Origin of the sequence: Schleiferilactobacillus perolens DSM 12744 (assembly GCF_001435585.1) — a bacterium.
Taxonomy (GTDB): Bacteria; Bacillota; Bacilli; order Lactobacillales; family Lactobacillaceae; genus Schleiferilactobacillus; species Schleiferilactobacillus perolens.
Genome location: NZ_AZEC01000003.1, coordinates 1 through 57671, shown reverse-complemented (window position 1 = coordinate 57671; position 57671 = coordinate 1). Strand labels below are relative to the sequence as shown.

The window sequence follows — 57671 nt, the reverse complement described above, 5'->3', positions numbered from 1 at the left end:
AAGCAAACCGGCAAGAACAGCTTGGGCTTAGCCAATAGATTCGCCATCTGCATCTTGGGTGAGCCGAGGAAATGGGCGATTGAGGTGCCCACTGAATTAGCGTGCCAGCCATAAATCGCCAGTGCAAAGCCTGCTGCCACAATGCCCAGATTGGCGGCGCCGGAAGCAATGCCGCTTAAGCTGATGGCCGTAGCAATCCCCACTGTGCTGATCGGTGAGACGATCAACAGTGCAAACGCCATCCCCATCAGAACCCCCATCAAGATTGGCTGCAGATTGGTCAATTGTTCCACCAGTTGGCCAATGTACTTGGTGACTTCAGTGACCGGTCCAAACGTTAGTAAACCGATACCGCCGCCAACGATGAGGACAATACTGGGAATGAGCAAAATCGTGTACGCCTTCAACCGCTGGCCCAGTAATAGAATCAACAGGTAGCCCACGGCAATGGTCACCGCCGTATTGATCACGTCGCCGGTACCAGCAATCGTCATCCCGGCCTTTGTCACATGGACATTACCCGCACCGACAATGGCGGCCAAAGCCAGCGAGCCGGTTTGAATGGGTGAAAACTTGGCCATCATCCCCACACAGACCGCTGCCAGTACCGGCAGCATCGTTTGGGCAATCCCAGTCATCTGCGTGACCACATTGAGCCAAGGGGCAACGGGTGAAATCAATTTAACAAGTGCATTGAACAATGCCCCAGGAACCAGGGCGACAATAATACCAACGGACAGGCCATTCAGAATATTCATTGTGATGGCTTTGGGACTCGTTTCCTTCTTCATATTGATTCCTCTTTTCACTTGTGCTAAGTTTAACTAAATTTAGCATATGCGAAAGATAAGAACAATCATTTCAGGAGGAAATAGGTCATGACGGAGCGAAAACCATTTAAAGATCTCATGGAACTGAAACAAATCGTGACGCATTACGCCAGATAATTTAATCATGCCCGAATTTCACTGAACAAAAACGGCCTAACTCCGATTGAATATCGGAATCAAGCCGTTGCGTAATTAATTTCCAAACTGTCTAACTTTTTTGTTGCACTTCAGAGCGGCCTGCTCGTTACACCAACCAGTAAATCGATATATACATCAACGTGCTGGCAATGATCACCAAGAAATGCCAGATGAAATGGCCTTCCTTCAGTTTCTTCATACTATAGATCCCGGCACCTAGGGTGAAAACAACACCGCCGGCAACCAGCATCCAGAACCCGGCCACGCCTAGTGTGTGCCACAGCGTGGGTGCGGCCGCAATACACAGCCAGCCCATGATAATGTACAACATCGTTTCGATCCCTTGGTGGGGGTTGCCGCTGACGACATGGACGACAATGCCCGTGATGGCACAGAGCCACTCGACAGCCAGCATCACCCAACCGGTGACCCCGCGAATGGCGATCATCGTATAGGCAGTGTACGTCCCGGCAATGAATAGGTAAATCCCCGAGTGATCAAAGATTTGGAAAATACGCGCCGCTTTGGTGAACGCCATGGCATGACACATCGTGGACGCTAGGAATAGGTTCAGCAATGTCGCCCCATAGATCACCAACGCAGTCATTTCGCCAGCACCAGCGCCATGGTTCAATGCGCGCAGCCACAATGCAATTACCAAATAGATACTAATCAGGAACCAAACACCATGGGACACAGCGTTTTTCACTTCATAATGGATCCGATAACGGGATACTTGATGGCCTTCCATGTTGAACCTCCAATTCAAAAGACATCTAGATTTGAAATCTACGTCATCTATTATGATAGCTTCTCAAACGAAAAAATACCACCCCCCCGCCAGTGATCATCAGGAAAAATTTAGACCACAAGCAACGCTTGAGCAACTTTTTTTCCAACTCAAGCACTGCTTGCTGGTGCCAAAATGTCTCGGCAGGTACATTATAGACAACAGCCGTTGGCCAACGTCTGATTACGAGATTCAGAAAGAAGAATTTAGATGGTTATCTTTGATGCACAACGAATCGGTAAGAAAATTGCCGCCGCCCGGAAAGAAAAAAACATGACTCAGATGGATTTGGCGGATCAATTAGGGGTTAGCTACCAAGCGGTTAGTAATTGGGAACGGAGTCAGTCACTGCCAGATATCGATAAGTATGGCAGTCTGGCCAAGGTCCTGGATCTGTCCTTAGACGACTTATTGGATATGGACAATGCTGAGCACCGAGTCACTATCGTGCAGGACAGTGACAGCAGTGTGGACGCAGACACTCTGGCCACCTTTGCGCCAGTGATGAAGCCAAAGCAAGTGGATGCGAAAGCGGCCCAGCAAACTCTGCCGGCAGTGCACCTCAAGGATATTGCGCCGTACCTATCCAATGCTGCACTCCATGACCAACTCATCAGTCACGAAACGGATACTGACTTTTTAGAATTAGTGCAATCCTTAGCGCCAACCCTGAGCGATGATGATCTCAACCAGATCGTGCAGAATAAGGTGCTGCCTAATTTGCCGGACAGTTGGCCGACATTGAAAAGGCTGCTCCCCTTCCTCTCCGATGACACTGTGACAGAAATATTGACTGACGATTGGGGCACAGAAAAACTCACGGCTAAACAGCAAAAGCATTTCTATCCTTTCGTGGCCAGCACGGTACTTTTCAAATTGTTGACGCAACATCAGGCTTTGCCAAGCGACTACATTGTCGCCGCCCCATTCCTTGACGACAATCAAATCACCCAGTTGTTCCACGACTGGCAGACCGACCCAGAACAAGCCGCTTACCTAAGCAAGCTTGCTCCGTTCGCTCCCAGCGCCGTGATCGCAAGTTACGTTCGTCAGCTCGTCGCTGAAAAAGACAGCACCACAGACGACTGGCACCGCTACTTGCCCTTCCTTGACGATGATGACTTGTTGAGTCTGGGTAAAGATCGTCAGTAATTAAACAAATAAAAGGGACCGGGATAAAATCTGAGTCCTGATGGATGTAGTGCCAAAGCGGAGCAATCGGAGGCTGCGGAGCTTTGGCACGGCTCATCAGGAAGGATTTTTTTCCAGTCCTTTTTAACGTACAGATTCGTTCAGTCTAGTACCCGAACTTGTATTTCGTGTAATAATGCTTAATCTCGCCTGGTTCGATACTAATATCACCGAACTTGAGATCAGACACCGCATTCGGGGCGGTTTGGGATTCTAAAGCGATCGCCACCTGGGGTTGACCTGTCTTATCGATGAACTTCTGGGAATCATCCCACCCATTCGCCGTATAAGACACAATGGCGTTGCGTTCAGAGAAAATCGTCACGCTGATTCCATTGTCCGGGTTCCGCAATTCGGCGACTGGTTTGGCCGGATCATGATCGTCGATAATGAAGACATCGTCCAAGCCTTTTTCCGGTATGCTTTGCAATGCGGCAATGGCTTTACCCAATGGCGCATTTTTACTGAAATCATAGGGGGTATTCAGTACGGGCGCCAGTTCACCTGTGGGGATCTTATTGCTGTTCAACGCGGCTCGGTGGCTGCTGTGGATGTACAGCTCATGGTTCGTCACCGGATCATCGCCGGCATTCAAGTTCCAGTAAGCGTGGTTAGTCGGATTAAACAAGGAGTCAGCATCAGTCTCTGCAGCATAATCAATGATGACCTCATCATCATCGGTCAGCGTATACGTAATCGTGACATCCATATTTCCCGGGAAATTATCCAACTCATTGGTGACCTTCTTGTTAAAGATGATGTGGTTATCCTGGATCTTGCCGTTCCAAGTATAGAAATTGAAGCCATGGAAGCCGCCGTGGAGATTGTAGTCACTCTCGTTGACGTCTACATTGTACGTCTTGCCATTAATGGTAAAAGATGCCCCACCAATTCGACCCGCTGTCCGGCCAATCGACATGCAGAGGTAAGGGTTCTTCTCTGCGTAGTCGGCGGTATGGGGGAAGTTCAACAACAAGTTTTGCTTCTTACCGGCTTTAGTCGGTACCAGTAATTCGTACCAGTTAGCCCCCCAGCTTAACGTGGAGAGGGTTACCCCGTTTTTGTTTGTCAAAGAATACTCGTAGATGTCTTCGCCCTTGTATTGGTCAAAGACTTTGGTGTTTGCTATCATTGCAGCCATGTCACCGCTCCTTTCGGCCATTGGTAAAAGACATGCTCACTCAGTGGCCAATTTTACTGAATCCGTTACCATTGTCCCTCAATGGGGCAGAATCGTAAAGGCAAAATCTTTGCTGGCATTCGGAGCAACGATGTTATTACCTGCTTTGTGCAGCCAATCGGTCGGTTCACCGGTCTGATCTGGTAAGCCAGCAAAAGGTTCAACACAGATGAACGGGGCTTTCTCGTGTTCCGGACTCCAAATTGTCAAATAAGGGAACTCGTGAACATCCAGAGTCACTGCATGGGGTTGGCTGCTGGAGGCTAAAGTGGCTTCTTCAATATCGGAGTTGGCAATGATTACTAAGCCGTCGTCCAGGAACTCGTGCGTCAACGGGATGACGTCGCCTTTAGCTTGGGTCAAAGGCTTCTTGGTGCCGTCCCGGTACGGTACCGGCCCAATGCCGAATTGTTCAACAGGCCCTTTGACGCCTTTCAGTGTCAGAGAATAATCGGCAAAGGAACCATCGGCATTTTGGGTCACATTGAAGGCGGGGTGGAAGCCCAGTGCAAAGGGCATTTCGTCAGCGCCGTTGTTCGTCACGACAGCGGCCACATGCAGGCCATCAGATTGCAGCGTGTAGGTCACTTCTAAGACGTAATCGAAGGGATAGACGGCACGAGTCTCCGTATTAGCCTCTTGCGTGAAGACCACTTGGCTAGTAGATTGAGTCGTGACAATGAAATCCCGATCCCTGGCGAAGCCATGCTGAGTCATGGGATAAATTGTCCCGTTGACTTCGTAGGAATCACCGTTGGACCGGCCAATGGCGGGGAACAGAATCGGCGCATGCCGTTTCCAGAACTTCACTTCTGGCACATCATTCCAGATGTAGTCGAAGTTGTCCTTTTTACTAATTAAATGGGTCAATTCGGCCCCAAACTCATTGATTTCGGCCTTAAATTGGTCGTTTTCGATCGTAATCATGGATTAGCCCTCCTTCACGGGATTGACGTGGACCAAATCGCCGATAACCCCGATCTTTTCACCCAACTTGATCTTGTCTGTCCGGACCTTGTGGACCACTTGAAACTTGTTGGTCTTCATGATCAGGTCATTGTCAGTATGGAAGTCAGCGGGTAACGATTGGTTGCTGCCTTTGATCAACATGACAATGAATTTAAAGCCGCTCTGATGGGCTTCACAGGGGCTGTAGTGCAAGGTGTCGCTGAAGAATTCAACGACAGAACCCGCCGGCACAAAGAACAGCTTGGCGTCTTTTTCTGCATTGAATTGGCCATTGTGCATCTGACCACGCTTGCCGATGACCATCACCACATCGGTGGCAAAAACATTGACTTCACTGCCTTGATGGAATTCAACAGCCGTCAATGAATCGGCGTGACCGGCACATTCGCCGGCTTCAATGGGCAGTCCGGCATAAACATCGCGACCAATTTGTTGGACCACGGGAATAGCCTCCATCTTTGGATTTGACGGGACATATAAATTACCGTCGCTGGAAATCGTGACGTTTTTATCTAAAAAGTCCAAGATCGGCTGCACATCATATTGGCCGTATGCTTCACCGTAGTCCGCAAACTCAGGATCACTCAGTCCATAAATCTGCTTGTCGGGATTAACGGCTTGAATCTCTGCTAAAGTTGTCATCAATATTGCTCCTTACTTTTCAATCACAGTGACTTGATTAAAGTATTCATCGAAATGATCTGGATTTACGAAACCAGTAGTGGCCTCCAGCGTATTGAGCAAGCCGCAAGTCATCGCAGTCTTCAGTACAGTGGCGTCATCTTTGTCCTGGGCTAGTGCCATGGCCAAACCGGCGATGGTGGAGTCGCCAGAACCCACCGGATTCACCGCATTGATCTTAGGGATGGCGGCTTGGTAGAACTTATTCCCATGCTTGGCAAAGGCCCCTTTTGAACCCAGCGAAACCACGACCCAATCAATCCCATCGAAACGGGGATCTTGCAATTGTTGCTGCAGCTTTGGCAAATCGGTGCGATCCACCTTTTCACCCAATAAGTTGCCCAATTCTTCATCGTTAGGCTTGATCAGGAAAGGTTTGTGCTCAGATTTGACTGCTGCCGCCAGAGAAGCGCCGGACGTATCCAGTAATACTTTGATCCCCTTTTGGGCAGCATGGGCCACTAATTCAGAATAGAAGGACGGCGCCAAGCCACCTGGCAAGCTGCCGGACATGGTGACCAAGTTGGTCTCATCAAGGAGTGCATCAAAATGATCCTGGAAGGCTTGGGCATCAGCGCCACTCAGTGTCGGGCCCGCTTCCAATAATTCAGTTTGCTTCCCGCCATCATGCAAAATCGCAATGGAATTGCGGGTTTCTTGATTGATGTGGGTGAAACTGTGTTGAATTGAATCGTTGTCTAATTGATCTTCAATAAATTTACCGAAATTGCCGCCCAGTACGCCGGTGGCTTTGACCGGTTGACTCATCAAATGGATGACCCGGGTGACATTAAGGCCCTTGCCGCCAGCCGTCTTGCGGACATCGCTGACGCGGTTCACGTCGTCGATTTTTAAATGGTCCAAGGCATAGGCCATATCAATGGAGGGATTCATCGTGACGGTTAAGATCATGTATTTTTACCTGCTTTCCAATTTTTCAACAACTTTTTGCCGCCAAACGCAACAACGAGCTAAAGGCAAAATACGCCTTTAGCTCGTTGTGGTGGTGGTACTCAATTGCTAAATGGCTTCTGTCACAGCCTCTTTAATTTATCCCAACGCGGGATGATTAGTCGTGATAGACGCCTTCAGCCCACTTTTCATTCTCTTCATCAAAGAAGTGCGGGTTGTCTTTTTGGTCCGGATTAGGCTTAGCAATGCTGTCGATCTTCTTGATGATCGCAGCGTTCTCGGGTGTTTCCTTGTAAGTGGCATCCAAGAAGGACTTCACGATATCTTCGGCCAAGTGTTCACCCACCGTGGCACCACCGAAACCAATGATATTGGCATTCAGTTGTTCCCGGGCATATTTTGCAGAAGTGGCATCGTCAGCCATGGCTGCCCGCACGCCTTCGTTCTTGTCGGCCGCAGTAGAAATACCGATCCCAGTACCGCACAATACAACGCCAAGGTCAGCGCGGCCATCGGCCACATCTTCGGCCACTTTCTTACCATAGATCGGATAGTGGGTCCGAGTGGTGTCATAAGTGCCTTCGTCGATCACCTGATAGCCCATGCTCTTCAGCATGTTGGAAATCTGAATCTTTACGTCCGTAACAATGTGGTCATTACCAATAGAAATAATCATTTGTGGTTTGCTTCCTTCCGTCGTTTTAGTCATGTGTGTGCCTTAAATCATTTTTTCCAACATGTCCAAGCGAACCTGGTGACGGCCGCCGGCATATTCAGTATCCAAGTAACGTTGGATGATCTCCAAAGCACGATCGATCCCAACAATCCCAGTACCAATCGAAATGGCCTTGGCGCCATTGTGTTCAGCAGTCATGTGGGCAGTGTTTTCATCAATGACATTCGCAGTGACCATGCCTTTAACCTTGTTAGAAGCCATGGCTGAGCCAACCCCGTAACGATCGAACATGATGGCCTTGTGGGCGTTGCCGTTCAAGATTTCCTTTGTCACAGCCAAAGAAGAATCAACGAAGTCGTCAGCTGGTTGCGGAGACACATCGATCACCCGATACTTGTGCGCCTCCAAATACTTCTTAACTTCTTCCTTCATGTTGAAACCGTCTTTATCTGCACCAATTACGACATCCATGTTTGTATGCTCCTTTATGATTATTTGGTATTCTTTTGAGTTCCCGTTAAAACCTGAGTGAATCGACGATACTTCTCCACATCTGCGGATGATGCACCGGAATCAGTAATCAGACCATCCATTTGGTCCAAGTCATAGAATCCGTAAAAATCCCGCTTGTTCAACTTGCTGTGGTCGCCGACGACGTAGCGCTTGCCCGAATTCGACAGGGCAATACTTTGCGTCTGACCTTCTTCGGCATTGGCATTGCTGATGACATTATCCTCAACACCATTCACGCTGACGAATGCTTTATCCATCCGCAGCCGATTTAAAACTTCATTAGCGAGGCTGCCGATAAACGCACCAGAGCGTGTACGGTAAGTGCCCCCGATCAGTTCCAATTGAAAGCGATCAGAACGTTCCTGGAAAGTCTGAAAAACCGGTAAGCTATTGGTGATGACCCGAACATCCGCCGCAGAGACGAACTGGGCAATCAACTCATTGGTTGTACCCGGTCCAATGTAGACCGTATCTCCGTCGTCAATTAAGGAAGCGACAATCTTGGCAATTTGAGTTTTGGCGGAGACATGCAAGCTGCGTTTCTCTACCCGGGACAACTCAGTCATTTGACTGTACTGCCGGCTTTGGGCCCCGCCATGAATGCGGACTAGAATGTTTTGTTCCGCCAGCTCGTTCAAGTCTCGGCGAACGGTCATGGTGGATACCCCTAAATTGTCACAAATTTCGCTCACAGTGATGATTCCTTTACGATCCACCAGATCGCGGATGGTCATCAAGCGTTCCCGTTTCAGCATACGGTCACCTGCCTTTTTGTTCGTTCCTGTTTGGTTTTGTTCACTATCACCACTCATAAATTACCACCGTTCCCGTCCAGCGTCAAGGTCAATCCATCAATCTGCAGTAAAAAATGCCTAATTTTTTCTAACGCTCAAATTGGGCGGTTTAAGCGGCTTTCTCCCAAAATCAAGCCGCTTACAAAACAAGCCTGAGGGCGCTTACCGAAATAAGGCCTCAGGCTTGTCAAAGGTGTACGCCATTGCCCTAAAAAAGAACAACAAAGCACAACGGCTTATGACGGAATTGATGCGTCAGAACATTAACCTATGCTTTACGACGCTTGCGCCATTCCCGGCGATCTCTCGGGTGATCAAATGTGTGGTCCAGAGCTAACAGCTTGTACAGCGCTAACACGGCGACAAAAATCTGAGCGAGCAGTGTGTATGTAGTCGGCACGACCGCATGTAATACACTGACCGCAATAACTGCCAATGACCACAAAAGATACTTCTTACGTCGATCTGACATGGATTAACCTCCTCTATTCAACATCAATCTAAGGATATTGACATTAAGCCTTGGCCGCGTTGTCTAGCTTCGGCAGACGCAGTTCAGGACCGACATCTTTGCCATCCTTGAAGTATGCTTGGTTCCGCTTCTTCATTTCGTGACGATACCAGAGGAAGATGGCCAAGTAAGCTGCGATGGCCAATGCGAAGTACAGCATCATCATGACGTCGCCATGGGACGCTTTCCCTAACAGAATAGCGATGAATTGTTCGATAGGACCTTCCTTAGTGGAAGAACTAATCAAACCAGTCCTCGGAATACCGGGGGTCTTTAACTTCCGCGCTACCGACGTGATGAATGGTGCAGAGGCAGTACCCGCATATAGGAACAACGGTAATTCGATGGCCCCAATGACGATCATTCGGATAATCTTGCCCCGAGTCACCACCAACAATGCCGGTGTCACACCCATACCGATGATCCCGCCTAAAGGTAAGATCCCGTTATGGGGCAGAACTAATGCTTCCAGTAACATGATGGGCGCCAATACGTTAGCAGCCGCCCAAACTTCGGCACGACCGGCGATGAATGGCCAGTCCAACCCGATGTTCAACTTACGGCCACCCAAGTGCTTGTTGGCCAAGTCAGAAACACCTTGAGATAAAGGTTCAACGGCGGCGATGAACCAAGAACCGATAATACTAAACAGCTCCAAGCAGGTCGCGGCAGTGAAGGACAAAGTACAAATGGTAATCAGATTTTGTTTAGCAATCAGACCAATGAAGATCCCTAAGTAAACACCAATGGCGAAACGACTGCCCCAGAATCCGATCTTTTCGTTCAATTCAGCGGCATCAAAGTCGTATTTATCCAACCATGGGAAGATTTTGTCGAAGATCTTGTCGAACACCATAATGATTGGGTTCATCATGTAGTTCAAGTGGGTCGTGGTCATGGGGTTTTCCCAATCGTCCAACAAATCGTTGAAGGTCGGCTTCATGACATCGGAGTTAATGATCTTCAAAACACCAATGAAGATGACCAGCAGAGTAGCTGTAAGTAAGTTGGCGCCCATGAAGATAGCAAGTAACCCAGTAAATGAAAGGTGCCAAATATCGAAGATATCCACGTCCAGTGTATCGGTCTTCTTCCAGAACAACATGATCAAGTTCACGATGATCATGATGGCCAGGAAGAACAGGGTATAAGGCGAACCCCAGGTAATGGTGGCCAGTGGCGCCCAACCTAAGTCGGTGATGGATAACTTTATCCCCGTCGACTTAACGAACGCGGCAATGGCTGGTTGGTAGGCATTGGTCAACAGACCAATCACACTACTGATACCAGTCAGCGCAATGGCTAACTTAATACCACCTTCCAGGGCTTTGAAGAACTTAACTCCAATGGCCCAGGCGATCAACGTCAATACGATCAACATAATTGGGGCTGCACCCAATTTAATGATTGGCTTAAAGATCATATTGGCGAAGTCAATAATGGTTGACATATATCCACACTCCTTGTGTAGTCACATAGAAAGCGGCTTGCGCCGCTTCCCCCTGTGGAATAAATAAATTCAGTTGAAGCCTTACTTTAAGTGCTTTTCCTTGATGACCTTTTCTACATTGTCGTAGACAGGCTTCGCCATGGAAGGCACACGATACAGAATAGGACCGGCTGGTACGATGGCCGTATCAGTTTGGAAGTCCAAATCCGTCTTGGAAATAGGGGTGAAGATGTCATACTTCTTCAACATCTCAGCATTGACATCCTTGATCATGACGGCATCAGCCTTCACATTGTAACCACGCTTCTTCATTTCACTCGTGATGGCGCTGGCGATTTGGTGGCTTGAGTTTACGCCTGCACCGCAGGCAGCTAAAATACGAACAGTCATAGTGTTCATACCTCCTATATAATTGTTAGAAATGTAAATCCATTAGTTAAATGCTGGTGCAAGAATGTCGAAAATTGTTTGGGTATCTTCGGCATTGAACAGTCTTGCCAGCTGATCCTTGTCCGCGTTGGTCAGGAAATCCATGATCTGGGCCAACACATTGGCTTGCCCTTCTGGGTCATTGTTCAAGATCATGAACAGGAAACCCACTGGAAAATGCTGATCAGGACTAATCATATTGGCAAATTCGATAGGTTGCTTTAACCGCACTGGAATAATCTTCCGGGTATTGACGAACTGTCCTTCTGTATGAGGAATGGCAATATTGGGATAATCCTTGTTGACCACACTCATATCCATACCGGTGGGATAATTCTTTTCCCGTTCTTCCAAGTTCTTGAGAAAGTCTGGCTTAACTGCGTCAGCTTTCAAAAGGCGATCGGCAACATCTTGAAAGACCTCGTCCTGTGATCGCCCATCAACGACAAACATCAGATTTTTATCAATCAATGGCGTCGTGGTTTCATCTGCCACTATGTGAACATCTCCTTCATGCACCGAACAACAGTAAAACAGTAAATTACTATTGTTTCATTTTGTTCCTTTTTGTTCTTTAAGGACCATCAATAGAATATTGCAATCGGATTCAGATGTCAATGGGATTACACAACATTTTTACTGAATTATCGAAGCTATTGGGGCAGTTAGGGTTGTCCAATTTTTAAGTTGTGCACCACGATTTGTTTGTTTCAACCATTAACGAACAAATCGTTACATTAACGCCGTGTTATTTGCAAGGAACCAACGTGAGTTGGTTGGCGGATTTCCCTTGATTCTTTCATTTAGCCTGCGTAATTTACAGAATTTCTTTCATTTAGGCGGTTTGGTTTGCGAAGTACAGTAAAACTTGTAGACAACTTAGCCAAAAAAATAAGCCCCAGAAAAAAATATTTTTCTGGGGCCGTACCAAAACTGCGCAATCGGCGGTAGTTTTCGTTAAATCCAAATTTCTATCTCAACCCATTCCTGAATTCACCGCGTACTTACTGATGGGACTGTTGGTGTTGTTGGTTAATGCGATTAAGCCAAATCACGACTACGAGTGTGATGGCAAGGTAGATTGCCCCGCCGAAGCCGGTGGCGGCTAGGCCGAAATGGTCGACAACTAGGCCGCCGGTGGCGGAGCCCAGGGCAATACCGAAATTGGCAAAAATCGAATTGAGGGACGAGGCCATGACCATGGATTGAGGATAGTCGGCTTCGGCGACGGCCAAGAAGTGCATCTGGACGGGCGAATTATGTAGGTACATGCATACGCCTAACGCCATCAGGACCAATAAGCCGGTGATTCGATTGAATAAGGCAAAGGGCAATAACAGTAAAATCACTCCTTCAATGGTAAAGACCTTAGGCATTTTCGCCAGGCCATTATGGTTGGCTAGACGGCCGCTCAATTGATTGCTGATGAGGGACATAAAGCCGTAAACGAAAAGAATGATCGTGACCGCACTCGCCGAAAAGTTTAATTGCTGGGAAAGAATTGGCCGCAGGTAAGTGTAGACCACATATACGCCAGCCAGCGTCAACATTGGCAGCAATACCCCAGCTGAATGCGCCGGTCCTTGAATAGGGCCAAGCTCCCCTGCTTATTCCCAGACTGAGATTTTTTTGCATGCTGGCGTAAATCTTTAGGTAATGACGGCAGCATCAAGATAAAGGTGAGCACGCTCACGACGGTAATTGCGACGAAGGACATCCGCCAGCCGGCTAAGGTACTGATCCAAGTCCCAATGGGCACACCAAATACAGAAGCAATACTGAAGCCGGAGAATATCCAAGAAACGAGCCAGGCTTTCTTATCCATGGGGGCAATTTCATTGGCGAAGGTCAAGGCGATGGAGATTAACGGTCCAGAGACAATCGCTGTCACCACGCGCGCGATGACCAAGACAAGATACGTAGAAGAAAAGGCCGTGAGAATATTACCGAAAATAAAAATGGCCATCAAGATCAAAATAAAGTTGTAAAACCGATGTTGCCGGACCAGCGCGTTAACAAACGGCGTGCTTACGGCATAAACGAGGGCAAAAATCGTCACCAGCAGACCCACGGTGGATACCCCCACATGGAGCTGGCTGGCAATGTCGTCTAACACCCCAACAATAATAAACTCGCTGCAGCCCAATACGAAGGCCAACAGAATTAATACATAGCTGCGAAACTTGAAAGTCGTCATTTGGTTTCCTCATCTTTTTCAACATGTTTTTCAATCGTCTGAAAAACCATAGGCCAAACACAGCCGCATGTCAACGGCGAGTTGTACCGCACGTTATCTGCCGGCTGCGTCATAATAATTGTATCCGCCTTCAATTACCGCTACACTGAAGACAACAATGGAAGGCGGTGGTGATCATGATGGTTAAAGGATGGCAAATATTTTGGCGCAAGCATCATGTCGCGTTGCTGGTATTTGTTGGTGTTACCGTGTTGTATACGGCGATTGGCATTGCCAGTATGTACGGGATGGCCAGCTCTAGTCATGTCGGGTTAGCCCAATATCAACAACGATCCGCAAACAGTGAGTTCAGTAGTCACCGAACTTTACTGCACACTTTAGGGATCGTCGGATTAATTTGGATCATCGGTCGTAAATTTCAGATCAACCTCACGCAAGGCGGGTTATCGGATCGCCTCCGCTGGCGTTTTAATCTGCAGTGGACCGCCGCATTGGCATTGTGGGGTACATTACTGAATGTCATAAATAGCATCGCAACATTTGACACGTACACCAGCATTTATGCGATTGCTGGCCCGTTACCATTGAAGTTGACAGTTCTTTTCCTTTGGTGTTTTGGCTGGTACTGGTCCTTTGGCTTAGTGGTCGTGCGGCTCGTGCAATGGTCCCCCAGCGCCCAACAAGGTTTACTGTACGTTTTCCTCGCTGGATTAATGGGCGAGATGTTGTTAATCCGTTTTGGTTCAACCGACTATCGATCATTTGCCAACCCATTGAATTGGCAGTACCTTATTCCTCAATGGCTGGCGTTGCATCCACTCTACGAAGTCCTGGTGGTCGGCATCGTGACTGCGCTTATTCTCTGGTGGACATTGGCCCGGCCTATCGCAGTGTCAGATACCGCCACTCAATGACCACAAAAAATGCGTTCCGCCATCATCTAGCGGAACGCATTTTTTGTGGTCCTTACTTACTTTGTTTCACTTCGGTAATTGCCTGCTTAATCGCAGCTTGCTGAATCTTTGCAGTCACTTGCTTCACCAATTGTGCCTGTTGCGCAGCAGTCATGGTTGGGTTCTTAGCCCGGGCCGCAGCCACTTGTGCGGTGACGGCCTGTTGCATCTGAGCCTTTTGCGCCGCTGTGGGCTTTTGCAAACTTTGCAGTTTCTTAGCTAATGCTTTGGCCTGAACCGTGGTCAACGTTTCCCAATTTTTAGGAATCGTAAAAACATTGTGCTGTTTCACAAAAATATTGTTATTCTCATTGCCAAAAAGTGTTTGATAAAAGCTGTTGGTATAACGCCAAGTGGTATGCGCAGTGGTCAGCGTCGCATTTTGACCTGTTCCAGTGCGCACCTGATTAGTGACCGCGAAGTCGGCCTTAGTGTGGGCAGCTTTGCCCTGGTCACTATTTTTGTAATTATACACCTGCCGTTTGCCGTTGGTGCCGATATTTTGATACAGCAGTAGCGGTAATTGTTTGCTGGGCGATGCTGATACGATCGTCTTTGTCTTCGTTTCAGTATGCTCAGTCATGCCGAAGTTTTGATAATCGTTCAGCGTAATCAAAGTCAGTGAGGCCAGCAGGACCAGCCCGAAGAAGGTCACTAACACGGATCGGCCCGCTGATTTTTTCATCATAATAAAGCTCAAATACAGACCGAGGACGCCGATGCCTAGAATCCATAAAATCATTGTGCGGCCGCCTCCTTCTTATCTTTATCTGGTGATGTTATTTTTTGCACATCCACATCTTTGGACTGTTGCTGCTTCTTATTTAAGAAGAAAGCCAGTAACCAGCCCACAGCGGAGAAGCCGGTGGCGATCCAGAAAGCCGCATGATAGCCGTTCAAAGTCGCGCTAAAGAAGCCGTTCTTGTAAGCCAGCGGATCACTCTTCAAGAGACTGGCCGCCGGTTTGGTACTGTTGGTGACATTGGTCAGCACAGAAACCATGATCGCCGTGGTCATGGACGTAGCCACCTGCCGGACAGTGTTGTTGACGGCCGTCCCGTGTCGAATCATTTCACCGCTCAACGCGTTCATCCCGTTGGTGGTCAAAGGCATCATGACCATGGAAACACCGAACATCCGTACCGCATAGATGACGGTGATATAAATGGATGGCGTCGTGGCCGTGATAAAGGCATAGGGGACCGTGGCAATCGCCAGCAGGAACAGCCCCAGTTGGGCCAATCGGCGCGCACCGATCCGATCAAAGACGGCACCAGTCACCGGGCTCATAATGGCGATTAATAAAGCCCCTGGCAATAACGTTAAGCCGGATTCCAGCGCTGATTTACCATGAATGATCTGCAAATACAACGGAATGACCATTTCTGCCCCCACCATGGCCATGTTGGCAATGGAACCCAAGATGGTGGACAAGGTAAAGGTCCGGTTGGCAAAGACACGAATTTGCACGAAAGGATTCTTCAGATGCAATTGACGCCGGCCAAACAATCCAATGACGATGACCCCTAACGCAATGCTGCCGAGTACGATGGGATCGCCCCAGCCTTTATTACCGACTTCAGAGAAGCCGTACAGCAAAGCGCCGAAGCCCACGGTTGATTCCAGCAACGATAAAATATCAATTGAAGGATCCGTATTCGGCAGCACATTGCGCATGAAGAAGAATGACGCAATTAAGACCAGTGCCGCCACCGGAATAATCATGCCAAACAGTGTCCGCCAACCGAAGTGATCGATGACAAAACCGGCTAAGGTCGGGCCAATCGCCGGCGCCACCCCGATGGCAATCCCTGCCAACCCCATTGCGGTGCCCCGTTTGTTCATGGGGAAAATGGACAGCATGATGTTTTGCAGCAATGGCATGGTGATGCCGACACCCAAAGCCTGAACTAATCGGGCAACCAGGAGCATCGGAAAACTGTTCGCCAAGAAGGCGATCACTGTACCCAGCTCGAAGACACTCATGGCAGATATGTAGAGCCATTTAGTGGGCACTTTCGCACTCAGATAGGCTGACACAGGGATCATGATCCCATTGACCATCAAGAAACCAGTCGTCAACCATTGCACGGTGGCTGTGGAAATATTGAAGGCCTTCATTAAGGTAGGAAAGGCCGTCGCCAGAATCGTCTGGTTTAAAACTGTGATGAACACACCCGTAATCAATGTGGCCACTAACATTGGCACATTGACCGAGCGGCCATTATTATCACGTACTTGCACGATAAAGCCACCTTTTTTCTGAAAAATGTTGTACCATTACTTTACCACATTTCGTGATATTGACAATACCTAATATCATATTCATAATAGGAAACACAGCAAGTGAAAGGCGGCGCAAGTTATTGGATAGCATCGTAAAGAAATTGAAGAGCATCGATATTTCCATGGGAATCGGAGAAACCAGCCGAATTACGGGTGCCACTGTGACCCAAATTCGCTATTGGGAAAAGAAGGGATTCATCCACCCCATCCGGCATCAAACCGGCGGGAATAAGCGGTACAGTCTCAAAACAATGACCAAAATCATCATTATTAAGAGCTTCATGGACGATGGTTACACCTTGGCCAAAGCTGGCGAAATGATTAAAGCCCATTACCAAGATGTGGACACATTCCGCACCATTGTCACCCAACGATTGGCCGGCTTAACCCACGATAACGACATCACTCGGTTAAACCTGGGTCCCATTGATAACGACGACGGCTTCAATTTGGTGATCGAAGTGCGCGGTAAGCAAGTCCACTTATTGAAGCGTCCCCAATCACATGAACCCGGCTGACCGTATGCTATAATAATGCGGTAGAAAGGGTGGCACGGGTATGTTCACAGAAGAGTTTAAGCGCTGGCTGCACCGGTTTCACCAGCACCAGCTGCCATTATTTGGCGAGTTGAGTGACATTGGTTTGTACATGGACCAAGTCGTGAGTGAAACGAATCGCTATACGAAGCTGATCACGGGTGTGGAAGTGACTAAATCCATGGTGAACAGCTATGTGAAGCAAGGCCTGGTCACCCGGCCTGAAAAAAAGCGATACGGTCAGATCCAATTGGCGCAGATTATTTTAGTTAGTCTGCTCAAAACGCTGTATTCATTGGATATTGTCCACCAATATTTATCTGCAATGTCCGCTGAACTCAGTTGGCAAGAGGCTTATGATTTATGGGTGACCGCCTTTGATGAGCGGGTGGCAGAAAAATCTGGTCAATCCCACCCCACTGCCCAGGCATCGCCAGCGGTGGCCGAATTGATCAAACTGACCACAGCTGCCCTCATTAACCAGCGGATCAGCGAAGCGCTGGTGCAGGCGATGACGGACAGCACTGAGATTTCGGATAAATAGCCGAAAAGGGTTGCAAAGAATCGGTAAATCCTGTAAGATAATTGAAGTCGAACGGGGCCTTAGCTCAGTTGGGAGAGCGCCTGCATGGCATGCAGGAGGTCGACGGTTCAAGTCCGTTAGGCTCCATAATATTTGACCGGTCATCACTGGAGTTCAGTGATGGCCGGTTTTTGTTTGGCGTGGAACAAACTTTTCTGTTAACGGGCCGTGCCCGCCCCATTGTTGCGTGGAATTGAAATGACGTTTACACTAAAAACTAATTTGTACGACGAAAGGTGGTTTCTTATGGCTCATAGTACCATTGACACGTTATTGCACCATACGTCGATTCGGCAGTTTAAAGACACGCCCATCGCGCCGGCAACACTGCATACTCTGGAAGAAGTGGCGCAGCATACGGCATCTAGTCAGTACATGCAGCAGTTTACGTTGATTTGGGTGACCGATCCCCGCATGCGGCAACAGATTGCGGATTTGACCACTCACCAATACATCGCTGGGCCTGGCGCTTTCTATGTGTTTGTTGTTGACCAAGCGCGCAATGTGCAACTGGCAGAAAATTTGCACGCGGCCACGGCTCGGCTTACAGATTGGAATGCATTCCTGGCTGGTGTGTTTGATGCCGCACTGGCAGCGCAAAACATGGTCGCTGCCGCTGAAAACGAGGGCCTGGGCACGGTTTATCTCGGCAGCATTCTGAATGATCCCCAGCAAATGATCGATTTGCTGCACCTGCCTCGCTATACTTTTCCGCTGCTAGGCTTGATGATTGGCGTACCGGATCAAGCACCCGCGGCTAAACCCCGGTTGCCCCAGGCACTAGTAGTGGGAGAAAATAGCTATCCGCAACCCCCTGACACGCCCAAGTTATGGGATACATACAACCACACCGTGCATACGTATTACGACCAGCGCAGTCTGAACGCCCGAGAAACAGACTTTGCGCGAATGGTCGTCGCTAATTCTCAGGGCGATGCGCATCATCGCGGCGCAATCGGTCGCATCTTAAAACAACAGGGATTTTCACTTCCTCAATAGAAAGCAGGTTATTTCATGTTCACTTTGACTCAATTTGACCAGCATGGTCATCACGTCACCCTCACCTTTCCAGAAGAAAGCGATGCAGGTGGTCTCTTTTCCCAGATCAAAAAGGACCGGGTCCTGCTCAGTCAGTGGATGCCCTGGACCAAAGCCACCAAGAATGTGCATCAAGAAGAACACTTCATGCAATATTCCCGCCAGCAAATCATCGACAAGAAATTATTCTTACTCGTGATCAAAGTAGATGGGATTCCGGCCGGCATGATCGACTTGCATGACTTTGACGAGATCGACCATCACGCGTCCGTGGGATACTGGTTGGGCAGTGATTTCCAAGGGTTGGGCATTATGACCCGCGCCTTGGCAGCCCTTTTCGCCACCGGCTTCAATGATCTGCATCTGTACAAGATTCAGATTCTAGCGGATGTGGCCAATGAAAAAAGCCGAGCGGTCCCTACTCGACTTCATTGCCATTTAGACGGTGTCCTGCCTGCCCATCTTTATCTTAACGACGCCTACCATGACGCCGCCATTTATTCCCTGACCCGGCCGGAATATCAATCACTCATCGAGAAAAAAGAACTTAATACCGTCGATGATGTGAAAGAAAACAGCTAATTCCAGCATATCAAACCGAATTCGCCGAAACATTTGCAAGCGGCTATCCGATAAGCGCGAGGTCAGCCAGCTGGGCAATGCGCGCCGCGACATCTGCGGTTCCGTGCTCAACCAGCCAGTGGCTTCCAGATAACGAATATAATCCCGCCGATACTTCAACCGTTTACTGGCGGGTAAATGGGTCGTTTCACTCCACTCCCGCATGTAGTTCACAATTTGCCAGCTCAGGCTTTGATTGTCCTGATCGCTGGCTGTTTTTTTGAAGAAATTTCCCAAAGTATTCGCCGCAAATTGAATTTCAGCTGGGGATAAATAATCGTCGATGTGGGTGATGAACGGATACTGATATTGCGGCCGCCGGACCGCATAGTATGTCCCCACGTACACATTGAAACGCAACCGGTAGAATAACCGAGTGAAGTCCTGGGCAAAACCTTCATTCGTCATGGCCAAGGCAGGGTCTTGCAATGTCCGGGCCAGCAGTGGTTCATCCGTGGCATTGGCGATTCCTCGGGAAGTGGCCGCAAATAACTGGTCCCACTCAGCGGGAGTGAAGCGGTCCGGGGCAATCTGTTGTACCTGGCGTAACTGAACTGGGGCCGGGTTCAACGTATAACCGGCCGTGAATGAATGGTAAATCAACTGCAAGGATTGGACCAAATGGCCCCCTAAAGAATGCCCGATACCAAAACGGCGAGTTTCGTCTGGCAATTGTGCGGCGACCTGGGTAATAAAACGCTGCGCCATGTCAATTTGGGAATCGCTGGAATCCTCTCCCAGCAAGACAGCTTGCACATTGTAGCGCCAATCCCGGTAAGCCTCGACAAAGTTACTGTCCATGGCCGCCAAAGGATGGGCTAACGCCGTGGCCAGGTGCACCGGTTCATCGTCGTGCTGAACATTCTCGGTACCCTTAAACAGGAAGTAGGCCTCAGGGGCTGCCTGGGGTGGAAATAGCACCACTGCATCAGCACTCAACCCCGTGGCCGCGGCTTCCGGAATCAGTGCCCGGGCTGAATACACCTTAACGGGAATGCCATAAATACCGCTGGTGGCCCACAACAGCCACTGCCAAAATGCCTCCGGGGTCAACTGATTATAGTTGGCCTTTTTATATTGCGCATCAATAGCCGCAAAGAGAAACGACCGTTGATGAATCAGACCGCCAGACTCAAAGGGCTGGCTTCGGGCTTGAAAATACACTGGATCGGCGGCCAGGGTACTGCTGCCAAGCAGTGCCGCTAGTGCCCGCAGTTGGGTCGGTAAAGACAACCCAATCCCCTTGGCCAACTGATTAATCACATCCAGCGGCGCACTATCGCCGTTGCGCCAATTTAATCGGGCACCGACCAGTTCGATCATTTGCCGAGGCAGCGAGCTGGCGGGCAACGCATTTTGCACAGCGGTCGCCAAGACGGCATGTTGAGCAGCAGAAAAATCTGTCGGTGGTTGTTGAAAGTAGTGGGTTAAATCCGTCAGCAACTGTTCTTTTTCTTTCTCCAGCGCCGTCAGTTTCTCCCGGGTTTGGTCGATGCTCTGCCACATCCGGTCCGCCTGCACCGGATTATCGGCCAGCGGCACACATGTGTGTAAGTCAAAAAAGGCGCGCTCGTACCGCAGGGCCAATTGGTCCATTTGGATACTCGCGGCCATCAGGGCTGCCGTACTCATTAAGCTTGCCCCACGTGGAAAGTCAATTTACCTACTGTGTGCCCCGCTTGGATCGTTTCCAAGGCTTCCGTCAATGTGGCGGTGGTCAGTTCAGGGAAAGTGCGGGTCGCCGTCGGCCGAATGGCCCCTGAGGCCAATAAGCTGCCCAGTTGACGCAGAATCTCACCCTGGGACGCCATATCATGGTGGTGATCCGTCTTAGCGGACATATATTCAAAGTCCAAACTCGCGGACTTGTTTTTCAGCGGTGCGACACTCAACGGGCCGCTGGGTTCGACAATAGTTCCCACATGACCGAAGGGTGCCACCAGAGCTGAGGCCACCGGGGCATAGGGAACGGGTTGATAAAGGATGGCGATGCCGATCGGCGCCGGCAATCCCAGCGCGGCGTATGCCTGTTGTAAATCATGATGATAATCCAGGGCATGATCGACCCCGTTGGCTGTCAACCAATCAAAATTCTTAGGAGAAGCGGTGGCCACCACCGTAAACCCACTCCAATGCGCCAGTTGGGTTAAAATCGAACCCACGCCGCCAGCGCCATTGATGACTAGCAGCACTTGTCCTTGATGCGCACCAGGTGCTGCCGTGAAAGCCATTTTTTCAAATAATAATTCCCACGCAGTCAGACCAGTTAACGGAAGACTTGCCAGGAAAGTCGACTCGAAACCACGCGGCGTCTTGGCCACAATGGCACTGTTCACTGCTTGGTAATCCGCGAAGCCGCCCTGCCGCTGACCTTCTCCAGCAAAGAAGACCTTGTCGCCCGCCGCAAAACCGGTGACATTGGCGCCGCTGCGCACCACCCGACCGACGGTATCAAAACCCATGACCTGGGTGGCACCGGCTGCAGACCGTTTAATATCCACTGGATTGATGCTGGTGCCGCTCACTTTCACTAAAATATCGTCGGCACCCACGGGGGGCATTGGAATTTCTCGTTTTTCTACATGCACTTTCTTATCGTGTAATTCAATAAAGAAACCATGATTTATTTCTGCCATATTTCAAAACCTGCTTTCTCGATCAAATAACTGCTAGCCAGTTAGGACCGAACACTGCGAACAAGACTGCTAAGGAAAGGATCAGCCAAAATGACACGGTCACCAGGGCACCCCAGAGGAGTTGGGGCCATAAAGTCGTGGCGTCTCGCCAAAGATATAGACTGGCCGCACCAGGTACGCCAGGCAGCATCAAGACAAGCAGCCCGATGAGCACTTTACCGCCAGTGGTGGCAGCAAGCGCGACGGTAGTGCTGGCAAGGTAGGGTCGGTTGATCCAAAGCAGAATGAGAGCCAGGTACCAGAGAAGCGTGAGGGTAATCAAAAGGATGCGTGGATAACGTCTCTGCAAATGTCTGCCCCCTTCTGCCATCTGCTTTCTATTTTAGCATGTTCAACCATTTCCTGACGGTGTAGAACCAGAACGAGCAGCCGGCCGCCAATGTTCCGTAATCTCCGGTTGAATTGGGCTGGAACGCTGTGACGGCGGTTTGAGCCCGCAAAGTGCGCGGTCTCAAACACGCCTAACCACATCCGCGCGCAAAAGCAGCGCGCGGTGTGGTTTCCACAGCTGAGCCCAATTCAACCTCCGATTACTACACATTGACTAACTTTGGCGAAATACCAAAACATTCAATGAGTCAACGCTAGTCATTCGACTTCAACGCCTCCACCATGTCCACCCGCTTCAGCCGTTGATGCGTCACAAACATGACGATGGCCGTAAAAGCGATCATTAATAGCGTGGCGATGATGTAACCGGTCCAACTGATGCTTAGGGGGAAGATAATCTGCGCCGTTTCGGCTTGATGGAGAATATAGGCAGTGAGCAGATTGCCGCCGGCGTAACCAAACAGAATGCCCGCACCAGTGAGAATAATATTTTCCCGGCTGATGTACATGGTCACTTCTTGATTATAGAAGCCAAGCACCTTAATGGTCGAAAGCTCCCGAATCCGTTCCGACACATTGATGTTCGTCAGATTGTAGAGAACGACGAAGGATAAGACGCCGGATAGCAGGATGAAAATCATCACCACCGGGTTCAACATTTTACCCATATTTCCCACGGTCTTTTTCTGATCAACCGTATAGCTGGTGCCCAACGCCTCACCATTTTTCAACAATTGGCGAGCCAGCGTATTGCGCTGGTTAGCAGTTTGCGGCCGCAACCGGACCAGCAGAGTATTGACCACTGCTTTTTCCGCAAAAAGCGTCTGGTATGCTGTGGCCGATAGGTAGGCATAGTTACCAATATAGTTGGTCGCAATCGCCGTGACCTTCGCCCGACCGCGATGATTATCCGTGGTCTTGACGGTGACCGTGTCGCCTACCGATACATTCAATTGTTTCGCCGCCTTATCGGTTAGGACAATCCCCTTCTGTGGCAGTGTAATGGCCGCACCGCGATTGGTGTGCAGCCCAATATAACGGTTCAACTGCTTGGGCGCAGCACTGGCATAAATGTTGACGTCGGCTTGTTTGCGGCCGTGGGCACTGATGTCCGCCACATCCGCCGTGACGGCCAGACGGCTGCGATATCGGCTGTCTTTCGTCAAGACTTGGTGGGCAGCACTGCCATTGCTGTCATCTGTCAGCCGGACCACTGCCTGATATTTGATGATGTCGCTATACTGCCGGCTGCCGCTGGCTTCAATGGAGTTTTTTAGACCAAAACCGGTTAGAATCAAGGCGGTCCCGCCAGCGATCCCAATGATGGTCATCCACATTCGAGATTTGTAGCGAAATAGATTACGGTAACTGACTTTTTGATTGAAATTGAGTCGGCGCCACAGCGGTTTGATGCGTTCCAGCAGAATTCGTTTGGCAGACTTTGGCGCCCGCAGCAGCATCAACGCCGCTGGCTTCTCCGCCAGCTGTTCCCGTACGACGATAATGGCTGCACCCACCGTGGCCAGCAGCGCGAAGCCCCCGGCCAACGCCGCAGTCCCCCATTGGAAAGCGACGGTGGGCTGCAATGGGATGTATTCATTCTTGTACAGGGCAATCACGATGCGGGGAATCGACCAATTGCCGCTCGCTGCCCCCAAAACAGTGCCGAGGACACCCGCCAACAATGCATAGTTCAAAAAGCTCAGGGCAATCTGGAATTTACCATACCCCAATGCCTTGAATGCACCAATTTGGCCCCGAGCCTCTTCGACCATTCGGGTCACCGTAGTGAAAGTGATTAGGGCCGCCACCAGGAAGAAAAACGCCGGGAAGACATTGGCAATGGCGGCGATCCGTTCCGAGCTGTCGCCATAGGCCGAAAAGCCGGCCAGATCATCTCGCGTCTGCCATGTATACGTGGTCTTGACCGACTGTTCAGCCCTTTGCCGACCGGCGGTGAGTTTCTTTTGAGCCGTCTGGAGTGCCGTTTCTTGCTGGGCAATTTGTGGCGTGGTGGTCATTTGACCGTTGCTGGCACTGGCCACCTGTTGTTTAGCGGCTGCCAACTGCTTTTGTGCCGCATCCAGTTGATTCTGTTGCTGATCAAGCGTTTTGAGGGTGGGCGCCAGCACCTCCCGGGTACGGGTCACCGCTCGGTTTTTAAACACTTTTTTGAGTTGCTTTTCCTTAGCCCGCACTAAATCGGTGTAGTGGTCCGTGAATGTGTCGGTCTTTTGTAAACTGGGGAAGCGGATATTAAGCAGCGATGCCGCTCCCAACTTCATCTGACTGGCAGGAATGTAAGCAAAATAACGGACTGCCCCGTCCCCCACATTCGCCGAACCGCGTTGGGCGTTGTCAATGTATAACGGTGAGTCAGCAAAACCCACAATTTTAAACTGCCGCCGGGCCAACTTGGCATCGGTGGGAAACGTATAAGTCTGGCCTAATTTGTAGCCAAAAGAACGCTGGGCCCGCTGATCCAGCACAATTTCATTATTGTGTCGCGGACGGTGGCCGCTGGTCAGTGTCAATTGGTTCAATTGCTGCCCCGACTGATCACCGTACAGAGCCACGACTTGACCTTTACTGCCATTGACATACTTGAACTTCACCGCTTCCGCCTGGGCACCAGCTACCTTTTTAGCCGTCGCCACATCTTTGCTCGTGAAGCCAGTCGTGGAAAGCAGCTGAATGTCTGTCAGCTTATCTTGCTTTACCGTCGTATTCAATGAATCGTTCAGCGCGGGGCCGGTGGCTTTGACACCGACAAAAATCAGTACACCTAAGAGGATAATCAAAATAATTGCAATAAAGCGGCCTAAAGAGTCGCGAATATTACGCCACATATACTTTGTCATTGGCTGCATGCGGCTCACCACTCGATCTCTTCCACCGGCAGCGGCGTTTCATTATCCACCACGGACCGAACCTGGGCGTCATTGATGCGAATGACCCGATCCGCCATTTTGGCGATCGCCGAATTGTGGGTAATCACCACCACGGTTTTGTTATCTTTCCGGCTGGCATCTTGAAGCAATGCCAGCACCTGTTTGCCAGTTTCGTAATCCAGCGCGCCAGTCGGCTCATCACATAATAATAATTTGGGATTTTTCGCCAATGCGCGGGCAATCGCCACCCGCTGCTGCTCACCGCCAGAAAGCTGAGAAGGAAAGTTGTTCAACCGCTTCGCCAGGCCAACCTCCGTTAGCACTTTTTCCGGATCCAAAGCGTCTGGCACGATGGCGGTGGCCAGTTCGACATTTTCCACCGTGGTCAAGTTAGGAATGAGATTATAGAACTGGAAAACAAAGCCCACGTCGTGCCGCCGATAAGTCGTCAGCTGCTTTTCGTTAAACTTGGCAATATCCGTGCCGTCCACGATGATTTCGCCCCCACTGGGCGAATCCATCCCACCCAGGATATTCAGCAAAGTTGATTTACCGGCACCACTAGGGCCGAGGATCACGGTCAGCTTACCTTGGTCCGCCGTGAATGACACATCATTATTGGCCATAATCGTGGTTTCGCCCATCTGGTATTTCTTCGATTCGTGTTTTACTTCAATATAAGCCATCGAAATCCTCCATTGATTGAACATGTTGTCTAATTAAAGACATTATGTAATACTCAAGAAAATGGCGCAAGCACAAAGGAATGGCTTGTGTTATGGAATGGACACTCCGGGAAAATCTGTTGATAGATTAGGAGAAAATCGCATGACAGGTGTCAAAAATAACCGCCGAGCGCAATATACTCGACAGCAATTGAAACAAGCATTGATTCGCTTACTAGAAACAAAACCGTTAGCAGCCATTACGGTCACAGAGCTGTGCCAGGAAGCGGATGTGAACCGGGGCACGTTTTACCTCCACTACGCCAGTCCAGCAGAGTTATTTGCCAGCATTGAAGAAGACTTGGTGACCCAAATTATGCCGCTGCTGCACAGTCGGGCGGCTAATTTAGATCAATGGCTGCCACCGATTCTAGACGTGATTAAGGATCAGGAAACGGCCACCCAGATTATTATTCGGAATATCCACGATAGTCCGGTGCTGCAGGCCGTGTTGGCGCCGATTCACGAGCAGACTTTGGGCCAGTATCGGGAGCGGTTTGCAGAGGCGGACCCGGTGATTCTGGAGTATTATTACGAGTTCTTCTTTAGTGGGGCAGTGCGGGTGATCACGCACTGGTTGGCGACGGGGGCGAAAGAATCATCGACGCAGATTGCGCAGGTGATTAAAAATGCGATCGTGCATTAATTACAGCACCCCTGCCGTGCCAATCCTACGCAATCTCCGGCTGAAATGGGTGGCGACGCGCAGCTAGTGCGTAGCCGCAGGCGAAGCTAGCTGTGACGGCGCTTTGAGCCTGCTGAGATAGAAAAAATAAAAACTACCTTCGTGCTTTTCTGTATTTGGTAATTAGGATGGTGAGCACGATACCTATTAGACCGAGCATGGCGATTAGGAAGAAGGATTGTTGGCTGCCTTGGGTGATGGCGGCTTTTTTGTCTGGCATAAGCCGTTCGTTGGCAGCAAGGATAGCGGCGAGGACGCTGGTGCCTATGGAGCCGGCATATTGTTGCAGCGTGTTAAAAATTGAGCTGAGATCACCTTTAAGTGGGCCGGACACGCGGGTCGAGGCATCGGACATGGTATTGCCAAAGCCAAAGTTAAAACCGAAGCGGAAGAACATGTACAGCAATGTGATGATCGTACCAGTAAGCAAACCAGTAAATCCCCATAGCAACAGGCAGCTGAGCAGGATTGCCCCATTGCTGACAAGCAGCGGCCAGCGCGGACCAATTTTGTCGTAGACACTACCCGCCACCGGCGACATGAGACCACCGAGAATGGAACCTGGCAGTAACATTAATCCGGCCGTTAAGGCACTGCTTTGTAAAACATTCTGGGTGAACTGCGGCAGCAAAAAAGACAGGCCGATGTTGGCAAATTGCAGGCAGAAGAACACAATAGCCCACATGGCGACAGCGGGATCCGCCAACACTTTGAAATTCAATAACGGTGACTCTGTTCTGCGGGCGTGATTCACCAATAGCACGACCGCCGCAATGAAGATGGTCGCCCATGCCCAAGTCGTCAACGTGTACCAACCCAAAGTGCCGGTACTTTCGACCCCTTCACTCAAACTCACCAAAGCAACTGCCAAAAACAACAGTCCGGGCCAATCAAAGCGGCGCTGCTGTGATTTAGCTGGCAGATGGATAAACTTCTGTCCAAGCCAGAAAACCACCAGGACGACGGGAATAATCATGACAAAAATGAGCCGCCAAGACCAAAGCGCCGTCAGCCAGCCCCCATACGTCGGCCCCAACGCCGGCGCCAAGGAAATAATCATACTAGCCAAGCCCATATACTGACCCAACTGCCGATGGGGAATCAACGCCATGATCAAATAGAACATCAATGGCGTCGCGATCCCTGTCGCTACTGCCTGACACAATCGACCCAACAGCAAAATCGGGAAACTCGGGGCAATGGCACAGAGTGTCGTTCCCACCAGACTCGCCGCCACTGCAAATTGAAACAGCCGCTGCGCAGCAAACCGCTGAATCAAATAGGCCGTGGTACTCATCACGATCGTGACCATCAATAAATATCCCGACGTGAGCCACTGTAACACACTCAACGATACGCCCAATTGCTTCGTCAACGTGTAGTACGTCACATTCAAAGACGTTTCAACCAATATTCCTGTAAACGAAAGCAATCCCACTGCCAATATCGCCAACTGCGTATGCCGTGCCACATTCTCATTCAAAAAAACTCACCTCACCCAAAGTATACCGCCTATCGTCAATGCCCCCCTCCCTCCTTAGTGGCCAATAAAAAAGGCCGGGAAAGCCCGACCTTTGAAGAATATTAAAACATAGCGCCAATACGGCGCATTGACACGGCACCGATAACTATTCGATCGTCAAGTGCAGCACAACCCGGTGTTCTTCCCCAGTCGTAATAAACAGCACGCCGCTGTCTCCGCCAGGGATCGGCTGCTTGTCGACCCGGGCCCCCTGCTGGGCCACCTGGCTGATATCCAGACTCTTAATATGCGGAATAAACACCCGACTGGTTCCGGGCAAGGCGTCATAGCTCAAGTCAAAAACCTTGGTGGCCGGATCGTAGTGATAGCCAAGCAGCTTACCATTAATGGCTTGCGGATACGGCCGATCCAATACCGCCGCCGTGGGACTGGTGAAGTACCCATCGTAGTAACTCCAATAGGTCTGGCTCCACTGATTTTGTTCCACGTGTAAAATATGGAATTCACTAATATCTTTGGTTTCGGGCTGATCAAAGTACGCACCCCACTCGCCCAGCACCAGCGGAACGTGCCACTTTTCTTGGACTTGCTGATGTACCCAGAGCGTGTGCCCCAGCCGCGCGGTACTGTAATTTTCAAAGTGGTTCGTGTCCACCACCAAGTCATAGGCGTGGGGCGCAAAGACGGCGTGCTTATCTGCTGAAAGATCAATGGCACTCGGAATACCGATATTGGTGAAGAAACTCGGCTCTAGGAACAATGCTTTACCGTTCAACAAATCCTGCAACCCCGCGGCCATCTTGGCGTAAAACGGGTTCAGGGTGCTGGTTTCGAAGGCCTGGACCGGCGCAGTCAATTGCTGCAAAATCTCACCATACAAAGTCGCATCATTGAGTTGCGCCAGCAATCCTTGTTTCTTCGTGTCGTCCAGCCATGTCGCCATCAACTGTTCCGGGGACAGCTGTAATTTTGCCCCCAGATAACCGATCAACGTATCCCGAACCGCGGCGGCTTGGGATCCAGGGAACGGCTCATTCATCAAATCAAAACCGATCACGTTGTCTGCTGCCAGAAAATACTTGGCCACTGCTTGCCACATGGCCAAGTAATGATCCTGCAGTCCCACACCGTCACCAGCGGGACTATTTTGCCAGAAATGATCAATTGCTCGATTCAGACCGGGACTAATGAAGTAACTATCGCTCCAAAGCTGGCCCTGCTGGTGCGGCAGGCCGTCATCAATCACGGCCCAATCTGGTGCACCATCGCCCCATTTGGCTGCATATAAGTCTTGGTGCATATCCAAAAATACATAAATCTCATGTTTCTTGGCCAACTGAATTTGCGCAGCCACTTGGCCTAAGTAATCTTCATCAATTTTTCCGGGGGTCGGTTCGACCTTGGCCCAATAAATACCAAACCGAATCAAGTTGATTCCTTGGGCAGCCAGTCGCGCATACAGCGCATCACCGCCCGGGGTAATAAAGTCGTTTTTGGCGTCCTTTTCGACTAAATTGATCCCATTAAAAAGCACTTGTTCGCCGCGTTCATTCACAAAGCGGGAACCAGATACACGCATTTTATCCATTTCGCTTGAATCTCCTTTTCTGCCAACCGAAGAAAACAAAGCAACCGTTTCCATCATTACACCCTATCAGCTCAGAAAAAGCAAGTGACGCGCTTGGAAATTTGTTATTTTTGATACCCCAAAACCGCGCCACCGCATGCATTGTAACACAGGCTGAGGCGGTTTGATGATTCTGCTGTTTGCCCCGCTTGACGTTATGGCTTAGCGGCGATAATTCCGAGGACTGGTGCCCACTGCGCGCTTGAATGCCTTCGAAAAAGTGAAGGCATCCTTGTAACCCACCCGATTGGCCACTTCGTCCACAGGATTATCCGTGATGCGCAGTAATTGTTTGGCCTCCTCCATCCGCATCTGAGTCAAATATTGTTGCGGACTCATTCCCACAAAACGACGAAACAAGGCATAAAGATAACTGCGTGAAATATGCAGTGCCGCCCCCACATCCGTGACGTTGCAACGCCGCTCATAATTTTGCCGCATGAAAGCCACCGCCTGATTCATCGTTGCCGTCGCCCCGGCTCGCTCCTGTGCGCCTTTACCTGGAAACTCTGTGAGTAACGCATAGAACATGGCATAAAGCTGGCTTTGCACCCGCAGTTCGCTGGTCAACGTGGCCGCCGCCCCACTGTGCAGATCTGCAAACAGCGTGGCAAATCGATCATGGAATTGACTATTCGCCACCTGGCGCAGCCAATACTTATCTTCTAAGCCGCTGCGCGCAAATAGTTCACCCAAGTGCATCCCGGCTAATCCGATCCATTCGTATGCCCAAGGATCTTCCCCATCGGCCTGATAGAAACAGGGCACGGATTGGGGCAGCAAAAAACAATCACCCGCACTTAGCGTGACTGCTTTACGACCAGCGCTGGCAAACCGGCCTTTGCCCGCAGTGATGTAATGGAGCACGTAACTGTCTCGGACATTATTGCCGCCAAAAGCATAATTCGGCCGCGTTTGTTCACGTCCATAGAACACAATCCGGCAGTCTAAATGTTCAATATTAACCTGCTTATACTCAGTCTCCATCAGTCTTCCTCCCAATAAAAATGTCAATATGTCTACTGCTCATTATGACATGGAAAAGAGCCACTGGGCTATGTTCTTCTTTCTGGAATATTTGTACACTTGGCAGTAAAGAAAACGATTGCAAAATCGCCGGGAGGAATTTCAATGTCTGACTTGATTACATTCGATGCGGCAGCCAAAGTATTCCATTTGCACAACCAAGAAATCAGTTATTTATTCGCCATTGAGGATGGCGGTGTGTTAAGCCACTTATATTTCGGCCAAGCCGTCGCCGCCTATCACGGCGAGCGCCGCTATCCCCGCAAGGATCGGGGCTTTGCCGGGAATTTACCGGGCACCGAACGAGAACGCGGCTTCTCTTTGGATACTCTGCCCCAAGAGATCAGCAGCCGCGGAGAGGCTGATTTCCGGACGCCGGCCTTCGTGATTCGCCAGGCTAATGGTGCGCAAGCCAGCCGCTTTGTTTATGCCCGCCACCAAATCGTGCCGGGTAAACCGGCACTGCCAGGATTACCCGCCGCGTATGTGGAATCCCCGGATGAGGCAGCGACCCTGATCGTTACCGTCGTCGATCAGCCCAGCCAGCTCTCTGCAGACCTCTATTACACCATTTATCGCGACCGGGCAGTCATTGCGCGGTCGGTCCGGTTCCATAACCCGGCCGATCAGCCGGCCGTGACCCTCGAACAGGCCGCCTCTGCCCAGCTCGATTTTCCGGCTGGTCAATATCAGGTACTCTCACTTCCCGGCGCCCATGCCAATGAACGGCACTTGCAAAAGGAAACTGTGGGCTACGGTATCAAAACTTTTGCCAGCGGCCGCGGGACGACCAGCCACCAGATGAACAACTTCATCGCCCTGACCGCCGCCGATACCGATGAATTCCATGGCGCTGCCTATGGGATCGACCTGGTTTACTCCGGCAACCATGCCCTCAGTGTGGAAAAAGATCAAATTGACCAAGTGCGGGTAGTCGCCGGGATTAACCCCGCTGGCTTCAGCTGGGAGCTGGCCAGCGGCGCGGAATTCCAGACCCCCGAAGCATTACTGGTCTATTCTGCCAATGGCCTGAACGCCATGAGCCAGACCTACCACAGCCTCATTCGTGAACGGGTCGTGCGAGGGCGTTACCGAGATCAAGAACGACCGATTCTAGTCAATAACTGGGAAGCCACTTATTTCGACTTCAATGAAGATAAATTGCGGCCGATCGTGGATACCGCCAAGAAACTGGGCATTGAAATGTTTGTGTTGGATGATGGTTGGTTCGGCCACCGGGATGACGACACCACTTCCCTGGGAGACTGGGTCGTGGATCGCCGCAAGTTCCCGCTAGGGCTGAAACACTTCGCCGATTACGTCCACCGTCAGGGACTGCAGTTCGGCCTATGGGTGGAACCAGAGATGATTTCCAAAGACTCCGATCTGTATCGGGCCCACCCCGATTATTTACTGGCAATTCCGGGACGGGAACCGTCACCCAGCCGTTCCCAATACGTCTTGGACCTCAGCCGGCAGGAAGTGCGGGCCAACATTGCCGGCCAGTTGTCCGACTTATTGGACCAGGGCTACATCGACTATATCAAGTGGGATATGAACCGGCACATTAGCGATGTGTATTCCCACGCTTTGCCGGCTGCTCGGCAGGGCGAGGTGCTGCACCGCTACACCTTGGGCCTGTATGCCTTGCTAGAAGAATTAACCACTAAGTATCCCGCTGTCCTGTGGGAAGGCTGCTCCGGTGGCGGCGGCCGGATCGATACCGGCTTTGCCTATTACATGCCGCAATCCTGGACCAGCGATAACACGGATGCCGTTTCCCGGCTGGGGATTCAATACGGCACCTCTCTGGTGTATCCGCCCAACACCTTCACTGCCCACGTATCGGTCAGCCCCAACGAACAAACCGGCCGCCACGCTTCTCTCGCGATGCGCGGCAATGTCGCTATGAGCGCCGTCTTCGGTTACGAGCTGGATCTGACCAAACTGACCAAGACGGAGCAAAAGCAAGTCGCGGCCCAAGTGGCCGAGTACAAAGCCATTCGCCCGCTGATTCAATTTGGCCAGCTTCTTCGGTTAGAAAGCGGCAATGACTACGCCTGGATGTTTGTCTCGGCGGATCAAACCGAAGCGCTGCTGTATACGTTCCACTTGTTAAACAACGGCCAGCCTGCATTCCATATTGTCAAAATGGCGGGGTTAGATCCTGCCAAGCAATATATGGACATGGCCAGCCAGCAAGTCTTTGGCGGCGACGAACTGATGCACATCGGTCTGTATCAGCCCTTGCAGCAGCAAGACTTTTCAACTCAGCAGTACCATTTCAAGGCCATTAATTAAGAGGATTGGGAAAAATGAAGCATTGGTTGACTAAAATCTTCGGCATCAGTCTATTAGCGGCCAGCACCGACTTGTTGCTGGGATGAGTAATGGGCCATCAAAATAACCGCCTACCGCGACAAGCACGTCTCAATACGAGGCGTGCTTTTCCGTCTCCCGGCTCTCACAATGTTGTTATCCGGAGCATGAAATTGAGAAGAGCTGTTGCATATCCACAATTTTGAGCATTCACCCCTGAATATGCGCTACTTTAAATACATCAATGGGAGGTCGTAATCATGGAGAATGATCAACAACATTTTATGTATTGTCCGCACTGCGGTGCCAAGATCGAAACTGGGTTAAAGTTTTGCCCAAACTGCGGGACTGCATTGGAGACTATTGCGACAACGTCAGAAAGTTCTACTCAAGAGACGACGCAACCAGTTCATTCCGAACCCGTAAAACCTGCACCGGCTGTTCCAGAATCAAATGCTTACCAGCAATTTTCTGTCGGCGCGGACACTAATGCTAACGTTAGTACTCCCGCCAATACTAAACCAGCGGGTCAACACACTATCTTACTGGTCATTGGTTGGATTAGTGCTATTGTATCCTTGCTCGTCGTTCCCATTCTTTTTGGCGTAGTCGGGCTGATTTTTGGTTACTTGGCCCGCAGCCGCGGGCGAAAGGAAGCTGGCACAATCTTAATGATTGCGAGCGTGGCCGCGGCCCTGCTTGGCACTATCATTGGTGCTATTGTCGGTGCAGGTGGCACTGGCGGCATTTGACCAATTATGAAACGCACCCCACAGTGTAAAGGCCTCCACCACCCCCAAAATAGTAGGAACTTTTTTGTGGTGGCATTGCACATTCACACTTTTTGAACATTACACTAGTCGCCGCGTTAATTTAGAGACACGATGGGGAGGTTGTAGTCATGAAGAATGACCAACACCAATTTATGTACTGTCCGTACTGCGGTAACAAGATCGAAGTCGGGTTAAAGTTTTGCCCGCACTGTGGGGCAGCACTGGCGGCAGCTAATCGCATGGCTAGCGACAATAAGAAACCGACAACAAATCAGCCTAAGAAAAACCATTACACCAGAAACATCATAGTTGGCCTCGCTCTATTGGGACTGGTTGCAATTGTTGCGGTGGCCATCAAATTATCCGTCGTTGATGGGAATGGCAGCCGGGATACTCACGTCAGGGAAACGACCACAAAAAAGCGCAAAGATAGCGAGCACGGTACTGGATATGATCAAGATGACAATGTCGTACGGGATCCAACAGCGGAAAAATATGCAACCCCAGAATTTCGCTGGCAATCATATCTATACTCTGACAAAGACTTGAAAGCACGAGTTGCACAACTTAATACGCTGGGCTACGTCTGCTATTGGAATGGTTGTGTCAGCGACAATGACGATGATAATAGCAATGGATTTAGCGTATTCTTTCCTAATGACATCTATCTCGAGCATCGTGGCTCCATGTCTGGAATGTCTAAAAACGTCTGCGTTGTTGCTCTCGGATTCACCAAGAAAGGCTGGAGCTCTATGGCTTCTGTAGAGTATTACATTGAGCCGCCGTACAAAGACTGGTATAGGAAATTGTCGGACAATGATGTGGTCTATGCACAGAAAAAATACGGTCTCCGATTTTTTGGCGTATTTCAAGAAATCTCGGGGCAAAAAGACGCCGACTAAAACTATTGACAGACAGCACTTAGCTATCCTGAACACTGATCACACGTCAGAAAGTCCTGCATTGATAAGATCATTGGAAGACTTCTTTGTGGTGCCGTTGCATATTCACAATTTTGAGCACTCACTCCTGAATATGCGCTACTTTAGATACATCAAATGGGGAGGTTGCATTCATGGCGAGTGATCAACAGCAGGTACTGTTCTGTCCCAACTGCGGCTCACCGGTTGAACCAGGGCAGCAATTTTGCGACCAGTGCGGCGTGCGTCTGGCAGATTATGTGCCCAAAAACAATGCGGTGACACCTGTGCCACCAGTCGCTGAGCCGAAGAAAGAGGCGGCTGATTCTCCTGCTCAAATTGAGCAGGAGAATCAGGGCTTACCTGAACAGCCAGAATCAGAAGCTGTCACCCCGAGTGATGTTGGGAAATCATCGCCTGTCCCAGAGTCGAAAGATGATAATGCGCCTGCTCACGAAGAACAGACCGCAGCAGAACCGAACGGGCCAGAAAAGGCCATTCAGGAAGACATCCAGTCCAAAGAGTCAACGTCCGAGCATGCCGAGGATGAGACAGCTGATGCCAATATCGACGCATCAGTGGCCGAACCTATGCCAGTTGCCGAAGATGCAACCAGCCCAGACAATAATGCGCCTGTTCATGAAAGGCACTTTAGCTTTTTAGCTTTGTTCGGCTATATCTTTGGACTCGGCTGCTGGTTCATCAACCTCTGGGGAGTCGTTGGTGTTCTGGCAATCATTTTTAGCATCTGGGCATTAGTGACAAAGGTCCACCGCCTGGCCAAAGTCATGGCAGTTATGGGCCTAATTGGCGGCACCGTCAATGTTGCTTATGCGATTGCCGTTTTTGTGACCGGAGGGATGACTTTATGAAACGGTTCATACGCTTAATCTGTCTGTGTTTCCTGGGATTGATCGTACTTTCCGGTTGTGAGCTGCCAGGCCAGTTCGTCGGCAAGAATTCATTTGCTGAAGGAACGTCAGCATCGGGGCACCACATTTCTGCTAAAGAGTCCTCAGCAAAGAAGCCGTCTAATCAGACCAAAGCTGTCGCATATAGCGATCTCCCGACCAAAGTTACTCGGAATATTCATTTTACCTTTAAGGCCGATCAGGACGAAACTGCAGATTCCAACGCTGGGGCGGTCTATATCATTACCATGACCGTTGTAAATGGTTCCTCCGTACCAATCATCTTTGATAGTTCAAAGTTTCAGATAATTGCACCCGACTGGTCAGAGAGACAACGAACTGCCCAAAGCGGAACGATTCGGCTTAAACCAGGAAGTAAAGCAACAATCAATAACCTTTTCACAAAAGTTAGCCGCCAATCACTGTCCGGCTCGGGCATCTTTGTCTATCTCACCTGGCAACATCCGCTGGCATATGTCTATAAGTGTTTTGAGTCCGGTGGCGTGTCTTCGGACAATTTGGGTGATACAAAACTGATCAAAATGAATACCCCGAAACAGGCCGATTCTGCGTCATCATCAAGCAGCAGCGACAATAACCCGTCAGCTAATACAGACGACACAGACGATGATGCCGACGACACCAGTGATACCAGTTCAAGCGGAACCGTTGATATGAAAAACTTAACGCAGGCTCAGTTACTGGACTGGGTGCGCGCGGATCTAGCAAGCAAGGGCTTGCAGGTTGATCGAGACAATATCTTATTAACACCGGGATTTGAAGACGGCTATGCAATTGTTCACGTCGATACACCACGAACACAGAGTTCAGGAATCAGTTGGCACACTGTTTATCGAGTCAACAGTGATGGTGAACTTGAAGTTTCCACTGGTAACGACAGCTACACTGTTGTATCAACACCATTCCCTGATGACTAACATCACTGTGTTGATCAAGTTGAAAAATCATGAAAAGAAAAGGTAAGTGATTATCCGATGAAATGCCCCTACTGTGGCGCCATAAACCCGCCCGATGCCGATTTCTGCTTGAACTGCGGTAAAAAGCTGCCGAAAAGTGTGCTGACCCAGACAGACAAGAAGGAATGTCCCCGTTGCCACCATCTCAACGCTCTCAATTCCAAGTTTTGTGAAAACTGCGGTTACGCATTTACCGACGCCGAGCCAGAACCGGACACGCCACCCAATCAGCCACCTGTCCCTCCCCAAGCAGCCACGCCTGCCAACCATCGGAAAGTTCCCGCTATTCTAGCTATTATTGTACTCATCGCGCTGATGGCCGGTACTGGCTGGGTGGTTTATAACCGATATTTCCATCAGTCCGCCGCACCAAAAACGACGCAAGTGGCCAAAACCACCCGCAAGTCTCCGGCGCGTAAAACCAAGGCAGCAGCCAGCTCCTCTTCTTCCGAGAAAGCCAGTTCTTCCTCAAAGTCGTATAACACTCAACTCTACGATGAAGTACAAGCTGCGGTGAACCAAACAATGGGACAGATTCCGGGTGATAATTCCGTCTTTGTATCCGCTTCTGACGAGCTCCATCTAAAACACTTTGTGCAGAACAATCGACCGCAAAGAGCGGCCAGCATTATCAAGATTTTCATCATGGTGACGGCGTTTGCCAAGGCCAAAAATGGCGACCTCAATTTGGCAGATACATATACCGTAACTGGCGCCGATAAAGTCAGCGGCACCGGCGATATGCAGAATATGCCGGATGGTACGACCCTTTCCTATCGTCAGGTGATGGATCACATGATGGAGAAATCAGACAATATGGCAGCCAATGTCATGATCGATTATCTGGGCGGTCTCGATGTGGTCAACCAAGAAATCAAAAAGCTTGGGTTCCCCGATACTGTGCTCGAACGCAAGATGATGGATACCGATGCCTTAGCTGCTGGCAAAGACAATATGACCAGCGTACAGGACCTAGGCGATGCGCTTACCTTAATTAATAACGGCAAGCTCATCAGCAAAGAGGCCGATAACCAAATGATGGCCATTATGAAAAACAATCAAAACCACGAAAAGCTGCCGGCAAAGATCACCAATGCCACGGCTATCTACAACAAAACGGGTGAATTTGGCCAGTACGGCGTAGAGAATGATGCCGCAATTATCCAGGGTGACCGTCACATCTTCGTCGCTGTCGTCATGTCTCAGAATGGCCACTCCGGTGAACAAATCGAAGCAGAAAGCAATCTGGGGGAGAAACTTTCCCACATCTTGCTGGATGCTAACTAAAGGGGTGATCAGTATGAAATTCTGTCCGAATTGCGGGAAACCGCTTAAACCCGGTGCAAAGTTTTGTCCAAACTGCGGCTATCGTTTGCATACGACTGCCGCACCGACCGCCAACACGTCTCAACCCAGCCCGGTCCCCACGATGTCTGTCCCGGCAACTCCGTCAGCGACGGACCAATTCGTGACGTCATCCAAGGCCGCGGCGGCCACAATGAAGCTCGTCTTTTCCCAAGTCTTTCAAAAGCACAGCCAGGCAGAAGCCGAAGAAATCTTCATCGCGGGTACACAAAGGACAACTCCCGCATTGAGTGCCGTTAAATCGGACTGGGGACGTCCGTGGCTGTTCGCCCGCGTCTTTGCGCTATTTGCCGTCAGCTTCTGCGGCCTTCTGTTTGTGGCCGTTAGCGACAATAATGCACTGATGATTCCTGGCGTGATCTTAACCGGGGCCTTCGCCGTCCCTCTGAGCGCACTGGTGTTTTTCTTCGAAATGAATGCCTACAAAAACATCAGCTTCTACGAAACCCTCAAGGTGTTTGTTCTCGGCGGCGTTCTTTCGCTGCTGGTCACCATGTTTCTCTACCAGTTCGTCTCCTTTTCGGCTCAGGAACAGTACTACGGCACCTTCACCTGGGGTGATACCATCAGCATCGGCATTGCCGAGGAGCTGGGCAAGGTGCTAATCGTTGCCTACTTCGTCAAGAAGAGCAATTATTCCTATATTCTAAACGGCATGCTCATTGGGGCCGCCATCGGTGCCGGCTTCGCGGCCTTTGAAACGGCCGGGTACATCTACAACGCCGGCGATCAATTACTGGATGTGGCCCTATTGCGCGCCATTACCGCTATTGGCAGTCACGTGGTTTGGACCGCCATCACCGGCGCGGCGCTGGTCGCCGTGAAGAGAAATGCCCCATTGGACGGCAAAACATTTTTCCAGGGAAAGTTTCTCGGCTATCTGGCCGCGGCCATTGCGCTCCATGCGGTTTGGGACAAGGCGACCGTCATTCTCGACAGCCAGTTACTCACGATCATTACTGTCACCGTTGCCGGATGGGCGCTCCTTTACAACCTCATGGGCGAAGGATTGGCGGAGATCCACGCACGGAAGCAAAGTCTGCAACAAACTTCAGGAGGAAGAAAATAATGGCATCATTGGACACGATTGTTCGCTACAAGCAGTCTCTCGGGTACTCTGCCGATGCAGACAAAATCATCTTTGCACAGTCAGACGCGCATAATAACATCCTGGTCGGCTGGTTTGTCAACACCATGAGAAACAGCATATATTACATCAGTTTTGAACAAACCGGCTTACTGTTTATGCGGGCTTCAATCACTTATAAATTGACTGGCGAGAATAGGCTGATCCCGCTCAGCGCTATTCGTTCCCTATCCTTTGAACCGGTTAAGTTCTCTGCCGAGTTCACTACTGGTAAAACCCGATTATCTGCAATCGAATTAAAAATTGTTGGTATAGATGGTAATACGATGACCCTCGCTGCCCAAAAGTTTATTCCCGGCAGTCCTTGGATAAGGCAAAACCTAAAAAACGTTCGCCATATGCTCGGGGATATTTGAGACCACTCTGGTCTTTGAGGGGAGAAATCAATCATGATCAAGATTTGTACCAAATGCGGTTACCATAATGTAGTCAAAGCCAAATTCTGCGTTCGTTGCGGCACAAAACTGGGTATCGCCACCGACGAAGCAAACCTGATATCCAGCTCACCCACAACGCCGTCGGCCAATGTTTCCACGCCTGTGCCGGATAATCAGAACACTGCCGACAGTCATTCGACCGGCTCCGAAACCGACACCAGCGTTCCATCCAGAAATACTAGCAGCCCAGATTCTACAGCCAAACCAACTCAGGAGTCCCCCGCCCAACCAGTTACACAACCCACTGCTAAAAGCCAAAGTACCTTGCATCGCAGAAAAAAGACAATATCTTGGCTAGTCGTCTTAATCTTTGCCATTGGTTTTGGTCTGGTACTTCTACTTTTTTATCCTGGCAATTCACTGCCTGATGGCTATAGCACAACAGACGATGTCTTAACTTTAGCAGGAGAAAATTCAAAAGCAAATTCTGATATTCAAACATATAGCGGGTATGGTCAGCTTACGGCAGGAGTTACAGGTAAGCCAGGAGATGCACCAAATACCATCATTGTGATGAAAAATAAAGACACCGGCAGATTTGTTTTCGATTACAACGGACATCCTATTTATATCATAAGAATACCGGTGCAGCAGTATAGCGACGGTGATTACAATTATTTTTCTATTGGCCTAGGGGTAGATAAAGATAATGACGGCGACCGATATGAAAAAGTCCTTCCTAAATCGTTCAAACAAGATAATGCAGAAGAGGGACAAAGATATAGCTATGATGATTACAACGTCAACTACGATGTTCGAGATTAGAAGCATCCATTTTACCATTTTTGAATGGTTGCATATTTAAGAACACAGGTAAAAAAATTTTGAGGAACTGGTTTGCCTCTAACAGTGGTATTACGTTCAACTAAATTTTTGCAGATGGCTTGCAAATTTCTCAGAGTACGGCATTCTGATGTGACTGCTAATTCAGCCGGCCAATCTTGGGATGTTTTCTATGATGGCTGCACTAGAGTTCCTGGCAATTTACAGTAATCATTCAAAATCATGTGACGTATGGTATTAGAGTGAAGAATCATACTCATATCCGCAAGTTGAAAGTGGAAAAAATCAATACAATATTGCAGCTAGCTTCAACGAATGCGAAGGCAACTTTGCATTCGTTGCCCCAGCCCTGAAATTGCAAATAAAGTCTTATCAACCAATCTTGATTAAGAGGTGATTGTATGCATTATTGTCCCTATTGCGGCGTTAAACTCGAAGAAAACGCTAAGTTCTGTCCAAATTGTGGGAAAAGATTATCCATGTTTGATCGCTCAAAACCATCAGATGCATTGATTGCGAAAACAGGGTCAGATACCACACCGTCTTCAGATAATCCCACGGCTCACTCGTCTCTTAACCAAGTTCAACAAGCGCGTCAGCACACTAATAAGATCTTGAATTTTTGGGTAAGTCTTTGTATTACCGTTATTGTGTCATATGGAACTGGGTTGGGTTTCATCGGCGCCTTTTTCTGCGGACTAATCATAAATTCGGTGGTCGCCGTTATTGTGAATTCCTTTCGTCGTGAACAACAAGCGAAAGAAAATGAAAAGCGATCAATCAAATAGCATATATGAAGCGACTTTCTGAAAACAGATCCAGCGATTATCACATGGCAGTACTGTCAATATTACCTGATAATTGCTGGTTTTTCGTTATACAGCGTTGCTCGTTCTAAGAGACCATGTCTGTTGTCAATCACACCTACGGCCTCCCATAATCAGCATACAATTTCTCTACGTCAAACAGCACTGTAGAAAAATGCTGCTGTTTCATGACTGGCGCGATTTGCGGAACAAGTGCGTGTAAATGTTGGTTGGCTCGCACGATCATCAGACTGTTCAAAACAATCTCCGTCTTCTCAAAGCTACGACGGCCTCTTTCTTCGGCGTTCCTCAATAGCTCGCTAACTACAGAACACAAGAATGCTTCATCGGCGCTTATTGTCAAAACTTCTTGTATTTGATCGAAAAGATTCCGCGCCATCGTAACATGGCCTTCACGCAATAAACGTATTACGCCCTCTTGATACAACGTCAATGGACTCGAGAAGAAAATAATGGCATCTTGTGTAATGTGTTTCTGTCTAAGCTGTTCACCCAATGTCGCAAGCAACGCAGGTAGTGACTGCAATGGCGTGATTTGAATTAACGCCTTCGCCAATACCAATGTGAATGTTGACCACGGATCAGTGTTGAGTACTTTTCCCATCGCAGATGTAGTGGATTTTTCAAGCGTTGGCGTTTCTTCTCCAAATTCATTTTTTAGTAATAAGTCGGAAAGCCAAATATATNCAGATTTTCACCTGTTTGTAACGATTTTCTAATCAGTCGCAGCTGTCTACTATCCTTAAGCTGTAAAATCTGTTGGAGGAGGTTCCCATCGTTTTCACTTTCTGGTGATGTAAATGTTGACCAGTCCACTTGCATTCTTTCCAACAGTCGAACAAAAGTGACAGCGGACAAGTGCGTCTTTCCCTGCTCAAAACGAGAGAGCGTGCTGGCAGAAATGACGTTCGCACTAGCTTGACGCAAGCTAAGATGCCGCTCTTGCCGAAATTGTTTAAACATCACCGCAGTGTTCATTTCGTTGATCCTCCCTTATGACATAATTCCTCCACTTTGCTAAGTCTCTTCGCCCGATTTGTGCATACCGCGTATCTGCCCACGCTGCGGCAAATGCATAAAATTGGTCGTCCACCTTTTGGCTCGGACAATCGTGATAGGCCAAGAATAATCGAGAACGGGCTTGGTTATATAGCAGACTTAAATTACGGTCCAACGGCAAGTTATCCAACTCATCAATAATTTTGCGGGCCAATTCAAACTCCTCGTGTTCAATCAGTCGCAAGCTGATGCCCTGACATGCAATCACGGCATACGCAAAATTTGAGTCGTTCCATGCTGTTTCCATTGGTGTGGCATAATGCTTAGCCAATACCAGAAACTTCTCCAGCAGGTAAATTAATTCCGGTTTCTTAAGTAATGGCGAACGTGTTATTCTGGATGCCAGTCTGATTTCGAACGTACCCCAAGAATGTAGCTGTTTGAGATGCGTAAGGACAATTTGAATCATCTCTACGGTGGTGTCTTTGTTCTTCATATACATATCAGTGATCACCAACTGGCTGATACCCGCCAAACGATAATATGGCCAGCCAGTTTCATCAAACTGCTTCAAATATTTCAGGCCTTGGTCACGATAACTCTGAAGTGTGCCCTTTGATTCTGCCAATAATCTATCAGGATCCAAATTCGAATATGCATCTTGTAAATAATCAACATTGCTGTTCAGCCTTGTCAGAAGGCGTAAGAAAAGATCAGTGCTTATTTCGCTTTCGCCACGTTCAAAACGTGACAACGCGGCATCCGATACAATGCCATGCGCAATTTGGTGAATTGTTAACTGACTATCTTGACGTTGCCGTCGAAAAAATTCTCCAAGTTCCATTTGATTCTCCCCATGGACCGATATGTGTTGATAATACCATAAACTCCCATCATTTTTACCGTTGAAAAGGAACTGTTTAATCCTGTATATCTCATTATGCATTTGGCGACCATTGCACAGATTTACTGTCTCTTTACTGGATCGTGACTTAATTACGATAGGCTTCGGCGGTGATCAGCGTCACAATAAGCCCAGTCAAATCTTCTTGGAAAATCAGAGGGGCTACAATTATGCTTGAAGCCTTGTTCATTATCCTCATCGCTTTCCAAATACTGACAAGGAATAAGCACGGCTTTTTATTCCTTATGCTGAATGTCGGCGCTTATGGCCTCGGTATGGTGATCGTGGGCATGAAATTTATTGCCCTGTCCAACAATCATCTGTGGCACATCAGTATTTGGGCAGGCGTCATTTTCTTCATCGTCATTGGCATCGCCGCCCAGTTGCCCGGGAATGGCAATACTTTTCATAACAAAAAAGCCGCTCCGGCATGTGTGTTCAACACACATATCGGAGCGGCTTTGGCGACGGCTGGAAAGGAAGCGATGGCGTTTGCGCTTGTCTAAGTGGTGCCCCAGTAACCCGTCGTTTCATCACTGGGGCAAAGGATTAGGCAGCGGCGTCATCGTTTAATTACTTGTTGGTGACTGATTCACCCTTGTTAGTGTCAGAAGATGCAGCCTTCTTGCTCACCGGCGCAATGGCAATGGTGTCATTTTGCAACGTGGCTTGCAGGTGCTTGGTATCTGGGTGATCCAAATAATAATCGGTCACTTTGTCCAAAATCTGGGATTCAATCACGCGCCGCAATGGTCGTGCCCCCATGGCCTCATCATAACCCTGGGCGATCAACCAGTTCTTGGCGGGTTCGGACACCGTCAACGTAATCTGCTTGCGGCCAAGGATCGTATCCACATCGCTGAGCATTAAGTCCACGATTTGATGCAGATCCTTCTTGCTCAAGTGACTGAATTCAACAATGCCATCGAACCGGTTCAAGAATTCAGGACGGAAGTAAGGTGCAATCCGAGTCATGATATTCTCATCCTTCGGTGCGTTCTTGCTTAAGGCCTCATCACCGAAACCGGCGTTGGAAGTGGCGATAATGATCGTATTCTTGAAGTTGACCACATTCCCTTGGCCATCGGTTAACCGACCGTCATCCAGAACTTGGAGTAACAGGGTGATCACTTGCGGATCGGCCTTTTCAATTTCATCCAACAGCACGATGGAGAATGGATTACGACGGACTTTTTCAGTCAACGTATTGCCGTTGTCTTCGTAGCCGACGTAACCAGCACTGGTCCCGATCAACTTAGAGACGGCGGTCCGATCAGAATATTCACTCATATCCAACCGGATGATCGCATCCTTACTGCCGAACATATCCAGAGCTAATTGCTTGGCCAATTCTGTCTTGCCGACCCCCGTAGGACCCACAAACAGGAAGGAGCCGATTGGCCGACTGCCGCTGGCAAAGCCGGAACGACTGCGGCGAATTGCACGGGCCACCATGTCCACAGCTTCGTTTTGACCAATGACTTTACCCTTTAAGCGACCAGCCAAGCCTTGCAAGCGTTCGATATCGTTCGTCGACATTTGTTGCACGGGAATACCCGTCAAACGTTGGACAGATTGGGCCACATCGTTCGGCGTGGCGACGGCTTCGACTTGTTTACCATCACTAGCCAATTGCTTTTGCAATTTATCTGCTTCGGTCTTGGCCTGGGCTGCGGCCTTGTAGTCCTCTTTCTTAGCCGCTTCGTCCTTGCGTTGATTGACGGCTTTCAACCGCTTCTCCAGTTCCACTTTATCGGTGACTGGATGTTTAGCGGCCAAATGAGCCGCTGTCATATCGATCAGGTCAATGGCCTTATCCGGTAATGTCCGTTGCGGAATATATTGAACGGAATAATCGACTGCCGCCCGTAAAACATCATCGGGTAATTGAACGTGATGATGCTTCTCGTATAGACCACGCACCCCTTGCAAAATCTTGAAGGTGTCGGCCTTGCTGGGTTCATTGACAGTGACATCATTGAACCGCCGCGCCAGTGCAGTATCCTTCATGATCGTGTTGCGGTATTCGTCCTGGGTCGTGGCGCCAATGACGGTCAGTTCACCGCGGCTCAAAGCAGGTTTGATGATATCGGCCAAGCCTTTGCTGCCGTTATCTTCGCCACCGACGGAACCGGCACCGAGGATTTGCTGAATTTCGTCAAAGAACAGGATGACATTACCTGCCGCCTTCACTTCTTTGATCAGGTTCTGAATGTTTTCTTCGAAAGCGCCCCGGAACTGGGTGCCGGCTTCCAAGTTGGAAATATCAATGGACCAGATTTGCTTATCCTTGATTGCTTCCGGTACGTTGCCCTGCACAATGGCCTGGGCCAAGCCTTCCACAATCGCGGTCTTGCCGACCCCGGCATCACCGACCAGAATGGGATTATTCTTGGTGCGGCGACTGAGGATTTCAGCTGTTTCCTGAATTTCTTTGTCCCGGCCAATGACTGGATCCAACAGACCATCTTTCGCCTCTTGGGTTAAATTCGTGCCGAGTTTCTCCAAGATACCGCCCTTCTTAACGGCTTTAGATTCACCGCCGTTAATCGGAATGTCGTCCCCTTCGCCGGTGGGCATTTGACCCGTTGCCCGAAACTTAGCGAACTGATCCGGTGTCAGTGAATGACCATTCACGACATAGCGGGCGGTTTGCCCTTCACCCATTTGATGCATTACTTGATTGAAGAAATCATCCATATCATTGTGGAAGAAATCGTTGTTGTTATAATCGTCTGCCATAAGACATACCCCCTAAACCACTTAGACAATGTAATTTTCGCTTACTGTGAGACGGTGTTCACACACCGGGTTGGTGTCTCTTCCATCAACCATTTATAAGTATATACCAGTTTTGGCACTCTGTTAATAGGAATGCCAAAAAATGGTGCACAAAAAGGCAGGCTGCGATTGGGCAACCTGCCTGAAGTGACTCGTTACTTAGTATTAAAAGGTTTGCTGTGTGCCTTTAACCATTCTGCCACTGTCAGCATGACTTCTTCGGTATCTTTGGCATTGGTCACAGAAAGAATCAGTTTCTTCCCTTCTTCATCTGAATGCACCAATTTATAGCCGTTAAGGTTTAAAAAAACTGTGGTGGCACTCAATGCTGTCCGTTTGTTACCGTCGACAAAAACATACTTCTTGGTGATTTTCTGTAGAATAAACGCTGCTTTTAACCAAATGGTGGGATATAACTCTCGGCCAAAAACGGCTTGCGTAGGCTGCACCACAACCAGTTCCAATCCTTGCGGGTACTGAACGCCTGCCTGGCCCTCGCCAGCCCGGCGAATTAATTCTTGATTGATCGCGATGAGGTCGGCCGTTGATAAATATTTCATAAGGACTTCAACTCATCCATCATGTCCTGATGTTCATTGTAATACTCATCAAGATACTTCAGAACATCTGGATTCACAGTGGGTTTCTTCCGATAGGTGATCGTACTGCCATCTGCGGATATCGTTTTTTCAAAAACCGTGTTTGTATCTGCGTGCAGTAACTCCTTATCCTTCTTGGTCAAACGTAACGCATACGAGTTCCCTGCTTTAAACAACTTGGCCTCGCCTTTTAGATCTTTCGAATCAAGCATTTTGTACACCTCTTTCTTGGTAGTTACATTATACCGTATCGTAACTACACAAAATAAGCATTTTGATTGTCTTGTGTTCTGCCGATTTGGTATACTTTCTTGACGCTGCTTTCCACGACTAAAGGAGGATCCCCATGGCCACACCAACCACTTGGCGCTTCAACTTCTACCGCATGTGGACCGGGCAGTTTCTGTCCGGTATTACCAGCCAGATCGTGCAGTATGCTTTGCTGTGGTACCTCACAGTTGAGACAAAATCGGCCACGATGATTTCACTGGCTACAATCATTGGTTTCCTGCCGGGAATCTTCATCTCCCCCTTCGTGGGACCGATCATTGACCGGCACAACAAGAAATGGCTGATGATCGGCACCGATATGTTGACGGCCTTAGCAGCCTTAGTCCTAGCTGTCATCGGTTTTGTCGGCCATTCATTCCCATTATGGATGGTCTTCTTGGCGATGTTTGTCCGATCGTTAGCCCAGACCTTCCAATATCCGACTCTGCAATCTATTACGCCGACATTGGTGCCGATGGACATGTTGACGAAGATCAGTGGGCAAATCGGCGCTTTCCAGTCCGTCCAGATGATCATTGCACCGGCCGTTGCCGGCGTGCTGTTTGGTGCCTTCAATATTAATTACGTCATTTTGCTGGATGTGATCGGCGCAATTTTTGGCTCCGCCACGATGTTGATCACCAAATTACCGGAACGCCGCAAGCAAGATGGTCCGATCCATTTTTGGCAAGATATGGCTGCTGGCTGGGCGCTGTTGCGGCGGGACCGGGGGATCTTCCAGCTGACTTTGATCGGCGCCGTCTTCACCCTGATCTTCATGCCAGCAGGGGCAGTCTACCCGTTGATGACCACCCAATATTTCCGCGGCACAGTCCCCATGGCTTCTGTCGTCGAGGTGGTCTTCTCCGTGGGCATGATGCTGGGCGGAATCTGGATCGGTTGGCGCGGGGCGGGCAAGAATCGCATCTATGCACTTTTTGGTTCCATCCTCAGTGTCGCCATCAGCGGTATTTTCTCCGGCATTTTGAGCCGTGACTTTACTGGTTTCGTCCTATTTAATATTCTCAACTTCTTCTTTGGCTTGGGCGTGCCCTTCTTCAACGCCCCTTTCATGGCGATGATCCAGGAACGGTTTGCACCAGAAATGCTGGGTCGGATAATTGGATTGACCAGTATGTTAATGAACTTGGCTGGTCCTCTGGGATTGGTCGCCGCCGGACCGATTGCGGACCGCTTCGGCGTCAACATGTTGTTTATCATCATGGGTGTTGGCTCGCTGCTGGTGGGTGCCAGCATGCTGCTATTACCTGCGGTGCGGCATATTGATGACCATCCTGGTACCCCGTTAAACCGGGAAAAATCTGATTTCGATTCATAGTGTTGAATTCTCTTCACCTTGCCTTGAAATATGTGAGCCGCCATATTGTTACAGGAGAGTTACAATGGAAAGGTGAGTTTCTAGAGAGGACTGTTATCATGGCGCAACAACCAACACAGAATGGCGGAATGAAGCGCAGCCTGCGCAATCGCCACGTCCAAATGATTGCCATCGGCGGCACGATCGGGACTGGCCTGTTCTTAGGATCCGGGACCACGATCCACCGCACCGGACCGTCCATCATTTTGGTGTATGCCGTTCTGGGCGTATTCTTCTTCCTGATGATGCGGGCACTGGGAGAAATGCTCTACGAAGACCCGAATCAGCATACGTTTGTATCTTTTATTTCTAAATATGTCGGCGACAGCGCCGGCTTCTTTGCCGGTTGGAGTTACTGGCTGGGGCTCATATTCCTGGCGATGGCGGAGCTCACCGCCATTGGCCGATACATCCAGTATTGGTTCCCCACCTGGAACGCCAGTCTTATCCAACTGGTATTCCTGATCATCCTCACCACCATGAATCTGATTGCTGCCCGAGTCTTTGGCGAAACGGAATTCTGGTTTGCGATGATCAAAATCATTGCGATTTTAGCACTGATTTTCACTGGTATTATCATGATCTGCACGGGTTTCAAGACCCCCAGCGGCCACATTGCCAGCTTCGGCAATATCATTAACAACTTCCAGCTCTTTCCCAATGGTGCGTGGCAATTCTTTGGCGCTTTCCCGATGGTCTTCTTTGCCTTCCAGGGCATTGAGTTTGTCAGCATTACCATCGGCGAAACCAAGAATCCGCGAGAGGTTTTGCCCAAGGCCATCAACCAGACCATCTATCGGATCTTGATTTTCTACATTGGTGCCATCGTGATTATCATGTCGATCAACCCTTGGCGCGAAATCAATCCGTTGCAGAGTCCCTTCGTCCAAGTGTTTGCTTTAGCCGGTTTGAAGGGCGCTGCCGGGGTCATCAATTTCGTCGTCCTGACCTCCGCTGCCTCCGCACTCAACAGTGCGATCTTCTCCGCTGGTCGGCACCTTTACCAAATTGGGACTGAGGGGCATACCCGAGAGGACAATCGGGTCACCCAAATATCCAGCACCGGCGTGCCGGCCCGAGCAATTTTCTCCTCATCTGTGGTCATGCTGCTGGCACCGGCGCTGGCCATGATTCCGCAAATCAAGGATGCCTTTGAGTTTATCACGAGTTCATCCAGTGACCTGTACATCCTGGTGTACGCATTGGCCATGGTGGCTCATTACCGGTATCGCCATTCGCCAGACTTCATGCCCGATGGCTTCAAGATGCCCGGCTTCCCGTTCACCAACATTATCACGATCATTTTCTTCGTCTTCATCTTCTTCACCCTGTTCATCAACGCCGACGCAATCATTCCGGCCGTGGGCGCGGTGATTTGGACGATCGTGTTTGGCTGGTTGAGTTACCGGAAGTTCCACCGAACAGCCCAATAATGTGCCAAAATAAAAGCGTTGATGCAGTGCCGCAACCGGGCAAACCGCATCAACGCTTTTTTCGTCCCCTACTTCTTCTTGTTTTGGTGCATCATCTTATAATGCGCGAATACGAGCAGAATGAGGACCGTCCCCGCTGCCGAGAACGCCGCTTTATCACTGCCGAATAACCAATTCGGGATAATTAGCAACATCCCGAGTACAAGTACGACTAGAAAAGGATCGCTCTTCAATGCTTTCCACCAGCGGCTGAATTCGTACTTCATGGGACTTTCGCTCCCTTCGTGTGGGTATATTATTGACTGAATCTCACTATACCGTGATTGTACCAAATGTGCTGCTTGATACGAAGGAAAACGGTTCACCAAGATATCATTTAGAAAAGGAAAAGGAATACGAAATCGTAATAATTTGCTGGTTTGAAGCCGGGTTTTTCAGTGAACGTCTCCCTTATTGCTTGAGACTTGCCTTATTCTTCTTAATCAACTGACTGACCCATGGCCAAAAATATGTGTTGATCAGGAGCGAAACAATGACAAACAGTCCTCCAAAAAACAGTCCTCGCCATGTTAACGTCAAGTAACTTCCGCCTTTTGGCCACCAAATTGTGTTGCTAAACATATTGCCCAGGAAAAACACAATGATGGCGGAAGCGATGACCTGTGCGTGTTTCTTCAAGTAGTTCATCACAGTTTTCTACTCCTTTATCGTCCAATCCATAATCCGCACTAGAACTTACGGGCAAGCCGTCGAGCACTAATCCTTTTCCCAACCCACGGCCAAAAATAATGAATCATGGTGTACATTGTAACCATGAATGGAACGGCCAGTAGAACACCATTGACGGTAATGGTAAAGTATCCCCCACCCACTGGTGTCACGATAGAGTTGATAAAAATATTTGAGAAAAGAAACCCGAGAGAGCTGAAAGCAACTTCCAACTTTCGATTGCCACTGACAAACGACGTAGAAAACACTACCTTTAGAAATCCATACCCAAGATTGGCAAAATATTCCTTCGTTTTCTCGAACATGACACAACACCTCTTTATGTGAATTAACATCACAGGACTACAGCTTGAAGATTAGGGATTAACATTAACAGGTTCATGCGTAATTGCATTCATCCATCCGTCATTCTCGTTGAAATCTTACTTGACGTATGAGATGGACCATGACATTCCCGCACTCGTTGGAACGTATGAGTCAATTGTCAAAGTGATTTTAATTCCCCACCCATTGATTGCCGCCGTCGTGAAATAGCCATAATATGAACCATAGATAAACGCAGCAGAAACTGCGAATAAATTCCCACTGAGGCTCAAAAAACTGGTCAATTTGGTGACAGGGTCTCCTTCTTTAGCGATCGCTTTAACCTGAGCTCGGGACAATGTGGTATATGATTTGAAATACCGCCCCGCTGTCACTGAATTAACGCTGTACAAGCTGCTCACATTTCTTGCTTGTAATGAAGCTTCAATAATTTGCCGAGTAATCTGAGCTTTCTCAGTCGTTGGCAAAGGTGATGCTTCGGCTAATTGTTGTAACGTTTTCTGGGCCACTACCTCAGTGGTACGGTCAACGCTTGTGGCTGCATAAGCATTAGCATGTGGTGAGGTGGTTGCATTAATTGCTACCGCAGGTGCGATAACTCCAAACAATGATCCGGTGATAATCAGTGCTGAAACAACACTCTGGATTTTCATGATTATTTCCTCCCTCAAATATATGAACCAGTCCCATTCGCACCAGTTCTTTTTTTAAAAAAGCAAGTAGACATCCTTATCATCAAACTCTAGAATTGAGTGAGTGCTCGACATGTGGGACTTGGTTGCCGCGTTGGGGCACTTACGTTGAATCGGATCAATTTCTCCCGGTTGACCAATAGGCATTCTTCCGAGAGGACCTACAAGCAGTAATGCAGACAAAGGTAGTAGTATCTTCATAATTTGCCACCTCCAAGGAGAAAAACATGTTGGAAGAATATGGAAAAGCAATGCGTAACTTTCGAGAGAATCGGGGCTTTAGCTTAAGAATGCTGGCAGAAGGAATCGTCGATCCCTCTACTTTAGCAAAATATGAGCGGGGAACCACGGGATTATCATTTGAAAGTCTAATCCCCTTACTCGCTCGTTTGCATATTACCATCGGCGAGTTCTTGTATCGTGCCCGTAGTTTTGAGCAAGACCCGAAAGCTGCTTTTTTCAGTCAAGTTACCCGGGCCTACTTGGATGAAGACATTGACATGCTACATATATTGAATGAGCAAGCAACTTCAAAGTTGGCTACTTCGCCAAGTCGTCTTCCCTATGACAGGCTTGATTTAATCACAATCCGGGCAGCTACCGCGATGCTGCAAGACACCCAACTGGATGCTAACGACGCAACATTTGCCAGTGGCTACTTCCTCGAAAATCAAGATTGGTACTATTATGATTTGCAGTCATTACGCTTCATTTGCATATTCTTCAGCTTAGAGGACCTGCTAGCAATTTCCCGCATGCTGTTTACCAGTGTAAATACATATTCTCGAGTGGGGAATAGCATGCAATATGTTAACGAAATTGCCTTGGAAATCATTGACGGCCTTATCTCATTTGGCGACCTGGACAATGCCCGGAAAACGATCGCCGATTTTGATAAGCAACCAACAATCATTAACTCAATCGCGGCGTCTCTAAACTTAAAAGAGTTGTCTGCCGCTCTGAAGTATCTAGATGGTCAGGAAACATCCGCCACCACCGAATTTCAAAAAGTGATCGATACCTTACGCTGGTTATCTTTCAACCAGAAAGCAAAACAGTTAACTGATCAATGGAATCGATTGACTAAAAAATCTTAGTTTCTACCCGCCTTCGACTAAATCTTTTAGTTATCGTCTTTTTGATCAACTTTATGATACCATGGCACCAGTGTGCACCCCGAATTGTGGCAAAAGTCTTTGGCATCGCTTTTTTTCGTAACTCAAAGAACTCTTTGTGCACAATAATTTGACCACTTCATTAGATTTTCGCCGTGGCATATATGCCATGGATTTTGCTTTAAAATTCTCCACTGCCAAGCATATTCCTTGTGCTTCTTTGTTTTTGGACTATGATGAACCCGAAAAAGGAGTATCGAGTTTTCGGTACATTAATAAGGGGGATTCAATAATGGCTGAAACAATCAATGCTGGTATCGCGGCTTTGCGGACGTTGGAGAGCTGGCATGTGAAACATATTTATGGCATTCCTGGCGGCACATTTAACAACATGATGTATGCGCTGGATGCTGAGAAAGAACGGATTCAATACATTCATGTGCGCCACGAGGAAGTCGGGGCATTGGCTGCCGTGGCGGATGGTAAATTGACCGGCCATATCGGGGTGGCCTTTGGTTCGGCTGGCCCAGGTGCGACCCACTTGTTCCAAGGGGCCTATGATGCCAAAATGGATAAGATTCCGACTCTTTTCCTAGTTGGCCAAGTCGAACAGCGGTTTATGAACTACGACTTCTTCCAAGAACTGAACGAAGATCCGTTCTTCCAAGACGCGGCGGTGTATGCCCGAACTGTGACCACTGCTGAAGAATTGCCCCATATCATTGATGAGGCCATTCGCCGGGCCTTTGCCCAGCACGGGGCGGCCGTGGTTGTGATTCCAAATGATTTGCCGGGGAAAGCTATCCCAGCAAATGGTTATTACAGCAGTGCTGACAACTTTGCCCGTCCAGTTTTGCCGGTAGGCACCGACGAGCAGGTGAATGCAGCCTTGAAACTGATCGGCCAGGCTAAGAAACCAGTCATGTATGTGGGTCAAGGGACGATTGGCGCAGCGCAGGAAGTCATGGCTGTTTCCGAGAAGTTGCAGCTGCCGGTGATCACCACCGCATTGGGTAAAGAAATCATTCCGTACGAATTCCCGGCACTGCTTGGTTCCGCTGCCCGGGTGGCTTCTAAGCCAGCCAATGAGGCGTTGCGGGAAGCCGATTTAATCATGTTTGTCGGATCGAACTATCCATTCGCGGAAGTTATGTTCAATCCCGCTGCTCAATTTATTCAAATCGACAGCAATCCGCAGATGTTAGGCAAGCGGCATAAGACTGAGGTGGCCATCCTGGGTGATGCGAAAAAGACGTTGCAAAAGTTGCTGGATCGCAGCAGCGATGCCGCGCCCAGCACTTGGTATGCGGCCAACAAAGACAATGTTGCCAACTGGCATCAATACAACGATGATATGATGAACCGGACCATTGGCAAGTTGCGGTTTGAACCCGTCTTCAAGCAAATCAACCGAATCGCCAAGGATGATGCCGTGTTTGCCATTGATGTGGGTGATGTCACGCAGAATTCCGTCCGTTTATTAAAGGTCAACGGCCACCAGCCGTGGATCACTTCTGGCCTTTTTGCCACCATGGGAGCCGGCTTACCGGGCGCCATGGCCGCCCAATTAAGCTATCCGGGTCGGCAAGTCTTTAACCTGGCCGGTGATGGTGCCGCCGCTATGGTAATGCAGGATCTCAATACAGAAGTCCGGTATCACCTGCCAATCATTAACGTGATCTTCTCCAACGACGCCTTAGGTTACATTGAGGACGAACAGGAAGATGACGGCCATGAATGGTTTGGGATCGACATGCCCGGATTGGATTTTGCAAAGATTGCCGAAGGTCAAGGCATGACCGGTATTACCGTGACGAAAGTGACCGAGTTGCCAGAAGCCTTCGATCGGGCATTGGCCGAAACGGCGGATGGTCGACCGATCCTGATTGATGTCAAGATCACCAACGAACGGCCAATTCCCGTCGAACATCTGCAACTGGATCCCGCCCGCTTTGATGCGCCCACTATCGCCGCGTTCAAGAAACGCTATTATGCGGAAAAACTGATCCCGCTGAGTGAATTTGAAGCTAACCAAACAAAGTAATTGCGCCATTAAAAATGCCTTTGCTCGAGACCGTTTAATCTCGAGCAAAGGCATTTTTCTGTTTCAGAAACCATCAATATCCTGGCAAAGCAGGAACCACCGGACTATTCATGTTGATAATCTTGATCCAATCGCCGCCAAACACCATCGTCAACACAATGGTGGCTAACCCTAGCCATAGTACAAAATTACCGAGAAACATCCATACGAGATACATGTTGCTTACATTCTTCGTTTCGCCGGCAAAGTGAAAGAAAATAATTGTAGGAATCAAGGGCAGCCCGATCGTCGCGATCCAGAGCAGAATCGTCGGGCCCGCGCTCTCTGCCGCCTGATTAACCACGTCGCCAAGATAGGGATAGAACACTAAAATACTCAGATAGCCAACCAGCCAAATCACCCCGCCAATTTCCAGGGTGACGCGGCCCACACCGCGTTTCATATCTAAAGAGCGCATGATAATCAACTCCTCACTGAATTGACAAACAGCCACAGGCACTATCTTTCACAAACCTCTTGGGGATATCATACGTCCGGCGGGTGTAATAAGCAACAAAAACGACTAATTGGTACGTGTCAAAATCAAACCTGAAATTGAAAATACTGAAATACCATGATATATCCAAAGAAAATGGTTGCGGACAGCCTCAAACAGGGCAATAATGTGAGCGAATTAATTCTGCAACACCCACAGGTTCAAACAAATACAAACTTTCGGAGGTGCACCATGATATTAGAAATCATCTGGTTCCTCGTCGCCATCGCTTTACTGGTTTTGATAATCACCAAAAGAATTCCCCGAGACAAGGCGACCTATTACCTCGCGATTTTCAATATTGCCCTCATACTATCCACCATCGTTTTTTGGCGCGGCATTTCGCTGACTACAATGAGATGGAACCTGATCATCGTATTGCTGTGGCTAGTCGCCATTCTAATTCAGAAGAGACGTTAATAAATTCGAATTAGTAGCATGCTGCATTATTTTGAGCCGTATTGAATATAGTGCCAATGCGGAGCAATCGGAGGCTGAAATGGGCTCAGCTGTGGAAACCACACCGCGCGCGGTTTTTGCGCGCGGATGTGGTTAGGCGTCTTGAAGACCGCGCACTTTGCGGGCTTCAAGCGCCGTCACAGCTAGCTTCGCCTGCGGCTACGCACTAGCTGCGCGTCGCCACCCATTTCAGCCGTAGATTGCGTAGCATTGGCACGGCCCCACCCATCAAAAAAACGCCAACTCGCGTCGACGTTTACGATTGCTGTTTGATTAATCGTGGAAATGCGTCTCCAAAAAAGATAACGCAGCATCATAATCCGGTTCATCAGTTTGTTCGCCAATGATTTCTTCATAACGAATCTCGCCCTTACCGTCAATAATGAAGATCGACCGAACCAGGACATTGCTAGTGGGAATGAACAACCCCATTGCCCGGCCGAAGCTGCCCTCAGAATCAGACAATAACTGCATCTTCTGAACACCCTCAGCGGCACACCAGTTTTGTTGTTCCCCCACTGGATTGGTCGAAATCGTGTAGAAATTGATACCAGGGAATTGATCGACGTCTTGATTAAACTTCTTCGTGGAAATGCTGCACACCCGGGTGTTGATATCCGGAACGACACTGATCAGTGCCGGAGTACCAAGCATCATCGCGGTGGTATAGTACGCGCCATGTGCATCCGTTAAAGTGAACTTCGGTAAAGTTGCCCCCCGCCGAATTGGTTCGCCCTCAACGAGAACTGGTGCTCCATTACGTGTGACTTGCATGAATCGTAGCCCCTTTCAAAATTGCGCTGACGCCATATTAACACATCCAGGGAAAAAAGAAAGAGGGGAAATTTTAGACCCGTACGGCGGCCCATACGATCGCAAATTTCTCCTCAGTCAATTCATTTTGTCCGGTTGCGTTGCTGGCGCCAGTGGGTTAAAAGAATGCTAATGGCTGGCTGAAGTAGCAATAATCCAAAAGCGGATAAGAAGTAAAGCCAACGCGGCCATGCGAACACGATCGGTATGCCCGGAAAAATCATCGTAGCAATTGCCCATGCCCATTTGTCATCATAACCACTGCCCAGATAACGATTGAATCGTTGCCACAATTTATACTCGCCACCTTAAAAAACTATGTATGGACGGTACAACATTATGTACCGTCCATTGACAATTTCCAGACACCACTCAGAGTTTCCTTCTAGCAAAAACTACTGCTGTCCAACTTTAACGACCGGAAATGCTTCGACAGTTTTCAAAATTCCTTTCATATAGACAAACTTTGCCCGAATTTCAATCCAGATACCCCGACTAGTTGAAATCGTCCCCCAGACATACGAAACACCCGCGATTACGGACTGCATTTGTGTCTGTGTGAGAGCAATCCCCGCAGCTCCAAGAAGCCCTACAAGAATCGGAGATAGTTTCACCGCGATAAAGATTGCTCCAGCAGCTGCCAACAGCTTGACGATTGCAGAATTTAAGTAAATTCGGATGCCATTACTTAATTTCTTAATGTAGGTTCCACCCTGTCGCAATCCATCCTGGAAAATTGCTTGCTGATAGTCACTTGGAGACAAAACTTTCTGTGCATCGACTCCTTGCGCTTTCAGTGCATCGAATATCTGTTGATTACTGAAATACGTCGCCGGTGCGGTGCCATTGAGAAACGCTGTAATTTGTTCTGGCGTCCAAGTATCCATTTGTGATAAATCAAAATCTTCGGACGAATCTTGGACAGGAGTCTGATCACTTGAGTTAGAATACACGGCCGCGGATACGGATGGGGCGAAAATCCCTGCCAGTAACAATAGTACCCCCAATGACTACCGTTACCGATAAGCTACGTTTTTTCATAGCTTTCTCCTCCATTTTGCAAGGTGCGTAGTCAACTACCCCCACTTACGACCGAAGTCGTTGAAGTGGGAGCTTGCAACTCACGCCCAGTGGATCGGTGCTTCTCTTGGTACTGTGGAGAAACTGTAGTCCAAACGTCTCACGACTCCTACGCGATGGTTACATCCGAGGGCGGCTGACACGCCCTGACGACAAGTCAGGCCATGCCCGACCGTTTTGTTTTCTTTTGCTTCTTTGAATCAAACGATGGCTCTTTGTCCCCGGCCAAATAACGCCGGCCCAGTTCGGCCAGGTTCATCGCCGCGACACGATCATCATTAGTGCGGCAGGCGCACTGCTGGCAATGGTACTCGTG

Annotated in this window: 59 protein-coding genes, 1 tRNA gene and 1 pseudogene (1 of these 61 running past the window's edge); 24 read left to right on the top strand and 37 right to left on the bottom strand. The window is 49.1% G+C overall.

Going from position 1 to position 57671, the window contains the following annotated elements; all coding sequences use genetic code 11:
• Positions 1-791, bottom strand: partial view of a PTS sugar transporter subunit IIC gene (locus tag FD09_RS04065; RefSeq protein ID WP_057818612.1) — the 5' portion only. 259 nt of this gene lie to the left of the window's left edge; 791 of the gene's 1050 nt are visible here — the first part of the coding sequence; its start codon is at positions 789-791; the stop codon falls past the left edge of the window.
• A 283-nt stretch (positions 792-1074) separates the two neighbouring features.
• Positions 1075-1719 (bottom strand): PAQR family membrane homeostasis protein TrhA, encoded by a 645-nt coding sequence (gene trhA / locus FD09_RS04060; RefSeq protein WP_057818610.1) that lies wholly within the window; start codon positions 1717-1719, stop codon positions 1075-1077.
• A gap of 249 nt (positions 1720-1968) precedes the next feature.
• Between trhA and FD09_RS04055 the strand changes: the two genes are divergently transcribed.
• Positions 1969-2910 carry a helix-turn-helix domain-containing protein gene (locus tag FD09_RS04055; RefSeq protein WP_057818608.1) on the top strand — a complete coding sequence of 314 codons (942 nt, stop codon included), beginning with the start codon at positions 1969-1971 and terminating at the stop codon, positions 2908-2910.
• 145 nt (positions 2911-3055) lie between these two features.
• On the opposite strand, the gene FD09_RS04050 is transcribed toward FD09_RS04055, so the two are convergent.
• The 12 genes and pseudogenes from FD09_RS04050 to FD09_RS03995 form a co-directional block, all read right to left on the bottom strand.
• Positions 3056-4090: an aldose epimerase family protein gene (locus tag FD09_RS04050; RefSeq protein ID WP_057818606.1), complete on the bottom strand. Its 1035-nt coding sequence runs from the start codon at positions 4088-4090 to the stop codon at positions 3056-3058.
• Positions 4091-4168: 78 nt separating this feature from the next.
• Complete coding sequence (locus FD09_RS04045; protein ID WP_057818604.1) at positions 4169-5056, bottom strand: aldose 1-epimerase family protein; 888 nt, start codon at positions 5054-5056, stop codon at positions 4169-4171.
• A 3-nt stretch (positions 5057-5059) separates the two neighbouring features.
• Positions 5060-5740 carry a DUF4867 family protein gene (locus FD09_RS04040; protein WP_057818603.1) on the bottom strand — a complete coding sequence of 227 codons (681 nt, stop codon included), beginning with the start codon at positions 5738-5740 and terminating at the stop codon, positions 5060-5062.
• Positions 5741-5752: 12 nt separating this feature from the next.
• Positions 5753-6691, bottom strand: coding sequence for a hexose kinase (locus FD09_RS04035; RefSeq protein WP_057818601.1), 939 nt, complete (start codon positions 6689-6691; stop codon positions 5753-5755).
• Between the two features lie 157 nt (positions 6692-6848).
• A complete protein-coding gene (gene lacB / locus FD09_RS04030) occupies positions 6849-7367 on the bottom strand; it encodes a galactose-6-phosphate isomerase subunit LacB (protein ID WP_057818599.1) in 519 nt (172 codons plus the stop codon).
• Between the two features lie 42 nt (positions 7368-7409).
• A complete protein-coding gene (lacA, locus tag FD09_RS04025) occupies positions 7410-7838 on the bottom strand; it encodes a galactose-6-phosphate isomerase subunit LacA (RefSeq protein ID WP_057818597.1) in 429 nt (142 codons plus the stop codon).
• A gap of 20 nt (positions 7839-7858) precedes the next feature.
• Positions 7859-8635 carry a DeoR/GlpR family DNA-binding transcription regulator gene (locus tag FD09_RS04020; protein ID WP_057819022.1) on the bottom strand — a complete coding sequence of 259 codons (777 nt, stop codon included), beginning with the start codon at positions 8633-8635 and terminating at the stop codon, positions 7859-7861.
• A 307-nt stretch (positions 8636-8942) separates the two neighbouring features.
• A complete protein-coding gene (locus tag FD09_RS04015; RefSeq protein ID WP_057818595.1) occupies positions 8943-9146 on the bottom strand; it encodes a hypothetical protein in 204 nt (67 codons plus the stop codon).
• A 43-nt stretch (positions 9147-9189) separates the two neighbouring features.
• Entirely contained in the window at positions 9190-10635 is a 1446-nt protein-coding gene (locus FD09_RS04010; RefSeq protein WP_057818593.1) for a PTS galactitol transporter subunit IIC, read from the bottom strand.
• 81 nt (positions 10636-10716) lie between these two features.
• A complete protein-coding gene (locus FD09_RS04005; RefSeq protein ID WP_057818591.1) occupies positions 10717-11025 on the bottom strand; it encodes a PTS sugar transporter subunit IIB in 309 nt (102 codons plus the stop codon).
• A gap of 42 nt (positions 11026-11067) precedes the next feature.
• Positions 11068-11559, bottom strand: coding sequence for a PTS sugar transporter subunit IIA (locus tag FD09_RS04000; protein WP_268873279.1), 492 nt, complete (start codon positions 11557-11559; stop codon positions 11068-11070).
• Positions 11560-12068: 509 nt separating this feature from the next.
• Positions 12069-13261: pseudogene (locus FD09_RS03995) on the bottom strand (MFS transporter).
• 176 nt (positions 13262-13437) lie between these two features.
• Between FD09_RS03995 and FD09_RS03990 the strand changes: the two are divergent.
• A complete protein-coding gene (locus FD09_RS03990; RefSeq protein WP_057818590.1) occupies positions 13438-14175 on the top strand; it encodes a hypothetical protein in 738 nt (245 codons plus the stop codon).
• Between the two features lie 52 nt (positions 14176-14227).
• Here the strand turns inward: FD09_RS03990 and FD09_RS03985 are convergent, their stop codons facing one another.
• Both FD09_RS03985 and FD09_RS03980 read right to left on the bottom strand, forming a co-directional pair.
• Entirely contained in the window at positions 14228-14956 is a 729-nt protein-coding gene (locus FD09_RS03985) for a DUF4811 domain-containing protein (RefSeq protein ID WP_057818588.1), read from the bottom strand.
• Positions 14953-16458, bottom strand: coding sequence for an MDR family MFS transporter (locus FD09_RS03980; RefSeq protein WP_057818585.1), 1506 nt, complete (start codon positions 16456-16458; stop codon positions 14953-14955). Before FD09_RS03980 ends, FD09_RS03985 begins: the two co-directional genes overlap by 4 nt.
• A 122-nt stretch (positions 16459-16580) precedes the next feature.
• On the opposite strand from FD09_RS03980, the gene FD09_RS03975 reads away from it, so the two are divergent.
• From FD09_RS03975 to FD09_RS03955, 5 genes are all read left to right on the top strand, one after another.
• Complete coding sequence (locus FD09_RS03975) at positions 16581-17018, top strand: MerR family transcriptional regulator (RefSeq protein ID WP_057818583.1); 438 nt, start codon at positions 16581-16583, stop codon at positions 17016-17018.
• Between the two features lie 40 nt (positions 17019-17058).
• Complete coding sequence (locus tag FD09_RS03970) at positions 17059-17580, top strand: DUF1836 domain-containing protein (RefSeq protein WP_057818581.1); 522 nt, start codon at positions 17059-17061, stop codon at positions 17578-17580.
• A gap of 53 nt (positions 17581-17633) precedes the next feature.
• A tRNA-Ala gene (locus FD09_RS03965) sits at positions 17634-17706 on the top strand.
• A gap of 159 nt (positions 17707-17865) precedes the next feature.
• Positions 17866-18618: an NADPH-dependent oxidoreductase gene (locus FD09_RS03960; RefSeq protein WP_162261471.1), complete on the top strand. Its 753-nt coding sequence runs from the start codon at positions 17866-17868 to the stop codon at positions 18616-18618.
• A gap of 15 nt (positions 18619-18633) precedes the next feature.
• A complete protein-coding gene (locus tag FD09_RS03955) occupies positions 18634-19239 on the top strand; it encodes a GNAT family N-acetyltransferase (protein ID WP_057818577.1) in 606 nt (201 codons plus the stop codon).
• On the opposite strand, the gene FD09_RS03950 is transcribed toward FD09_RS03955, so the two are convergent.
• The 5 genes from FD09_RS03950 to FD09_RS03930 all read right to left on the bottom strand — a co-directional run bounded on the left by FD09_RS03950 (position 19183) and on the right by FD09_RS03930 (position 25881).
• Positions 19183-20910 carry a DUF6792 domain-containing protein gene (locus FD09_RS03950; RefSeq protein ID WP_057818575.1) on the bottom strand — a complete coding sequence of 576 codons (1728 nt, stop codon included), beginning with the start codon at positions 20908-20910 and terminating at the stop codon, positions 19183-19185. The genes FD09_RS03955 and FD09_RS03950 overlap by 57 nt on opposite strands.
• Positions 20910-21914, bottom strand: coding sequence for an alcohol dehydrogenase catalytic domain-containing protein (locus FD09_RS03945; RefSeq protein ID WP_057818574.1), 1005 nt, complete (start codon positions 21912-21914; stop codon positions 20910-20912). The genes FD09_RS03950 and FD09_RS03945 overlap by 1 nt, the downstream gene beginning before the upstream one ends.
• Positions 21915-21936: 22 nt before the next feature.
• Positions 21937-22263, bottom strand: a complete 327-nt coding sequence (locus FD09_RS03940) for a hypothetical protein (protein ID WP_057818572.1) — start codon at positions 22261-22263, stop codon at positions 21937-21939.
• Between the two features lie 295 nt (positions 22264-22558).
• Entirely contained in the window at positions 22559-25174 is a 2616-nt protein-coding gene (locus FD09_RS03935; protein WP_057819018.1) for an ABC transporter permease, read from the bottom strand.
• A gap of 5 nt (positions 25175-25179) precedes the next feature.
• Positions 25180-25881, bottom strand: coding sequence for an ABC transporter ATP-binding protein (locus FD09_RS03930; protein WP_057818570.1), 702 nt, complete (start codon positions 25879-25881; stop codon positions 25180-25182).
• A gap of 142 nt (positions 25882-26023) precedes the next feature.
• Between FD09_RS03930 and FD09_RS03925 the strand changes: the two genes are divergently transcribed.
• Positions 26024-26566: a TetR/AcrR family transcriptional regulator gene (locus FD09_RS03925; RefSeq protein ID WP_057818568.1), complete on the top strand. Its 543-nt coding sequence runs from the start codon at positions 26024-26026 to the stop codon at positions 26564-26566.
• A gap of 133 nt (positions 26567-26699) precedes the next feature.
• Here FD09_RS03925 and FD09_RS03920 read toward each other — a convergent pair whose 3' ends face one another.
• From FD09_RS03920 to FD09_RS03910, 3 genes are all read right to left on the bottom strand, one after another.
• Positions 26700-28088, bottom strand: coding sequence for an MFS transporter (locus tag FD09_RS03920; RefSeq protein ID WP_057818567.1), 1389 nt, complete (start codon positions 28086-28088; stop codon positions 26700-26702).
• Between the two features lie 145 nt (positions 28089-28233).
• On the bottom strand, positions 28234-29676 hold the full coding sequence (locus FD09_RS03915; RefSeq protein WP_057818564.1) for a cellulase family glycosylhydrolase: 1443 nt from the start codon (positions 29674-29676) through the stop codon (positions 28234-28236).
• Between the two features lie 201 nt (positions 29677-29877).
• The gene (locus tag FD09_RS03910) at positions 29878-30702 is read right to left on the bottom strand and encodes an AraC family transcriptional regulator (protein WP_057818562.1); all 825 of its coding nucleotides are present in this window, start codon (positions 30700-30702) and stop codon (positions 29878-29880) included.
• A gap of 144 nt (positions 30703-30846) precedes the next feature.
• On the opposite strand from FD09_RS03910, the gene FD09_RS03905 reads away from it, so the two are divergent.
• The 10 genes from FD09_RS03905 to FD09_RS03860 all read left to right on the top strand — a co-directional run bounded on the left by FD09_RS03905 (position 30847) and on the right by FD09_RS03860 (position 41161).
• Positions 30847-33042 (top strand): alpha-galactosidase, encoded by a 2196-nt coding sequence (locus tag FD09_RS03905; protein WP_057818560.1) that lies wholly within the window; start codon positions 30847-30849, stop codon positions 33040-33042.
• Between the two features lie 278 nt (positions 33043-33320).
• A complete protein-coding gene (locus FD09_RS03900; RefSeq protein WP_057818558.1) occupies positions 33321-33812 on the top strand; it encodes a zinc ribbon domain-containing protein in 492 nt (163 codons plus the stop codon).
• Between the two features lie 149 nt (positions 33813-33961).
• A complete protein-coding gene (locus FD09_RS03895) occupies positions 33962-34735 on the top strand; it encodes a zinc ribbon domain-containing protein (protein WP_057818556.1) in 774 nt (257 codons plus the stop codon).
• A gap of 173 nt (positions 34736-34908) precedes the next feature.
• On the top strand, positions 34909-35625 hold the full coding sequence (locus tag FD09_RS03890; protein WP_057818554.1) for a zinc ribbon domain-containing protein: 717 nt from the start codon (positions 34909-34911) through the stop codon (positions 35623-35625).
• On the top strand, positions 35622-36602 hold the full coding sequence (locus tag FD09_RS03885) for a hypothetical protein (RefSeq protein ID WP_057818552.1): 981 nt from the start codon (positions 35622-35624) through the stop codon (positions 36600-36602). The genes FD09_RS03890 and FD09_RS03885 overlap by 4 nt, the downstream gene beginning before the upstream one ends.
• A gap of 57 nt (positions 36603-36659) precedes the next feature.
• Complete coding sequence (locus tag FD09_RS03880) at positions 36660-37928, top strand: serine hydrolase (RefSeq protein ID WP_083487508.1); 1269 nt, start codon at positions 36660-36662, stop codon at positions 37926-37928.
• A gap of 13 nt (positions 37929-37941) precedes the next feature.
• Positions 37942-39075 carry a PrsW family glutamic-type intramembrane protease gene (locus FD09_RS03875; protein WP_057818548.1) on the top strand — a complete coding sequence of 378 codons (1134 nt, stop codon included), beginning with the start codon at positions 37942-37944 and terminating at the stop codon, positions 39073-39075.
• Positions 39075-39509, top strand: a complete 435-nt coding sequence (locus FD09_RS03870) for a hypothetical protein (protein ID WP_057818546.1) — start codon at positions 39075-39077, stop codon at positions 39507-39509. The genes FD09_RS03875 and FD09_RS03870 overlap by 1 nt, the downstream gene beginning before the upstream one ends.
• A gap of 33 nt (positions 39510-39542) precedes the next feature.
• Positions 39543-40355, top strand: a complete 813-nt coding sequence (locus FD09_RS03865; protein ID WP_057818544.1) for a zinc finger Ran-binding domain-containing protein — start codon at positions 39543-39545, stop codon at positions 40353-40355.
• A gap of 419 nt (positions 40356-40774) precedes the next feature.
• A complete protein-coding gene (locus FD09_RS03860; RefSeq protein ID WP_057818542.1) occupies positions 40775-41161 on the top strand; it encodes a zinc-ribbon domain-containing protein in 387 nt (128 codons plus the stop codon).
• A gap of 726 nt (positions 41162-41887) precedes the next feature.
• Here FD09_RS03860 and FD09_RS03850 read toward each other — a convergent pair.
• Together FD09_RS03850 and FD09_RS03845 are read right to left on the bottom strand one after the other, a co-directional pair.
• The coding region (locus tag FD09_RS03850; protein ID WP_235812204.1) for a helix-turn-helix domain-containing protein at positions 41888-42178 on the bottom strand (291 nt) is incomplete at its 3' end.
• The gene (locus tag FD09_RS03845; protein WP_057818536.1) at positions 42156-43043 is read right to left on the bottom strand and encodes a helix-turn-helix domain-containing protein; all 888 of its coding nucleotides are present in this window, start codon (positions 43041-43043) and stop codon (positions 42156-42158) included. The genes FD09_RS03845 and FD09_RS03850, both read right to left, overlap by 23 nt.
• A 230-nt stretch (positions 43044-43273) precedes the next feature.
• On the opposite strand from FD09_RS03845, the gene FD09_RS03840 reads away from it, so the two are divergent.
• Positions 43274-43609: a hypothetical protein gene (locus tag FD09_RS03840; RefSeq protein WP_057818534.1), complete on the top strand. Its 336-nt coding sequence runs from the start codon at positions 43274-43276 to the stop codon at positions 43607-43609.
• A 67-nt stretch (positions 43610-43676) separates the two neighbouring features.
• On the opposite strand, the gene FD09_RS03835 is transcribed toward FD09_RS03840, so the two are convergent.
• The 3 genes from FD09_RS03835 to FD09_RS03825 form a co-directional block, all read right to left on the bottom strand.
• Entirely contained in the window at positions 43677-45845 is a 2169-nt protein-coding gene (locus FD09_RS03835; protein ID WP_057818532.1) for an AAA family ATPase, read from the bottom strand.
• 194 nt (positions 45846-46039) lie between these two features.
• Positions 46040-46444, bottom strand: coding sequence for a type II toxin-antitoxin system death-on-curing family toxin (locus FD09_RS03830; protein WP_057818530.1), 405 nt, complete (start codon positions 46442-46444; stop codon positions 46040-46042).
• On the bottom strand, positions 46441-46695 hold the full coding sequence (locus FD09_RS03825) for a hypothetical protein (RefSeq protein WP_057818528.1): 255 nt from the start codon (positions 46693-46695) through the stop codon (positions 46441-46443). Before FD09_RS03825 ends, FD09_RS03830 begins: the two co-directional genes overlap by 4 nt.
• A 134-nt stretch (positions 46696-46829) precedes the next feature.
• On the opposite strand from FD09_RS03825, the gene FD09_RS03820 reads away from it, so the two are divergent.
• Together FD09_RS03820 and FD09_RS03815 are read left to right on the top strand one after the other, a co-directional pair.
• The gene (locus FD09_RS03820; protein WP_057818525.1) at positions 46830-48092 is read left to right on the top strand and encodes an MFS transporter; all 1263 of its coding nucleotides are present in this window, start codon (positions 46830-46832) and stop codon (positions 48090-48092) included.
• A gap of 98 nt (positions 48093-48190) precedes the next feature.
• On the top strand, positions 48191-49564 hold the full coding sequence (locus FD09_RS03815) for an amino acid permease (RefSeq protein WP_057818523.1): 1374 nt from the start codon (positions 48191-48193) through the stop codon (positions 49562-49564).
• A gap of 68 nt (positions 49565-49632) precedes the next feature.
• Here the strand turns inward: FD09_RS03815 and FD09_RS03810 are convergent, their stop codons facing one another.
• From FD09_RS03810 to FD09_RS03795, 4 genes are all read right to left on the bottom strand, one after another.
• Entirely contained in the window at positions 49633-49830 is a 198-nt protein-coding gene (locus FD09_RS03810; protein WP_057818521.1) for a hypothetical protein, read from the bottom strand.
• Positions 49831-50014: 184 nt separating this feature from the next.
• Positions 50015-50254, bottom strand: coding sequence for a hypothetical protein (locus tag FD09_RS03805; protein WP_157053673.1), 240 nt, complete (start codon positions 50252-50254; stop codon positions 50015-50017).
• 38 nt (positions 50255-50292) lie between these two features.
• Positions 50293-50598 carry a hypothetical protein gene (locus FD09_RS03800; protein ID WP_057818517.1) on the bottom strand — a complete coding sequence of 102 codons (306 nt, stop codon included), beginning with the start codon at positions 50596-50598 and terminating at the stop codon, positions 50293-50295.
• Between the two features lie 117 nt (positions 50599-50715).
• On the bottom strand, positions 50716-51270 hold the full coding sequence (locus tag FD09_RS03795; protein WP_057818516.1) for a hypothetical protein: 555 nt from the start codon (positions 51268-51270) through the stop codon (positions 50716-50718).
• 266 nt (positions 51271-51536) lie between these two features.
• Between FD09_RS03795 and FD09_RS03785 the strand changes: the two genes are divergently transcribed.
• On the top strand, positions 51537-52406 hold the full coding sequence (locus FD09_RS03785) for a helix-turn-helix domain-containing protein (protein ID WP_057818512.1): 870 nt from the start codon (positions 51537-51539) through the stop codon (positions 52404-52406).
• A 310-nt stretch (positions 52407-52716) separates the two neighbouring features.
• Positions 52717-54468, top strand: coding sequence for a pyruvate oxidase (gene spxB / locus FD09_RS03780; RefSeq protein WP_057818509.1), 1752 nt, complete (start codon positions 52717-52719; stop codon positions 54466-54468).
• A gap of 73 nt (positions 54469-54541) precedes the next feature.
• On the opposite strand, the gene FD09_RS03775 is transcribed toward spxB, so the two are convergent.
• Positions 54542-54925, bottom strand: coding sequence for a hypothetical protein (locus tag FD09_RS03775; protein ID WP_057818507.1), 384 nt, complete (start codon positions 54923-54925; stop codon positions 54542-54544).
• A gap of 270 nt (positions 54926-55195) precedes the next feature.
• Between FD09_RS03775 and FD09_RS03770 the strand changes: the two genes are divergently transcribed.
• Positions 55196-55423: a hypothetical protein gene (locus FD09_RS03770; protein WP_157053672.1), complete on the top strand. Its 228-nt coding sequence runs from the start codon at positions 55196-55198 to the stop codon at positions 55421-55423.
• 312 nt (positions 55424-55735) lie between these two features.
• On the opposite strand, the gene FD09_RS03765 is transcribed toward FD09_RS03770, so the two are convergent.
• From FD09_RS03765 to FD09_RS03755, 3 genes are all read right to left on the bottom strand, one after another.
• Positions 55736-56236: a thiol peroxidase gene (locus FD09_RS03765; RefSeq protein ID WP_057818504.1), complete on the bottom strand. Its 501-nt coding sequence runs from the start codon at positions 56234-56236 to the stop codon at positions 55736-55738.
• Between the two features lie 122 nt (positions 56237-56358).
• Positions 56359-56568 (bottom strand): hypothetical protein, encoded by a 210-nt coding sequence (locus FD09_RS03760; RefSeq protein WP_057818502.1) that lies wholly within the window; start codon positions 56566-56568, stop codon positions 56359-56361.
• Between the two features lie 102 nt (positions 56569-56670).
• Positions 56671-57162 carry a hypothetical protein gene (locus FD09_RS03755; protein WP_157053671.1) on the bottom strand — a complete coding sequence of 164 codons (492 nt, stop codon included), beginning with the start codon at positions 57160-57162 and terminating at the stop codon, positions 56671-56673.
• Positions 57163-57671 lie beyond the last annotated feature (509 nt).

Bases quoted from the DNA above. Each gene is read 5' to 3' on its own strand.
- FD09_RS03880 (WP_083487508.1), top strand. From the start codon at position 36,660: ATGAAATGCCCCTACTGTGGCGCCATAAACCCGCCCGATGCCGATTTC.
- FD09_RS03765 (WP_057818504.1), bottom strand. From the start codon at position 56,236: ATGCAAGTCACACGTAATGGAGCACCAGTTCTCGTTGAGGGCGAACCA.
- FD09_RS03935 (WP_057819018.1), bottom strand. From the start codon at position 25,174: ATGCAGCCAATGACAAAGTATATGTGGCGTAATATTCGCGACTCTTTA.
- FD09_RS03840 (WP_057818534.1), top strand. From the start codon at position 43,274: ATGCTTGAAGCCTTGTTCATTATCCTCATCGCTTTCCAAATACTGACA.
- FD09_RS03945 (WP_057818574.1), bottom strand. From the start codon at position 21,914: ATGGCAGAAATAAATCATGGTTTCTTTATTGAATTACACGATAAGAAA.
- FD09_RS03970 (WP_057818581.1), top strand. From the start codon at position 17,059: ATGTTCACAGAAGAGTTTAAGCGCTGGCTGCACCGGTTTCACCAGCAC.
- lacB (WP_057818599.1), bottom strand. From the start codon at position 7,367: ATGATTATTTCTATTGGTAATGACCACATTGTTACGGACGTAAAGATT.
- FD09_RS03865 (WP_057818544.1), top strand. From the start codon at position 39,543: ATGATCAAGATTTGTACCAAATGCGGTTACCATAATGTAGTCAAAGCC.
- FD09_RS03915 (WP_057818564.1), bottom strand. From the start codon at position 29,676: ATGGATAAAATGCGTGTATCTGGTTCCCGCTTTGTGAATGAACGCGGC.
- FD09_RS03905 (WP_057818560.1), top strand. From the start codon at position 30,847: ATGTCTGACTTGATTACATTCGATGCGGCAGCCAAAGTATTCCATTTG.
- FD09_RS03960 (WP_162261471.1), top strand. From the start codon at position 17,866: ATGGCTCATAGTACCATTGACACGTTATTGCACCATACGTCGATTCGG.
- FD09_RS04050 (WP_057818606.1), bottom strand. From the start codon at position 4,090: ATGGCTGCAATGATAGCAAACACCAAAGTCTTTGACCAATACAAGGGC.
- FD09_RS03845 (WP_057818536.1), bottom strand. From the start codon at position 43,043: ATGGAACTTGGAGAATTTTTTCGACGGCAACGTCAAGATAGTCAGTTA.
- FD09_RS03910 (WP_057818562.1), bottom strand. From the start codon at position 30,702: ATGGAGACTGAGTATAAGCAGGTTAATATTGAACATTTAGACTGCCGG.
- FD09_RS04015 (WP_057818595.1), bottom strand. From the start codon at position 9,146: ATGTCAGATCGACGTAAGAAGTATCTTTTGTGGTCATTGGCAGTTATT.
- FD09_RS03860 (WP_057818542.1), top strand. From the start codon at position 40,775: ATGCATTATTGTCCCTATTGCGGCGTTAAACTCGAAGAAAACGCTAAG.
- FD09_RS03795 (WP_057818516.1), bottom strand. From the start codon at position 51,270: ATGAAAATCCAGAGTGTTGTTTCAGCACTGATTATCACCGGATCATTG.
- FD09_RS03825 (WP_057818528.1), bottom strand. From the start codon at position 46,695: ATGCTTGATTCGAAAGATCTAAAAGGCGAGGCCAAGTTGTTTAAAGCA.
- FD09_RS03820 (WP_057818525.1), top strand. From the start codon at position 46,830: ATGGCCACACCAACCACTTGGCGCTTCAACTTCTACCGCATGTGGACC.
- FD09_RS03785 (WP_057818512.1), top strand. From the start codon at position 51,537: ATGTTGGAAGAATATGGAAAAGCAATGCGTAACTTTCGAGAGAATCGG.
- FD09_RS03815 (WP_057818523.1), top strand. From the start codon at position 48,191: ATGGCGCAACAACCAACACAGAATGGCGGAATGAAGCGCAGCCTGCGC.
- FD09_RS03870 (WP_057818546.1), top strand. From the start codon at position 39,075: ATGGCATCATTGGACACGATTGTTCGCTACAAGCAGTCTCTCGGGTAC.
- FD09_RS04005 (WP_057818591.1), bottom strand. From the start codon at position 11,025: ATGACTGTTCGTATTTTAGCTGCCTGCGGTGCAGGCGTAAACTCAAGC.
- FD09_RS03930 (WP_057818570.1), bottom strand. From the start codon at position 25,881: ATGGCTTATATTGAAGTAAAACACGAATCGAAGAAATACCAGATGGGC.
- FD09_RS03895 (WP_057818556.1), top strand. From the start codon at position 33,962: ATGAAGAATGACCAACACCAATTTATGTACTGTCCGTACTGCGGTAAC.
- FD09_RS03950 (WP_057818575.1), bottom strand. From the start codon at position 20,910: ATGAGTACGGCAGCCCTGATGGCCGCGAGTATCCAAATGGACCAATTG.
- FD09_RS04020 (WP_057819022.1), bottom strand. From the start codon at position 8,635: ATGCTGAAACGGGAACGCTTGATGACCATCCGCGATCTGGTGGATCGT.
- FD09_RS03830 (WP_057818530.1), bottom strand. From the start codon at position 46,444: ATGAAATATTTATCAACGGCCGACCTCATCGCGATCAATCAAGAATTA.
- FD09_RS03990 (WP_057818590.1), top strand. From the start codon at position 13,438: ATGATGGTTAAAGGATGGCAAATATTTTGGCGCAAGCATCATGTCGCG.
- FD09_RS03900 (WP_057818558.1), top strand. From the start codon at position 33,321: ATGGAGAATGATCAACAACATTTTATGTATTGTCCGCACTGCGGTGCC.
- FD09_RS04055 (WP_057818608.1), top strand. From the start codon at position 1,969: ATGGTTATCTTTGATGCACAACGAATCGGTAAGAAAATTGCCGCCGCC.
- FD09_RS03775 (WP_057818507.1), bottom strand. From the start codon at position 54,925: ATGCGCTCTTTAGATATGAAACGCGGTGTGGGCCGCGTCACCCTGGAA.
- FD09_RS03875 (WP_057818548.1), top strand. From the start codon at position 37,942: ATGAAATTCTGTCCGAATTGCGGGAAACCGCTTAAACCCGGTGCAAAG.
- FD09_RS03800 (WP_057818517.1), bottom strand. From the start codon at position 50,598: ATGTTCGAGAAAACGAAGGAATATTTTGCCAATCTTGGGTATGGATTT.
- FD09_RS03985 (WP_057818588.1), bottom strand. From the start codon at position 14,956: ATGATTTTATGGATTCTAGGCATCGGCGTCCTCGGTCTGTATTTGAGC.
- FD09_RS03925 (WP_057818568.1), top strand. From the start codon at position 26,024: ATGACAGGTGTCAAAAATAACCGCCGAGCGCAATATACTCGACAGCAA.
- FD09_RS04040 (WP_057818603.1), bottom strand. From the start codon at position 5,740: ATGACAACTTTAGCAGAGATTCAAGCCGTTAATCCCGACAAGCAGATT.
- FD09_RS04035 (WP_057818601.1), bottom strand. From the start codon at position 6,691: ATGATCTTAACCGTCACGATGAATCCCTCCATTGATATGGCCTATGCC.
- FD09_RS03810 (WP_057818521.1), bottom strand. From the start codon at position 49,830: ATGAAGTACGAATTCAGCCGCTGGTGGAAAGCATTGAAGAGCGATCCT.
- FD09_RS03755 (WP_157053671.1), bottom strand. From the start codon at position 57,162: ATGGATACTTGGACGCCAGAACAAATTACAGCGTTTCTCAATGGCACC.
- FD09_RS04045 (WP_057818604.1), bottom strand. From the start codon at position 5,056: ATGATTACGATCGAAAACGACCAATTTAAGGCCGAAATCAATGAGTTT.
- spxB (WP_057818509.1), top strand. From the start codon at position 52,717: ATGGCTGAAACAATCAATGCTGGTATCGCGGCTTTGCGGACGTTGGAG.
- trhA (WP_057818610.1), bottom strand. From the start codon at position 1,719: ATGGAAGGCCATCAAGTATCCCGTTATCGGATCCATTATGAAGTGAAA.
- FD09_RS03955 (WP_057818577.1), top strand. From the start codon at position 18,634: ATGTTCACTTTGACTCAATTTGACCAGCATGGTCATCACGTCACCCTC.
- FD09_RS03885 (WP_057818552.1), top strand. From the start codon at position 35,622: ATGAAACGGTTCATACGCTTAATCTGTCTGTGTTTCCTGGGATTGATC.
- FD09_RS03770 (WP_157053672.1), top strand. From the start codon at position 55,196: ATGATATTAGAAATCATCTGGTTCCTCGTCGCCATCGCTTTACTGGTT.
- lacA (WP_057818597.1), bottom strand. From the start codon at position 7,838: ATGGATGTCGTAATTGGTGCAGATAAAGACGGTTTCAACATGAAGGAA.
- FD09_RS04010 (WP_057818593.1), bottom strand. From the start codon at position 10,635: ATGTCAACCATTATTGACTTCGCCAATATGATCTTTAAGCCAATCATT.
- FD09_RS03835 (WP_057818532.1), bottom strand. From the start codon at position 45,845: ATGGCAGACGATTATAACAACAACGATTTCTTCCACAATGATATGGAT.
- FD09_RS03890 (WP_057818554.1), top strand. From the start codon at position 34,909: ATGGCGAGTGATCAACAGCAGGTACTGTTCTGTCCCAACTGCGGCTCA.